The sequence below is a fragment of the Desulfocurvus sp. DL1XJH-121 genome, from assembly GCF_054819825.1.
In genome coordinates, this window is record NZ_JBTVWW010000026.1 from 1 (window position 1) to 47,754 (window position 47,754).

General features: G+C 67.1%; 43 protein-coding genes. 19 read left to right on the forward strand and 24 right to left on the reverse strand.

Annotated features, from left to right (window positions below; translation table 11 throughout):
• Positions 1 to 238: 238 nt before the first annotated feature.
• The 4 genes from ACYYG1_RS14960 to ACYYG1_RS14975 form a co-directional block, all read right to left on the reverse strand.
• The gene (locus ACYYG1_RS14960) at positions 239 to 1,954 is read right to left on the reverse strand and encodes a uracil-xanthine permease family protein (protein ID WP_461211137.1); all 1,716 of its coding nucleotides are present in this window, start codon (positions 1,952 to 1,954) and stop codon (positions 239 to 241) included.
• A 150-nt stretch (positions 1,955 to 2,104) separates the two neighbouring features.
• Positions 2,105 to 2,734, reverse strand: coding sequence for a dethiobiotin synthase (gene bioD, locus ACYYG1_RS14965; protein WP_461211138.1), 630 nt, complete (start codon positions 2,732 to 2,734; stop codon positions 2,105 to 2,107).
• Positions 2,731 to 4,041 (reverse strand): adenosylmethionine--8-amino-7-oxononanoate transaminase, encoded by a 1,311-nt coding sequence (gene bioA, locus ACYYG1_RS14970; RefSeq protein WP_461211139.1) that lies wholly within the window; start codon positions 4,039 to 4,041, stop codon positions 2,731 to 2,733. Before bioA ends, bioD begins: the two co-directional genes overlap by 4 nt.
• An 838-nt stretch (positions 4,042 to 4,879) precedes the next feature.
• Positions 4,880 to 8,086, reverse strand: coding sequence for a DEAD/DEAH box helicase (locus tag ACYYG1_RS14975; RefSeq protein ID WP_461211140.1), 3,207 nt, complete (start codon positions 8,084 to 8,086; stop codon positions 4,880 to 4,882).
• A 251-nt stretch (positions 8,087 to 8,337) separates the two neighbouring features.
• Between ACYYG1_RS14975 and ACYYG1_RS14980 the strand changes: the two genes are divergently transcribed.
• Together ACYYG1_RS14980 and ACYYG1_RS14985 are read left to right on the forward strand one after the other, a co-directional pair.
• Positions 8,338 to 9,996, forward strand: coding sequence for a peptide-binding protein (locus ACYYG1_RS14980; RefSeq protein ID WP_461211141.1), 1,659 nt, complete (start codon positions 8,338 to 8,340; stop codon positions 9,994 to 9,996).
• Positions 9,997 to 10,003: 7 nt separating this feature from the next.
• Complete coding sequence (locus ACYYG1_RS14985; protein ID WP_461211142.1) at positions 10,004 to 12,190, forward strand: RelA/SpoT family protein; 2,187 nt, start codon at positions 10,004 to 10,006, stop codon at positions 12,188 to 12,190.
• Between the two features lie 85 nt (positions 12,191 to 12,275).
• Here the strand turns inward: ACYYG1_RS14985 and proC are convergent, their stop codons facing one another.
• The 9 genes from proC to ACYYG1_RS15030 form a co-directional block, all read right to left on the reverse strand.
• Positions 12,276 to 13,073 carry a pyrroline-5-carboxylate reductase gene (gene proC, locus ACYYG1_RS14990; protein ID WP_461211179.1) on the reverse strand — a complete coding sequence of 266 codons (798 nt, stop codon included), beginning with the start codon at positions 13,071 to 13,073 and terminating at the stop codon, positions 12,276 to 12,278.
• Between the two features lie 78 nt (positions 13,074 to 13,151).
• Complete coding sequence (ndk, locus tag ACYYG1_RS14995; RefSeq protein ID WP_461211143.1) at positions 13,152 to 13,574, reverse strand: nucleoside-diphosphate kinase; 423 nt, start codon at positions 13,572 to 13,574, stop codon at positions 13,152 to 13,154.
• Between the two features lie 265 nt (positions 13,575 to 13,839).
• Positions 13,840 to 14,634: an ABC transporter ATP-binding protein gene (locus ACYYG1_RS15000; protein WP_461211144.1), complete on the reverse strand. Its 795-nt coding sequence runs from the start codon at positions 14,632 to 14,634 to the stop codon at positions 13,840 to 13,842.
• Positions 14,631 to 15,515 (reverse strand): ABC transporter permease, encoded by an 885-nt coding sequence (locus tag ACYYG1_RS15005; RefSeq protein ID WP_461211145.1) that lies wholly within the window; start codon positions 15,513 to 15,515, stop codon positions 14,631 to 14,633. Before ACYYG1_RS15005 ends, ACYYG1_RS15000 begins: the two co-directional genes overlap by 4 nt.
• Before the next feature lie 97 nt (positions 15,516 to 15,612).
• Positions 15,613 to 16,581 carry an ABC transporter substrate-binding protein gene (locus ACYYG1_RS15010; RefSeq protein WP_461211146.1) on the reverse strand — a complete coding sequence of 323 codons (969 nt, stop codon included), beginning with the start codon at positions 16,579 to 16,581 and terminating at the stop codon, positions 15,613 to 15,615.
• Between the two features lie 13 nt (positions 16,582 to 16,594).
• A complete protein-coding gene (locus ACYYG1_RS15015) occupies positions 16,595 to 17,875 on the reverse strand; it encodes a divergent polysaccharide deacetylase family protein (RefSeq protein WP_461211147.1) in 1,281 nt (426 codons plus the stop codon).
• Positions 17,876 to 17,888: 13 nt separating this feature from the next.
• Positions 17,889 to 19,178: a S41 family peptidase gene (locus ACYYG1_RS15020; RefSeq protein WP_461211148.1), complete on the reverse strand. Its 1,290-nt coding sequence runs from the start codon at positions 19,176 to 19,178 to the stop codon at positions 17,889 to 17,891.
• A gap of 238 nt (positions 19,179 to 19,416) precedes the next feature.
• Positions 19,417 to 20,532, reverse strand: coding sequence for a murein hydrolase activator EnvC family protein (locus ACYYG1_RS15025; RefSeq protein WP_461211149.1), 1,116 nt, complete (start codon positions 20,530 to 20,532; stop codon positions 19,417 to 19,419).
• The gene (locus ACYYG1_RS15030) at positions 20,529 to 21,182 is read right to left on the reverse strand and encodes an endonuclease III domain-containing protein (RefSeq protein ID WP_461211150.1); all 654 of its coding nucleotides are present in this window, start codon (positions 21,180 to 21,182) and stop codon (positions 20,529 to 20,531) included. The genes ACYYG1_RS15025 and ACYYG1_RS15030 overlap by 4 nt, the downstream gene beginning before the upstream one ends.
• A gap of 84 nt (positions 21,183 to 21,266) precedes the next feature.
• Between ACYYG1_RS15030 and ACYYG1_RS15035 the strand changes: the two genes are divergently transcribed.
• Entirely contained in the window at positions 21,267 to 23,465 is a 2,199-nt protein-coding gene (locus ACYYG1_RS15035) for an STT3 domain-containing protein (protein ID WP_461211151.1), read from the forward strand.
• Positions 23,466 to 23,662: 197 nt separating this feature from the next.
• Here ACYYG1_RS15035 and ACYYG1_RS15040 read toward each other — a convergent pair whose 3' ends face one another.
• Together ACYYG1_RS15040 and ACYYG1_RS15045 are read right to left on the reverse strand one after the other, a co-directional pair.
• Positions 23,663 to 24,175 (reverse strand): peptidylprolyl isomerase, encoded by a 513-nt coding sequence (locus ACYYG1_RS15040; protein WP_461211152.1) that lies wholly within the window; start codon positions 24,173 to 24,175, stop codon positions 23,663 to 23,665.
• Positions 24,176 to 24,378: 203 nt separating this feature from the next.
• The gene (locus tag ACYYG1_RS15045) at positions 24,379 to 25,365 is read right to left on the reverse strand and encodes a glycosyltransferase family protein (protein ID WP_461211153.1); all 987 of its coding nucleotides are present in this window, start codon (positions 25,363 to 25,365) and stop codon (positions 24,379 to 24,381) included.
• Positions 25,366 to 25,496: 131 nt separating this feature from the next.
• On the opposite strand from ACYYG1_RS15045, the gene ACYYG1_RS15050 reads away from it, so the two are divergent.
• The 8 genes from ACYYG1_RS15050 to ACYYG1_RS15085 all read left to right on the forward strand — a co-directional run bounded on the left by ACYYG1_RS15050 (position 25,497) and on the right by ACYYG1_RS15085 (position 31,067).
• Entirely contained in the window at positions 25,497 to 26,030 is a 534-nt protein-coding gene (locus ACYYG1_RS15050; protein ID WP_461211154.1) for a hypothetical protein, read from the forward strand.
• Positions 26,027 to 26,494, forward strand: coding sequence for a hypothetical protein (locus tag ACYYG1_RS15055; protein ID WP_461211155.1), 468 nt, complete (start codon positions 26,027 to 26,029; stop codon positions 26,492 to 26,494). The genes ACYYG1_RS15050 and ACYYG1_RS15055 overlap by 4 nt, the downstream gene beginning before the upstream one ends.
• 28 nt (positions 26,495 to 26,522) lie before the next feature.
• Entirely contained in the window at positions 26,523 to 27,293 is a 771-nt protein-coding gene (locus tag ACYYG1_RS15060; protein WP_461211156.1) for a glutaminyl-peptide cyclotransferase, read from the forward strand.
• Positions 27,294 to 27,439: 146 nt separating this feature from the next.
• On the forward strand, positions 27,440 to 27,865 hold the full coding sequence (locus tag ACYYG1_RS15065; RefSeq protein WP_461211157.1) for a hypothetical protein: 426 nt from the start codon (positions 27,440 to 27,442) through the stop codon (positions 27,863 to 27,865).
• Between the two features lie 233 nt (positions 27,866 to 28,098).
• The gene (locus ACYYG1_RS15070; protein ID WP_461211158.1) at positions 28,099 to 28,809 is read left to right on the forward strand and encodes a hypothetical protein; all 711 of its coding nucleotides are present in this window, start codon (positions 28,099 to 28,101) and stop codon (positions 28,807 to 28,809) included.
• 16 nt (positions 28,810 to 28,825) lie between these two features.
• Entirely contained in the window at positions 28,826 to 29,647 is an 822-nt protein-coding gene (locus ACYYG1_RS15075; protein ID WP_461211159.1) for a FlgO family outer membrane protein, read from the forward strand.
• Positions 29,648 to 29,821: 174 nt separating this feature from the next.
• Positions 29,822 to 30,799 (forward strand): signal peptide peptidase SppA, encoded by a 978-nt coding sequence (sppA, locus tag ACYYG1_RS15080; protein ID WP_461211160.1) that lies wholly within the window; start codon positions 29,822 to 29,824, stop codon positions 30,797 to 30,799.
• A gap of 58 nt (positions 30,800 to 30,857) precedes the next feature.
• Positions 30,858 to 31,067 carry a hypothetical protein gene (locus ACYYG1_RS15085; protein WP_461211161.1) on the forward strand — a complete coding sequence of 70 codons (210 nt, stop codon included), beginning with the start codon at positions 30,858 to 30,860 and terminating at the stop codon, positions 31,065 to 31,067.
• Between the two features lie 72 nt (positions 31,068 to 31,139).
• On the opposite strand, the gene ACYYG1_RS15090 is transcribed toward ACYYG1_RS15085, so the two are convergent.
• From ACYYG1_RS15090 to ACYYG1_RS15125, 8 genes are all read right to left on the reverse strand, one after another.
• Entirely contained in the window at positions 31,140 to 32,420 is a 1,281-nt protein-coding gene (locus tag ACYYG1_RS15090; protein WP_461211162.1) for an iron-sulfur cluster carrier protein MrpORP, read from the reverse strand.
• A 30-nt stretch (positions 32,421 to 32,450) separates the two neighbouring features.
• Entirely contained in the window at positions 32,451 to 33,323 is an 873-nt protein-coding gene (locus ACYYG1_RS15095) for an ATP-binding protein (protein WP_461211163.1), read from the reverse strand.
• Entirely contained in the window at positions 33,320 to 34,183 is an 864-nt protein-coding gene (locus tag ACYYG1_RS15100) for an ATP-binding protein (RefSeq protein WP_461211164.1), read from the reverse strand. The genes ACYYG1_RS15095 and ACYYG1_RS15100 overlap by 4 nt, the downstream gene beginning before the upstream one ends.
• 32 nt (positions 34,184 to 34,215) lie before the next feature.
• Positions 34,216 to 34,575, reverse strand: coding sequence for a NifB/NifX family molybdenum-iron cluster-binding protein (locus ACYYG1_RS15105; protein WP_461211165.1), 360 nt, complete (start codon positions 34,573 to 34,575; stop codon positions 34,216 to 34,218).
• Positions 34,572 to 35,021 (reverse strand): NifB/NifX family molybdenum-iron cluster-binding protein, encoded by a 450-nt coding sequence (locus tag ACYYG1_RS15110; RefSeq protein WP_461211166.1) that lies wholly within the window; start codon positions 35,019 to 35,021, stop codon positions 34,572 to 34,574. Before ACYYG1_RS15110 ends, ACYYG1_RS15105 begins: the two co-directional genes overlap by 4 nt.
• A 162-nt stretch (positions 35,022 to 35,183) precedes the next feature.
• Positions 35,184 to 36,527, reverse strand: coding sequence for a sigma-54 interaction domain-containing protein (locus ACYYG1_RS15115; RefSeq protein WP_461211167.1), 1,344 nt, complete (start codon positions 36,525 to 36,527; stop codon positions 35,184 to 35,186).
• Positions 36,528 to 36,686: 159 nt separating this feature from the next.
• Positions 36,687 to 37,346: a hydrogenase nickel incorporation protein HypB gene (hypB, locus tag ACYYG1_RS15120; RefSeq protein ID WP_461211168.1), complete on the reverse strand. Its 660-nt coding sequence runs from the start codon at positions 37,344 to 37,346 to the stop codon at positions 36,687 to 36,689.
• Positions 37,347 to 37,425: 79 nt separating this feature from the next.
• On the reverse strand, positions 37,426 to 37,776 hold the full coding sequence (locus tag ACYYG1_RS15125; RefSeq protein ID WP_461211169.1) for a hydrogenase maturation nickel metallochaperone HypA/HybF: 351 nt from the start codon (positions 37,774 to 37,776) through the stop codon (positions 37,426 to 37,428).
• Between the two features lie 388 nt (positions 37,777 to 38,164).
• On the opposite strand from ACYYG1_RS15125, the gene ACYYG1_RS15130 reads away from it, so the two are divergent.
• The 8 genes from ACYYG1_RS15130 to ACYYG1_RS15165 all read left to right on the forward strand — a co-directional run bounded on the left by ACYYG1_RS15130 (position 38,165) and on the right by ACYYG1_RS15165 (position 47,137).
• The gene (locus ACYYG1_RS15130) at positions 38,165 to 38,824 is read left to right on the forward strand and encodes a CBS domain-containing protein (protein WP_461211170.1); all 660 of its coding nucleotides are present in this window, start codon (positions 38,165 to 38,167) and stop codon (positions 38,822 to 38,824) included.
• A complete protein-coding gene (locus tag ACYYG1_RS15135) occupies positions 38,814 to 39,629 on the forward strand; it encodes an ABC transporter ATP-binding protein (protein ID WP_461211171.1) in 816 nt (271 codons plus the stop codon). The genes ACYYG1_RS15130 and ACYYG1_RS15135 overlap by 11 nt, the downstream gene beginning before the upstream one ends.
• Before the next feature lie 40 nt (positions 39,630 to 39,669).
• Positions 39,670 to 41,565 (forward strand): AMP-binding protein, encoded by a 1,896-nt coding sequence (locus ACYYG1_RS15140; RefSeq protein WP_461211172.1) that lies wholly within the window; start codon positions 39,670 to 39,672, stop codon positions 41,563 to 41,565.
• Between the two features lie 17 nt (positions 41,566 to 41,582).
• On the forward strand, positions 41,583 to 42,470 hold the full coding sequence (locus tag ACYYG1_RS15145) for a branched-chain amino acid ABC transporter permease (RefSeq protein WP_461211173.1): 888 nt from the start codon (positions 41,583 to 41,585) through the stop codon (positions 42,468 to 42,470).
• A gap of 3 nt (positions 42,471 to 42,473) precedes the next feature.
• On the forward strand, positions 42,474 to 43,523 hold the full coding sequence (locus ACYYG1_RS15150; protein ID WP_461211174.1) for a branched-chain amino acid ABC transporter permease: 1,050 nt from the start codon (positions 42,474 to 42,476) through the stop codon (positions 43,521 to 43,523).
• Positions 43,524 to 43,562: 39 nt separating this feature from the next.
• Positions 43,563 to 44,732: an ABC transporter substrate-binding protein gene (locus ACYYG1_RS15155; protein ID WP_461211175.1), complete on the forward strand. Its 1,170-nt coding sequence runs from the start codon at positions 43,563 to 43,565 to the stop codon at positions 44,730 to 44,732.
• A 69-nt stretch (positions 44,733 to 44,801) separates the two neighbouring features.
• A complete protein-coding gene (locus ACYYG1_RS15160) occupies positions 44,802 to 45,596 on the forward strand; it encodes an ABC transporter ATP-binding protein (RefSeq protein WP_461211176.1) in 795 nt (264 codons plus the stop codon).
• Between the two features lie 272 nt (positions 45,597 to 45,868).
• A complete protein-coding gene (locus tag ACYYG1_RS15165) occupies positions 45,869 to 47,137 on the forward strand; it encodes a phenylacetate--CoA ligase family protein (RefSeq protein WP_461211177.1) in 1,269 nt (422 codons plus the stop codon).
• Positions 47,138 to 47,529: 392 nt separating this feature from the next.
• Here ACYYG1_RS15165 and ACYYG1_RS15170 read toward each other — a convergent pair.
• Positions 47,530 to 47,754 (reverse strand): integrase core domain-containing protein (locus ACYYG1_RS15170; protein ID WP_461211178.1); only part of this gene is annotated, 225 nt, incomplete at its 5' end.

The window sequence follows — 47,754 nt, forward strand, 5'->3', positions numbered from 1 at the left end:
CTCCTTCCCCCCGGCCTCCTCTGCCATTTCACCGTTATCGTTTGGTCAGGGACAACATACAAGGGGCCTGGGGGGCTCGCCCCCCGGTCCCTTTGGCAGCTGGTTCAAAAGCACCAGCTTTGAACCAGCTGTTCCCACCAATCCACATCCTTTCCTCCATCACCCATCCCCATTCCAAAAGAAAGCGCCCCCGGCTGCGAGCCGGGGGCGCTTTCCTCAAATCATATTCTTCCCAACCCTACGAAGTATAAAACGAAATAAACGAATACCCCGAAATCTCGACGTGCTTCACATCGCGCGCGTACCCCGCGAACAGCACCATGCCCAGTTGCCGCAGATCCTCGGGCTTTGCGTTGAACAGGCCCTCGGGCAGGGCGAAGTTGTTGATGTCGTCCATCTGGTGGCCGCAGACCACCTCCGTGAAATAGCCGTCCTCGTCGCGCGAGGTGCGCAGGGTGAGAAAGCTGTCCTCCTTGCCTTCGTGCTCCTCGGCCATGTGGCAGAAAAGCTCCTCGCAGCACAGGGACAGGACGTTGAAGGACCGCTGGGACAGGCCGAGCCTGGTGCGCCCGGCCTCCAGCATCCGCTTCATCTCGGGCAGGGCCGCCAGGCGGGCCGGGAAGGTGCCGCCCACGGAACGCCTGGGCAGCAGCCAGGCCATGGCGCTCAGGCCGAAGGCCGTGAAGCCGCCCACGGCCACGCTGTTCCCCAAGAGCGGACTCAGGGCGTCCGGCACCAGGCCTGGGAAAGAGGTTCCGCTCTGGGCCACCAGCCCGGCGGCCATGGCCAGGCCGCAGATGATGCCGTGCTGGTTGCTCAGGCGGTTCATGGTCACCAGGCCGATGCCCGCGTGGAAGAGCAGCGCCACCATGACCACCAGGATTCCGCCCATGACCGGGCCGGGCATGTCCAGGATGAAGGCCCCGGCCTTGGGCACGAAGGCCAGGACCAGGAGCAGGGCCGCGCCCATGGCGCCTACCCGGCGCGAGGCCACGCCCGTCATCTCCACCAGGGGCAGGTTGTCGCAGTACACCGAGGGCACGCTGGTGCCCAGGAGCCCCGCCGCGACCTTGCTCAGCCCGTCGCAGTACAGCCCCCGCTGGATCACGTCGTAGGACACGCGCCGGAAATCGCGCTGGGAGATCCGCTGCACGAGCATCAGGTTGCCCGTGTTCTCGATGACGCTGATGATCATGGCGATGGCGAAGGCCATGAGCAGGGGCACGTGCATGCCGGACAGATGCACCTCCAGGCCGGGCCAGGACAGGGGCGGCAGGCCGAACCAGGGGGTCACGGCGCAATGCTCGAAGTGCAGCTGCCCCGCGGCGGCGGCCGTGACGTATCCGCAGGCCATGGCCAGGAGCGGCCCCCACATCTTGAGGAGCGAGTTGCCGAAGAGCATGCACAGGGTCATGGGCAGGGCCGTGGCCAGGCCGACGGCGAACAGTGTCCTGGCTTCCCCGGGGGTGCCGTTCCCGCCGCCGCTCCAGAGGTCCAGGGCGATGGGCACCATGGACACGGCGATGAGCAGGATCACCACTCCGCCCACGTCGGGGGTGATGATGTGCCGGAAGAAGCGGATGAAGTAGGTGTAGAGAAAGACCAGGGGCACGGTGAGCAGCGTCATGGCGGCCAGGGTGGCGAAGCCGCCCATGCGCACCGCGTCCAGGGAGCAGATCATGAACGCGCTGTAGGACCCGGTGAAGAGGATGAACCCCGCGCCGATGCCCCAGGCGCGCCTGCTTTGCAGATAGGTGAAGACCGCGGCCACCAGCACCATGCCGAAGCTTACGAATTGCATGGTGTCCGCGGGCACGTGCACGGTCTTGGCGATGACGTTGGGGATGAACAGGATGCCATCGAAAATGACCACCACGTGGATGAGGGCCAGGGCCGCGCACAATGCCGGGGACGGGTTTTCATCGACACTGTAGCGCAAGGAATCGCTTTTCATTCTGGCCTCATGGGTTGTCTCGCCGGGATGGGTGGTTCGGATGGCGCGGGCTGTTGTATCTTTGTCGAGGTCGATGGACAAGGGGCGGAAGGAGTCGCTGGATTGACGGCGCGGCGGCCAAGTCCGCCGCCGGTTCAAAGCGGAACGGTCCTATTCCCCGAACAATTTCCCATACGCCCGCCGCAGCGTCTCCGGCTCCAGATCCGGCAGTTCCCCCACCTCGGCCAGGACGCATACGCCCCCGTATTCCTCTATGGCGGCGCGGTTGCCCGGGTTGGCCGGGCCGTTCATGACCACCCCGGCCACGTCCAGGCCCGCGCCGCGCAGGGCCGCGAGGCTGAGCAGGGTGTGGTTGATGGTGCCCAGGTCGCTGCGCGCCACCAGGAGCACGGGCAGGCCCAGGGCGCGCATCAGGTCCAGCATGAATCGCCCACCGCCCAGGGGCACCATGATCCCGCCCGCGCCCTCCACCACCAGGGGAGCGCCCTGGGGCAGCTCGGGCACGCAGAGATGCGAGATGTCGATGCACACCCCATCCCTCTCGGCGGCCTCGTGGGGCGACAGGGGCTCGCGCAGGCTGTAGGCCTCGGGCAGACAGCGCTCCCCGGGCAGGCCGCTCATGCGGCACACGCCGCGCGTGTCCGTGCCCTCCCTGGTGCCGCTCTGGATGGGCTTCCAATAATAGCCGCCGCGCCCGGCCATGAGCAGGGCGCAGATCACGGTCTTGCCGATGTCGGTGTCCGTGCCCGTGACGAAGACGCGGGAAGGCAGCGCGCTCATGCGAAAAACTCCTCGCGGGCCACGGCCTCGGCCATGGCGCTGGTCAATAGCGAAAGATCCCGGGATTCCATGACGTAGGGCGGCATCACGTAGACCAGCCGCCCGAAGGGCCGCACCCACACGCCCCGCTGCACGAAAAAGGCCTGCATGGCGGCCATGTCCACGGGGCGCACCGTCTCGATGACGCCGATGGCCCCCAGGCAGCGCGCCTGGGCCACGGTGGGCAGGTCCGCGCAGGGCGCGAGCTCGCGCGTCATCTGCTCCTCGAGGGCGGCCACGCGCGCCCGCCAGGGCGAGGCCGTGAGCAGGTCCAGGCTGGCGCAGGCCACGGCGCAGGCCAGGGGATTGGCCATGAAGGTCGGCCCGTGCATGAGCACGCCCATGCTGCCGTCGGAAATCCCGTCGGACACGCGGCGGTTGGCCAGCACCGCCGAGAGGGTCATGGTCCCGCCGGTGAGCGCCTTGCCCACGCAGAGGATGTCCGGGGCGACGCCCGCCCACTCGCAGGCGAACATTTTGCCCGTGCGGCCGAAGCCCGTGGCGATCTCGTCGGCGATGAGCGGGATGCCGGTCTCGTCGCACAGCTCGCGCACCCGGTGCAGGAAATCCGGGGAATAGAAGCGCATGCCCCCGGCCCCCTGGACCACGGGCTCCAGGATCACGGCGGCGATCTCGTCCCGATGCTTCTGGATGAGGCTCTTGAATTCCTCGATACAGCCCTCGTCCCAGGGCTGGCCGAACTCCGGCCCGGGGCGCGGGGCGAAGAGATGCTCGGCCAGCACGCCCTTGAAGCGGCTGTGCATGCCGTTTTCCGGGTCGCAGACGCTCATGGCCATGAAGGTGTCGCCGTGGTAGCCGCCGCGCACGGTGAGCAGCCGGGTGCGGCCCGTCACGCCGCGTGACAGCCAGTACTGGCAGGCCATCTTCATGGCCACCTCCACGGCCACGGACCCGGAGTCCGCGAAGAACACCCGGTCCAGCCCCGGGGGGGCCAGGTCCACGAGGCGCTTGGCCAGGCCTACCGCCGGGGCGTGGGTCAGGCCGCCGAACATCACGTGGGCCATGGTCGCGGCTTGGTCCTGAAGCGCCGTCACCAGCGCGGGGTGGGAATAGCCGTGGATGGCGCACCACCAGGAGGCCATGCCGTCCACCAGTTCGCGGCCGTCGGCCAGAGTCAGGCGCACGCCGCGCGCCGAGACCACCTCGAAGGTGGGCAGGGGGTCGCGCATGGAGGTGTAGGGATGCCAGAGGTGCTCGCGGTCGAAGGCCGCGACGTCGGGTACTTGGGCGTGGGAATGGTCTGTCATGGGCACAGGGTGTGGAATGGGGGCGGGCTTGTCAACTGGCGGGGTGGTGATTGTGAGGGGGGAGGGGAGAGTCGTGGCGCAAAACCAAACGTGCCCACCCGCCCTCCCGCCGCGTTCCGCAACAGGTATGATGAGGTGGTTTGGGGGAGGGTTTGTAGCGCTGCGGGCGCGTGGCGCGTGAGAGGCGCGCTCCCTTCGAAGGATTCCCCCCGCCGCGCGGCTTCGCCGCAGGGGCGGGACAAATCCAGGCGGTCGCGCACCTCTCCCGCGCCACGCGCTAAGCATTGCTACAGAGCCTCCCCGATCCGAGAACGCGACAGGGGAAATGAAGAAGTATCCTACCTGACGATAGAGACGCGGGCTGAAATCATACCTGGCCCCATGGTGTGGTACTATTTACGATGCTGCCCCACCTGCTCTCCAAGCCCCGGCGCGCTGCCCGGCGCAGCGGCTGTGATGGAAATCAGCGAAGCGGAGCCGGGCTTGTGCGACGGGGCGGCACCACCCATGCTGCGACACGAGGGGCAGAACCAACGGCGGACCGCACCACTGCGACCTCCCAGCGCCCCATGCGGGTACGGGGGGCGCAGCGACCTGGGTGGAAACCCCCGAAGCGAAGCCCCCCGTACCCGCATGGGACGCGGCCGCGCCGCCTCCCCCCACATTCCCGACAAACCAACGCCCTACCCGCGAGGGAACGCGGAGGGAGGGGAGGGAGGGCACAATTGGTTCTGCTCCACGACTCTTCCCTCCCTCTCTCCCTCCCCTCGCCCACAAAAAAACCGCCCCCGGTCACACGACCAGGGGCGGTTTCATATCTTTGTTTTCTCATCAACACCTAGATATCAAACAACATCTCCAAATCATCCCGCGTCAGCGACTTCCACGTTTCCTTGCCGGGAATGATGGCCTCGGCCACGTCGCGCTTGGCGTCCTGGAGCTGGAGGATCTTCTCCTCCACGGTGTTCTGGCAGATCATCTTGTAGGCGAAGACCTGCCTGGTCTGGCCGATGCGGTGGGTGCGGTCCGTGGCCTGGCTTTCCACGGCCGGGTTCCACCACGGGTCGTAGTGGATCACGTAGTCCGCGCTGGTCAGGTTCAGGCCCGTGCCGCCCGCCTTGAGCGAGATCAGGAACACGGGGATGTCCGGGCTGTTGTTGAAGCGGTCCACCTGCTCGAAGCGGTCCTTGGACGCGCCGTCCAGATAGGCGAAGGGGATGTCGCTGATCTGCAGCCAGGAGCGGATGATGTGCAGCATCTGCACGAACTGCGAGAAGACCAGCACCTTGTGGCCTTCCTCGATGAGCTCCGTGACCATGTCCTTGAAGGCGTCGAACTTGCCCGAGGGCAGGTTGGTGGACACGCCCGGGATGTCCAGCTTGAGCAGCCGCGGGTGGCAGCAGATCTGGCGGAGCTTCAAGAGCGCGTCCAGGATGGACATCTGGCTCTTGGCCATGCCGTTCTTGTCCACGTCGGCCAGGACCTGCTCCTTGAGCTTCCTGGCCAGGGCCGAGTAGAGCTCCATCTGCTCGTCGGCCAGGGCGCAGTACTGCACGTTTTCGATCTTGGGCGGCAGGTCCTTGGCCACCTCGGACTTGGTGCGCCTGAGGATGAAGGGCCGCACCCGCGAGCGCAGGTACTCCAGGGTCTCCTCGTCGCCGTCCTTGATGGGCTTGATGATGCCGCGCTGGAAGGCGTGCTGGGACCCGAGGAACCCGGGCATCAGGAACTCGAACAGGCTCCAGAGCTCGAAAAGGTTGTTCTCGATGGGCGTGCCCGAGAGGCAGATGCGCAGCTTGGACCCCAGCTGGCGTACGCTGCGCGCCGTGATGGTGTTGGGGTTCTTGATGTTCTGGGCCTCGTCCAGGATGATGGAGTTGAACTCGAACTTCTGGAGCTCCTCCAGGTCGCGTCGCAGAAGCGCGTAGGTGGTCATGACCAGCTGCGAGTCCTCGACCTGCGAGAACAGGTTGTCGCGGCGCGAGCCGTAGATGGTCAGGCGCTTGAGGTCCGGGACGAATTTCTTGGCCTCGCGCTCCCAGTTGGGCAGCACCGAGGTGGGCACCACGATGAGGTTGGGTTCCTTGTGGCCCTTTTCCACCATGTGCTGGATGAAGGCCAGGGTCTGGATGGTCTTGCCCAGGCCCATCTCGTCGGCCAGGATGCCGCCGAATCCGTATTCGCGCAGGAAGGCCAGGAAGGACAGCCCCTGGGTCTGGTAGCCGCGCAGGCTCGCGTTCAGGCCCTTGGGCGGCTGCACGGGCTGGATCTCGCGGAAGTCGTGGATCTTGGAGCGCAGGTTCTCCCAGAAGGAGTCCACGCGGGCGCCGGGCAGGTCCTCCAGGAGCTTGTCCAGCACCGGGGCCTCGAACTGCTTGTATTCGCTCTTGGGCGGCTCGGCCGGGTCCAGGCCCATGGTCTTCAGCTTGTGGCCCAGCTTCTTGAGCCAGGATTCGGGCAGGCTGGTGTACGTGCCGTCTTTGAGCTGCACGTAGCGCTTGCCGCTGGTCCAGGCCTCCCAGATCTTGTCGATGGGCACCCGCTGGCCGTCGTAGTCCACGGCCAGGTCGAGGTTGAACCACTTCTCCTCTTCCTCGGTCTCCACCTCGGCCACGATGGTGGGCGAGGAAAGGCGCACCTTGTAGCGCGTGAGGTTCTTCTCGCCGTAGATGCGGTATTTCTCCACCAGGGCGGGGTAGTGATCCAACAGGAAGGTGATGGCTTCCTCGGGCTCCAGGAACCAGACCTCGTTGTTGCGGGGCTGGAAATTCATGTCCACCAGGGACTGGGTCAGTTCGGCCTCGGCCTCCTGGTCGCGGCGCACCAGATAGGAGGTGCCGCCGTACTGGTAGCTGCCAGTGAGCAGGTTCGGGTCCGGCCCGGGCAGCACGGCCTCGCCGTGCTCGGTCTCGTAGACGTTGGAGATGCTTAAGGTCAGCAGGCTGCCTTCCTCGTCCAGGTACAGCTTGGGCCTGTACTCGGCGGGCACGAAGATGTGCTTCATCTCCTCCAGGAACGCGCCCTCGTCGTGCAGGTCGCTGGCGGGCAGCTTGGTCCAGACCTTGTCCAGGAACTCGGATATCTCGTCCTGGGGCACCAGGGTGGGGTTGGCCACGGTCTCCTTGATCAGGCTCGGGGCCAGGCCCGTCTGCACCGGATAGAAGGACTGCTTCCAGCAGACCCACAGGGGAGTGCGGCCGTAGAAGAAGGCCTCGTCGCCCGAGATGGGGAAGGGCACCTTGCCCTCGTGGCCCAGGAGCACCTTGAAGGTCAGGCCGTCCTCCGTGAGCACGGGCGAGAGCTTCAGGCGCATGGTGGTGTCCTGGATGCGCACGGGCTGTTCCGTGTCCTGCCAGAACAGGTAGTATTCGTCGCGGATGGTGCGGAAGAACCAGGAATGCATGCCCGTGGGGATTTCCACCCTGTGGCCGGCGTAGTCCTGGTAGTGGCTGATCTGCTTGCCCACGGTGGGCAGCATGGGCGACATTTCGCACCAGTCGGGGTTGGTGATGATCTGTTCCAGGGTGACTTCGGTCTGCACCGTGGACAGGCCGGATTTGTTCTGGCGGGCGCGGGAGAAGGCCACCTGCAGCCTGCCGTGCTCCGGGTAGAAGCGGAAGATCAGATAATGCTTGCCCGACTCGGGCTCTGGCGGGGTGGAGAAATAGGAACGGAACGTCTGGCGCCAGTCGTGGCGGGTGACCGGGGCGGCGGCCTCGTCCTTGACCGAGAGGGTCTGATGCAGCTTCAGGGCCGTGGCCGCGACGTGGCGGCAGACCCCGGAAAAGGAGTCCTCGCAGTTGCAGTAGAAATTGATGGTTCCTTCGTTCAGGTTCAGGCCAAGCTCCGGGCTGTACGACTGGAAATCGTCGCCCTGGATCTGGCCCTCCACGTCCCAATAGCCCTCGCGCTTGTTCAACGAGAGCTTCTGGACCCCCCGCGCGGCGAGGATGTCCTTGGCGCCTTCCACGATGTATTCGGGAACCGTGAAGTTGATGAATTCCTGAAGAAGGCTTTCTACGACCTTCTCTTCGGCGCTGTCCATGAGCCTATGGCCTCGTTCCGTAGCAGTTAATGTTCACGCTCAGCACAGGATAGGCTGCGCGTGAGGCAGCCGTGTCAGCCGATATCAGATGATAGCAAAATCCGGAGTGTTGGCAAGAGCCTCTTGGCTTTTCCGGCTCTCTGGTCCATACTCGCAGGTCCCGGCTTTGTTTACCGGGCACGGTGCAGCCCAGTCTAGGCAGGGCGATGGGCTATAGCACGGGATCACATCAAACGCAAAATGGAATTTGTATGAGCCGCAAGGTTATTTTCCTTTTTCTGACGCTTTTGCTCGCACTTTTTTGCGGGGCCTGCGACGACGGCCCCGACGGCGGAAACCAGGCCCCGGGCAAGTCCGCGGACGCGCAAATCCCCGATCAGCCGGAATACGGGGGAACCTATGTTTCCGGCACCATCGGCGAGCCCTCGAACCTGATTCCCATGCTGGCCTCGGACTCCGCCTCGTCGGAGATCGCCGGGCTGCTTTTCGTGCCTCTGCTGCAGTATGACAAGGACCTCAAGCTCATCCCCTGGGGCGCGGAGAAGTTCGAGGTCCTGGACGGCGGCAGGCTGCTCAAGTTCGCCCTGCGCCCGGGCATCCGCTGGACCGACGGCGTGGAGATGACCGCCGAGGACGTGCGCTTCACCTACGAGATGATGGTGGATCCCAAGACGCCCACGGCCTATGCGGAGTCCTACAGGCTGGTCAAGGAATTCAAGGTCACGGGCAAGTACACCTTCGAGGTGGCCTACGACAAACCCTACGCCCGGGCCCTGTCCTCCTGGTCCCTGGCGCCGCTGCCCGCGCATCTGTTCAAGGGCGAGAACCTGCTGGACACCAAGTACAGCCGCCAGCCCGTGAGCAACGGGCCCTACATCCTCAAGGAATGGGACGCGGGCAGCCGCCTGGTGCTCAAGGCCAACCCGGACTATTTCCGGGGGCGGGTCCATTTCGACACCGTGGTCTACCGCGTCATCCCGGACATGGCCACCCAGTTCATGGAGCTCAAGGCCGGCAACCTGGACATCATGGGCGTGACCCCCCAGCAGTACCTGTTCCAGACCAAGGGCCCGGAATGGGACAAGAATTTCCGCAAGTACACCTATCAGGCCTTCGCCTACACCTACCTGGGCTACAATCTGACGAACCCGCTGTTCGAGGACCCGGCCGTGCGCCGGGCCCTGGCCCACGCCATCGACAAGCAGGCCATCATCAAGGGCGTGCTCCTGGGCCAGGGAACGCCCATCATCGGGCCCTACAAGCCCGGGACCTACTGGTGCGACGAGGACATCAAGCCTTACGGCTACGATCCCGCCAAGGCCGGCGAAATGCTGGCCCGGGCCGGGTGGAAGGACAGCGACGGCGACGGCGTGCTGGACAAGGACGGGCGGCCCTTCGCCTTCACCATCCTGACCAACCAGGGCAACGACCAGCGCATCAAGATCGCCACCATCATCCAGGACAACCTGAAGCGCGTGGGCATCGCCGTGAAGGTGCGCACCGTTGAGTGGGCCGCGTTCCTCAAGGAATTCATCGACACGGGCCGCTTCGAGGCCCTGGTCATGGGCTGGACCACCATCATCGACCCGGATCTCTACAACGTCTGGCACTCCTCCAAGGCCGTGCCCGGCGGGCTGAACTTCATCGGCTACAAGAACCCCGAGCTGGACGAGCTCCTGGACAAGGGGCGCCATCTGGTGGACCGCGCCGAGCGCAAGAAGGTCTACGACCGCGCCCAGGAGATCCTGCACCGCGACCAGCCCTATTGCTTCCTGTATTCGCCCATGGCCCTGAACGTGGTCTCCGCGCGCATCCAGGGCATCGAGCCCGCGCCCGCCGGCATCTCGTACAACTTCGAGGACTGGTGGATTCCCGCCGCCCTGCAGAAGAAACCGGCCATGACCAGGTAGGGCGCAGATGATCCGCATCCATGAAATCCTGGACAAGACGGAGTATCTCGCGCCCGAGGGCCGCGAGCTGATCCAGAAGGCCTACGTGTTCAGCGCGGCGGCCCACGCCGGGCAGGTGCGCTTGTCGGGCGAGCCCTATCTGTCCCATCCCCTGGAAGTGGCCAACAAGCTGGCCGAGATGCGCCTGGACGCGGCCACGGTGGCCGCCGGGCTCTTGCACGACACCGTGGAGGACACCAAGGCCGAGGTGGAGGAGATCGACGGCCAGTTCGGCGAGGACGTGGCCGACATCGTGGACGGCGTGACCAAGATCAGCAAGATGCAGGTCTCCTTCGATTCCCGGGAGGCGGCCCAAGCCGAGAACCTGCGCAAGATGATCATGGCCATGAGCGAGGACATCCGTGTCCTGTTGGTCAAGCTCTGCGACCGCCTGCACAACATGCGCACCCTGGACTATCAGAAGCCCCACAAGCGCAAGCTGGTGGCCCAGGAGACCATGGACATCTACGCGCCCCTGGCCAACCGCCTGGGCCTGCACCTGATCAAGATCGAGCTGGAAGACCTGTCGCTGAAGTACCTGAAGCCCGAGGTCTACGAGCAGATCGCCCACGGCCTGGAGCACTACGCCCAGCAGGGCAGGGACTACATCGACAAGGTCACGGTCCTGGTGCGCGAGAAGCTCGCGGACAACAAGATCAGGGGCCGCGTGTCCGGCCGCGTGAAGCACGTCTACAGCACCTGGCGCAAGATGGAGCAGCAGGGCCTGACCCTGGACCAGGTCCACGACCTCATCGCCTTCCGCATCGTGGTGCCGGGCATCAAGGACTGCTACGCGGTGCTCGGCCTGATGCACGCGGACTGGAAGCCCGTGCCCGGGCGGTTCAAGGACTACATCTCCATGCCCAAGGCCAACATGTACCAGTCCCTGCACACCACGGTGGTGGGGCCGGACGGCGAGCGCATCGAGATCCAGATCCGCACCGAGGAGATGCACAAGCTGGCCGAATACGGCGTGGCCGCGCACTGGAGCTACAAGGAGAAGGGCTCCAAGAGCGTGGCCCGGGACATGGAGCGCTTCTCGTGGCTTCGGGAGATGATGGACTGGCAGAAGGAGGAGTCCGACCCCCGCGAGTTCATGAAGTCCCTGCGCTTCGACCTGTTCAAGGACGAGGTCTACGTGTTCACGCCCAACGGCGACGTCAAGGAACTGCCCGACGGCGCCACGGCCGTGGACTTCGCCTATCTCATCCACTCCCAGGTGGGGGACCACTGCGCCGGGGCGCGCGTCAACGGCAAGCTGGTGCCCCTGTCGCGCAAGCTTCGAAACGGCGACATGGTGGAGATCATCACGGACCGGGGCCGCAACCCCAGCCGCGACTGGCTGAAATTCGTGAAGACCGCCAAGGCTAGAACCCGCATCAATCATTTCATTCGCACCGAGGAACGGGCCCGGGCCATCGCCCTGGGCCGGGAGATGCTGGAGAAGGAAGGCCGCCGCATGGGCGTCAACGTGGCCAAGGCCTTGAAATCGGGCCAGATGGAGCCCATTGCCCAGGACTTCTCCTTCAAGGGTTCCGACGAGCTGCTGGCCTCGGTGGGCTATTCGCGGCTCACCGCGCGCCAGGTCCTGAACCGTTTCCTGCCCAAGCCCGACGTCTCGGAGCTGCCGCCCCTGCCTCCGCCGCCCAAGGACCGGCCCAAGGCCCCGGCCTCGGAAAAGAGGCCTTCGGACCGGGTCAGCATCAAGGGCGTGGACGACGTGCTGGTGCATTTCGCCAAATGCTGCAACCCCGTGCCCGGCGACGCCATCATCGGCTATTCCAGCCGTGGCCGGGGCATGATCGTGCACACCACGGACTGCGTGAACGTGGCGCGCCTGGAGCCCGAGCGCCTGCTCAACGTGTCCTGGGCCGGCGAGGAAGAGCCGGACACCACCTTCCAGGCCAAGATCCGCATCGTGTGCAAGAACGTGCGCGGCATGCTGGCGCGCATCAGCGCGGCCCTGGACAAGGAGGACGTGAACATCGACTCCGGGTCCTTCGCCTCCAACGTGGCGGGCAACTCCGAGGTCCTGCTCACCGTGGAAGTGCGCGACACGGACCACCTGTACCACGCCCTGAAGATCCTTCAGGCCGTCGACAACGTCATCGAGGCCAAGCGCGCCTCGGCCCGGCACGAGGAGCACGAGGAGTAGGCCCGGCCGCTGCGGCCCCTATAGCAAAGAAAACGCCCCGGTCCGCTTTGCGGGCCGGGGCGTTGTTCGTCGTATGTCCGGGCTGCTAGCTGCCCAGTTCCTCGCTGCGCAGGGCGCAGCGGATCATGCCGTCCACGATGGCGCTGCGCACGCCGTGCTCGTCGAAGGCGTTGGTGGCTTCGATGGTGGTGCCCGCCGGGGAGCAGACCATCTCGCGCAACACGGAGATGTGCAGGTCGCTCTCGGCGGCCAGCTTGGACGAGCCCGTGAACAGGCCCTCGGTCATCTTGGTGGCCTGCTGGCGCGTGAGCCCCAGGGTCACGCCCGCCTCGATGACCGCCTCCATGAAGTAGAACACGTAGGCCGGGCCGGAACCGGCCAGGGCCGTGAAGGCGTCGAACTGGCGTTCGGGCAGCACGTGTACCTGGCCCAGGGCCTCGAACATCTCCCTGACCAGGGCGGCGCGCTCGGCGTCCAGGCGCGTGTCCTCCAGGCAGAGGGCGAAGACGCCCGCCCCGACCATGGCCGGGGTGTTGGGCATGATGCGCACGATGGCGCATTCCTCGCCCGCGGCCCTGCGCAGCACGTCGGTGCGCAGCCCGGCGGCGATGGACAGCAGGCACTTGTCCTTGCCCAGCTCGCCCCGGATCTCGTCCAGCACGGCCTCCACCTGGTGGGGCTTCACGGCCAGGAGCACGAAGTCGCTGCGCCGCGCCAGCTCCAGGGTTGTGGACACGGGCTCCAGCCCGAAGGAGGCCAGGGCCTCCAGGCTGGCCTTGTGCAGGTCGTAGCCCAGGATGCGCAGGTTTTCGCACGCGGACAATCCGCGCACGATGGCGCCGCCCATGTTGCCGGTGCCGATGAAGCCGATGGTGGTCATGATGCGAGTCTCCCGCTTGTGCCCGGGGCGTCCGGCTGGCTTGCGCCGAGGCGTCGGGCGGGTCTTTGCGCTATGGCGTGGTCAGCCCACGATCTCCAGCGCGTTGAAGAAATAGCTCATCTCGTAGGCCGCGGTCTCGGGCGCGTCGGACCCGTGCACCGCGTTGGCCTCGATGTTGTCGGCGTAGAGCTTGCGGATGGTGCCCTCGGCCGCGTCGGCCGGGTTGGTGGTGCCCATGAGCTCGCGGTAGCGCGCGATGGCGTTGTCGCCTTCCAGGATGCTCACCACGCAGGGGCCGGAGCACATGAAGTCCGTGAGGCTGCCGAAGAACGGGCGCTCGGCGTGCACCGCGTAGAAGCCCTCGGCCTGGGCCTTGGTCATGTGGATCTTCTTGGTGGCGACGATTCTCAGCCCGCTGTCCTCGATCATTGCGAGGATGGCGCCGATCTTGTTCTTTTTCACGGCGTTGGGCTTGACGATGGAAAAGGTGCGTTCAATGGCCATGGTTTCCTCCTTGTGCACGGGTACAGGGGGTGTTGTCCATACCAGGCCGCTGAAAAGCAGCGATCTGCTTCGTCGCTACGCCGCTTCGCGGCTTCGCTGCTGCGGGTAATGCAGATCCTCGTGTATGGGAATACACGTCGGCCCTGAATTACCCTTGCGCCTCGCATCTCACTATTTTTGAGCGGCCTGGCTCAAATTTTTCTTTGCGTCTCGTCTCTCGTTTTTTGTGGGGCAGTCTGCGAGAGATGATTATTTCAATGATCCTTTACGTCAGCAGCATCTTGTCCGAGCTGAATTCCTCGCCCTTGACCGCGTAGAACTGGGCCAGGAGGTCGTTGACGGACAGGGCGCGCTTGTCCTCCCCGGCGATGTCCATGATGATCTCGCCCTGGTGCAGCATGATCAGGCGGTTTCCGAGCTTGATGGCCTGGTTCATGTTGTGGGTCACCATGAGGGTGGTCAGGTTCTGCGTCTCCACTAGGTGCTCGGTGAGCACCAGGGTCTGGTTGGCGGTCTTGGGGTCCAGGGCGGCGGTGTGCTCGTCCAGGAGCAGGATGTCCGGCCTGACCAGGGTGGCCATGAGCAGGGTCAGGGCCTGGCGCTGGCCGCCCGAGAGCAGCCCCATGGAGTCGTCCAGGCGGTCCTCCAGGCCCAGGCCGATCTTCTTCACCTCCCTGGCGAAGAGCGCGCGGTCCTCGGCGGTCAGGCCCTGGCCGAGGCCCCTGGGCCTGCCGCGCCTGAGGGCCAGGGCCAGGTTCTGGCCGATGGACAGGCTGGCGCAGGTGCCTTTCAGCGGGTCCTGGAAAACGCGGCCCATGTGCCGGGCGCGGCGGTATTCGGGCCAGCGGGTGATGTCCTCGCCGCGCAGGGTGATGCGCCCCTCGTGGGGGGCGAAGGTCCCGGCCAGGGTGTTCAGGAGCGTGGACTTGCCCGCGCCGTTGGAGCCGATGACCGTGATGAAGTCGCCCTGGTTCACGGTCAGGGAGACGTCGTTCAGGGCGCGGACCTCGTTCACGCTGCCCTTGTGGAAATAGAGGGTGATGTCCTTGATCTCGATCATCGCTTGAGCCGCTCCTTGAGCTTAGGCGCCGTGAGGGCCGCCACCACGAGCAGGGCGGTGATCAGGTTCAGGTCGCTGGGCGTGAAGGAGAAGGAGCCGATCTTCAGCCCCAGGGCCAGGGCGATGGCCACCCGGTAGATGACGGAGCCCAGGATGGCCGCCACCACGGCGCGCGGCACCGAGGAGCAGCCGAACACGGTCTCGCCCACGATGACCGAGGCCAGCCCGGCCACGATGGTGCCCACGCCCATGTTCACGTCCGCCGCGCCCTGGTTCTGGGCGATGAGGGCCCCGGACAGGGCCACCAGGGCGTTGGACAGGCCCACGCCGAAGATGATGACCTTGTGCGTGTCCACGCCCTGGCTGGTGATCATCTGCACGTTGTCGCCCGTGGCCAGCATGGTCTGGCCCAGCTCCGTGTACAGGAACCAGACGAGCCCCGCCACCACCACGGCCACCACCAGGGCGAAGAGCGCGGGCGAGGCGTAGTAGCCCGCCAAGCCCGCGTTGATCAGCGGGTCGATGACCGTGTCCACGCCGAGCAGCGAGACGTTGGGCCCGCTCATGATGCGGATGTTCACGGAGTAGAGCGCCGTCATGGTCAGGATGGAGGCCAGAAGGTGCAGGATTTTCAGTTTGGTGTTCAGGATGCCCGTGACCGCCCCGGCCAGGAAGCCCGCGCCCATGGCCGCGAACAGGGACAGGAAGGGGTTCATGCCGTGGGTCACGCACACGGCGGACACGGCCGCGCCCAGGGGCAGGCTGCCGTCCACGGTGAGGTCCGGGAAATCCAGGATGCGGAAGGTCAGATAGACCCCCAGCACCATGATCCCGTAGACCAGCCCCTGTTCCAGGGCGCCGAGCAGTGCGAACAGGCTCATGCGGATGGGACTCGCTTGCTTGGAAAAATGTAAGGCCGCGGTGGAAGCGGCCTTACATGGTATTGTCGGCGATGGCAAGCCGGACGGGCCGTCCGGGCTATTCCACGATCTTCGCGGCCTTGGCCTTCAGGGACTCGGGAAAGGCCAGGCCCTGGGCCTTGGCGGCCCCCAGGTTCAGGTGCAGGTTCATGCCCTGCTGGAACTCCACCGGGGTCTCGGCCGGGGACGCGCCGCGCAGGATGCGCACGGCCATCTCGCCGGTCTGGCGGCCGTGCAGGTAATAGTCGAAGCCCAGGGCCGCCACCGCGCCCCGGGGCACGGAGTCCACGTCGGCGGCGAACAGGGGCATCTTGTTCTGTTCGCAGACCTTGACCATGGATTCCAGAGCCGCCACCACGGTGTTGTCCGTGGGCACGTACACGGCCTGGGCGCGCCCGGCCAGGCTCTTGGTGGCCTGGTAGACGTCGGCGGTCTTGGCGGCCGTGGCCTCCGTGAGCTCGACGCCCTTGGCCTCGCAGGCCGCGCGCAGCATGTTCACCAGGGTCTTGGAGTTGGCCTCGCCGGAGTTGTAGACCACGCCGAGCTTGGCCAGCCCGGGCACGGCCTCCATGATCATGGCCAGATGCTTGTCCACGGGGGTCATGTCCGAGACGCCGGTGATGTTGCCTCCGGGGCGGTCCAGGTCCTTGACCAGCCCGGCCCCCTTGGGGTCCGTGACCGCGGAGAAGAGCAGGGGTACCTTGGCCATGTGCGGGGCCTTCTTCACGATCTGGGCGCAGGCCTGGGCGCAGGGCGTGGCGATGGCCACCACCAAGTCGGGGTTCTCGCCGGCGATGGCCTGGGCGATCTGGTTGGCCGTGGCCATGTTGGCCTGGGCGTTGTGCACGTTGAAGGCCACAGTGAGGCCCGCGTCCTTCATGGCGTCCTGAACGCCCTTGAGCACGGCGTCCAGGGCCGGATGCTCCACGAACTGGTTCACGGACACGGTGTAGGACGCCGCCCGGGCCGTGTGGGCCGCGCAGCACACCAAGAGCGCCGCGATGAAAATGGTCGTCAGGCGTTTCATGGTCGGCTCCCCCTTACTTGGTTACGGGTTTCAGGGTCCCCACGGACACGATGCGCGCCGCCCGTTCCCTGTTCTCGCCCCAGGCCTTGAGCGCGGCCAGGGTCTCGGGGTACGGGTGGCCGATGGCCACGGCCTGGCCCGAGGCCGCCGCCTGGCGGTCGGCCTTCTCAAGCTGCCTGAGAATGGCCTTGGTGTCACGGATGTTGTCCAGGAACACGCTGCGCCGGTAGACCTTGATCCCGGCGGCGCGGGCCTCGCCGACCCCCTTGCTGTGCGGGGCGGTGAGGCTGTCCAGGAAGAACATCTTGCGCTTGCCCAGTTCGGCCATGACCACGGCCATGGCCGGGCCCGTCTGGGTGAAGCGGGAGCCCATGTGGTTGTTGGCCCCGTCGGCCCCGGGCACCTCGGCCAGGTCGGCGGCCAGGGCCCGGCGGATGTCGTCGGGGGACATGGTGGTGAACAGGGCGCCCTTGCCCGGGTTCACCTTGGGCCAGGCCTTGGGCTCCATGGGCAGGTGCAGGAGCACCTCGCGTCCGGCCTCGGCGGCTACCGAGGCCACCTCCCGGGAATGGGCCTGGTGGGGCAGCACGGAAAAGGTCACCGGATAGGGCAGGGCGGCCAGGTCGCGGGCGAAGGGCACGCTGCGCCCCAGGTCGTCGATGACCACGGCCAGAAGGCCCGCGGCCTGGGGCGGGGGCTCGGGGGCCGGGGTCAGGAAGCGCAGGGAGTGCGTGGGCGTTCCCGTGACGGAGATGGTGTAGTTCCCGCTCCCGTCCGGCGCGAGTTCCGCCTCGGGCGCCCATTTGCGCAGGGCGGTCTCCAGGGTTTCCAGGAAGCGCTGGCGCTTGCCGTCCAGGGAGATGTCCAGGGCCTGGAAATGGTATTCCTCGTCGTGGTAGCTGCGGACCTCCATGCGCGCGATGGCCAGGGCATGGGGGTCGTAGCCCGTGAGCAGCAGGGACTCCACCAGGGCGTAGTCCACTTGGCGCACCACGCGCTCCAGGGGCACGCCCAGGGTCTCCTCGAAGCCCTGGTAGCCGTCGGGGGCGGTCGCGTTGGCGGCGTCGGCCGCCGGGGGCTCGGCCTCGCCCGGCGCGGGCGCCTCGGTCGGGGCCGGGGGCTGCTGGGCCGCCATGCGCACCTCGGGCGCGCGCGACGCCGTGGGAGCCTCGGGGCTGCGCAGGAGCCTGCCCAGGAGCAGGACGCAGGCCACCAATCCCAGGGCGGCCAGAATCCAGATCAGGTTCCTGCGCCGGGCAGCGGTGGCGCCGCTGTTTCCTTCTTCCTCGTGCATGGGACCCGCCGGGCTATTGCACGCTCTTGATGCGGGTCAGGTCGGGCAGCTTCTTGACCAGCTGCAGGGCCATCCGGAGCTGGTTGTCCCGGGTCAGCATTTCCTTGGCCTTGTCCGAGAGCTTGAAGCCCGAGTCCTTCTTGGTCCCGTTGTCGACTTCGATGTGCCCCGAGAGATCGCGCTCGCGCATGATCCGGCCGGGGGCCCCGTCCTCCTCGCGCACGGGCTCGAAGGCGTAGGCCAGGTCCGGGCTGATGCCCTCGGCCTGGATGGAGCGGCCGCTGGGCGTGTAGTACAGGGCCGTGGTCATGCGGATGCCCGAGCCGTCGGACAGGGGGATCACGGTCTGCACCGTGGCCTTGCCGAAGGTCCGTTCGCCCACCAGCAGGGCGCGCTTGTGGTCCTGGAGCGCACCGGCCACGATCTCCGAGGCCGAGGCGCTGCCCGCGTTGATGAGCACCACCATGGGCACCTTCACGTCCCCGGCCGAGGCGCGGGCGTCGAAGTCCTTGCGCGAGGCCTTGTCGCGGCCCTGGATGTAGACGATGTTGCCTTCGGACAGGAAGGTGTCGGCCACGGAAACGGCCTGGTCCAGCAGCCCGCCGGGGTTGTTGCGCACGTCCAGGATCACGCCCTTGAGCTCGTGGGCCTTGACGTAGTCCTTGATGGCCGCGCGCATCTCGCGGGTGGTGTTCTCGTTGAAGCGGATCAGCCGGAGGTACAGGTAGCCGTCGCCCAGGACCTCGCTGCGCGCGCCCCGGATGGGGATGGTGGCGCGCTCGATGGCCACGGTCTCGGGCGTGGTGGAATCCTTGTGCAGGATGGTCAGGTCCACGGTGCTGCCCTTGGGCCCGCGAATGCGCTTCACGGCCTCCAGCAGGGTGATGTCCTGGGTGGACTCGCCGTCGATCTCCAGGATCAGGTCGCCGGCCTCGACGCCCGCGCCGTAGGCCGGGGTGTCCTCGATGGGCGCGATGACCGTGAGGCGGCCGTCCTTGATGGAAATTTCGATGCCCACGCCGCCGAACTCGCCGGAGGTGCTGATCTGCATCTCCTTGAATTCCTCGGGCGGCATGAACGAGGAGTGGGGGTCCAGATCGGTGAGCATGCCCTTGATGGCGCTGTTGATGAGGTCCTCACGCGGGACCTCGCGCACGTAGTTCTCCTCGATCAGGCCCAGGACCTGGCTGAGGCGCTTCAACGACGAATACGGATCCGCCTGGGGCTTGGCCTGTATGGGGCCGGTGCTCAGGGTTAGGACGGATATGATGAGAAGAGCGCCGATCCAGGTGGCGAGACGCATGCATGCCTCCGGTCAAGGTTGGGCTTGGCAGGCCGTCCCAAAGCAGCGATCTGCGGCGTTGCTGCGAAAAATTCAAACCCTCGCGTACGGGGAGTACGCGTCGGTCTTACATTTTCTTGCGCCTTGCATCTCACTACTTTTGAACGGCCTGCATGAAATGATTTGTTCAACAGCCTGCTAGTGGAGGGCCTGCCCGTGCGCGGGGGCGGTGTCCAGCACCAGGGCCGCGGGGATGGGCCTAGCCCCGGCCCGCGAGCCATTGTTGAGGGTTAATAGCTTTTTGCCCCAATCGCAACTCAAAATACACGCCGGAGCCCTTGGCGGGCGGGAAGTAACCGGCCGTTCCCAGGGGTTCGCCCTTTTCCACTTCCTGGCCCGCGTTGACGTTGGTGGAGCCCAGAAAGGCGTACAGGGTGTAGTAGTCGTCCCCGTGGTAGAGGATGACCACCTGACCGAAGCCGCGCAGCACGTCGTTGTAGACCACCTTGCCCCAGTGCACGGCCGTGACGCTGGCCCCGTCGGCCGTGGCGAAGCCCAGGCCCTTGCGCGTGTTGGCCCCGTTGGTGGCGGACTTGGGCAGGGCCTTGCCGCTCACGGGCGCGGGCAGGGAGCCCTTGACCGCCGAAAAGCGCCGCCCGGTGGAAGCCTTGATGCGGTAGTCCAGGTCCTTGATCACGGCCATGACCTGGGCCAGGGCCTGCTCCTCGTTGATGCGTTCGGCGCGCACCCGGCGGATGTCGCGCACGAACTCCAGGCGCTTGGCCAGGCTCTCGTCCTTTTTGGCGTCGACGGCGGCCAGTCGTTCGGCGGCCTGGCGGCTCAGGGCCTCGGCGCGCTCCACGGACTCGGCCAGCTTGCGGGACCGCGTGCGCACCTCCTCCATGGCCCGGCGGGCGTCGGCGTACAGGGCCGCGCCCCAGGAGAGGTTGCGGTCCGCCCGGTCCCAGCGGGCCGAGCCCGCCGTGCGGCCGCGCATGTCCGCCACGCGCAGGGGCCACAGGGCGCGCATCAGCCGGGCCAGTTCCGCGCGGGAATCCTCCAGATGCGCGGAGAGCCGGGCATGCTCTCTGCCGGCCGCGTCCCGCTCGGCCTGGAGGGCGGCCAGGGCGCGTTCCTGCTTGTGCAGGTCGGCCTTGAGCCTGTCCAGCTCGTCCTCGGCCCTGGCCAGGTCCCCGTGCAGCTCCCGCTCCTGTTCGGTGAGGCGGGTCAGGGCCTCGCGGCCCTGTTCGGCGCGCTGGCGCTGGGCTTCCAGGGATTCCCGCATGCTGGCGGGGTTCTGGCCCCGGGCGGCGGAGGCCGGGACCAGGGCGGCCAGGAGCAGCAGGACGGCGGTCAGGCGGCGGGCGGCGGTCATCTTTCCAGGAAGGGTTGCAGGGGGCAGGATTCGCAGCGCGGGGACCGGCTGGCGCAGAACTGCTTGCCCACGCGCACGATGAGGGCGTGGTATTCGTTGTACAGCTCCACCGAGTGCGGCAGCACGTCCATGAAGAACTCGCGCATCTCGTCGTACCCCGCGTCCTCGGGAATAAGGGCGTGACGGCTGAGGATGCGTTTGGTATACGCGTCCACTACAAAGGACGGCTTTTCCAGGGCATAGAGCAGGATGCTGTCGGCGGTCTCCGGGCCCACGCCCTTGACGCCGAGGACGGCGTTGCGCAGGTCGTCCGTGTCCCGCTCCGCCAGGGCGGCGAGGTCGTGGCCGCACTCCTCGCGCAGGAACGCCAGCAGCGCCTTGAGGCGCAAGGCCTTGACCCGGTAGTAGCCCGAGGGCCGGATCAGCCGGGCCAGGTCGTCCGCCGCCAGGGCCTCCATCTCCCGGGGGGAGAGGGCCCCGGCCGCGCGCAGGTTGCCCACGGCCTTTTCCACGTTGCTCCAGGCGGTGTTCTGGGTCAGCACCGCGCCCACGGCCACCTCGAAGGGCGTTTCCCCGGGCCACCAGCCGCTGGGGCCCAGGGTGTCGAGCATGGCGTTGTACATGGACAGGAGAAGATCTTCGCGGTTCATGGCGTCCGGGGGAGAGGGTGATTAGGTTGGCGCGAAGTGTAGAACGAGCCGCGGATTCTGGCAAGGGCGCGGCCTGAGGTGTGTATGAATCGCTTGGGAAGATTGGATTCTTTGCGGCCTCCGCAGGACGCGGAGGCGCTCCGTCCGGGGGAGCGCTGGTGGCGGGAGGCCCTGGCCTGGGGCGCGGCGGTGATGGTCCTCGGCTTCGCCCTGCGCTGCCCGGAGATGGGCCGGCTGTTCGATCCCGCGAACATGGTGGTGGGCGAACCCCTGCTGGCGACCCACGACGCCTACGCCTACCTGGCCGGAGCCAAGGGCGTGAGCCGCTACATCATGGACCCGCTGACGCGGCTGTTGGCCGCGGCCCACGCGGTGACGGGCATCGGCCTGTTGAGCCTGGGGTTCTGGCTGCCCCCGTTACTCTCGGGCTTGGCGGCGTTGCCCCTGTGCCTGCTCTGCGCGCGCCTGGGGCGCAACGAGGCCGGAGGCCTGGCCGGGCTGCTGGCCGTGGGCGCCTTCGGCTATCTCATCCGCACCCGCTTCGGATATTTCGACAACGATTTCCTGACCCTGTTCTTCGCCGTGGGCACTGTTTCGGCCCTTGTGCTGTGGCTTCTGCCCCAGTGCCGTTCCTGGTGGCTGCCCGGGGAAGAGGATGACGTGCAGGGCCCGGCGATGCACGTCCTCATGGGCTGGGCCTTCGGGGTCGGCCTGTTCCTGCATGCCTACGTCTGGGTCTATCCCTCGGGGCGGCCCGTCGCCTTCAGCGTGCTGGTCCTGGCCCTGGGACTGGGGCTCGCCCTGGCGCGCCCGGGCCGCAGGACGGGGATGCTGCTGGGGCTGTGCGTGATCCTCGCGGTCCTGCAGCTCGGCTGGCCCGGGCTGGCGGCCGGGGCGGCGCTGTACGCCGTCCTGCGCTGGCGGCCGGAGCTGGGGCGGGGCCGCGCGGCGACGCTGGCCGCCGTGGGGGGGCTGGCCGTGCTCGGCGCGCTGACCCTGGCCCCCCAGCTCAAGCAGGTGGCGTATTATCTGACCGTGTATTTCAACCCCACTGGCGCGGAGCAGGACCAGGGCGCGGGGGGCGGTTTGGGCCTGCCGTCGGTCATCAGCAGCGTGCGCGAGGCCGGGAAGCTGGGGACGGCCAAGCTGTTCGGCTACGTGGGCGGCCATCCGGCCCTGTTCGTGCTCGGCGCGGCGGCGTATCTTTGGGCCGTCGTGCGGCGGCCGTTGCTCGTCCTGTTCGCGCCCGTGCTGGGCCTGGGGCTGGCGGCCCCGTGGCTGGGCGTGCGCTTTTCCATGTACGGCGGCGCGGCCCTGGGCCTGGGGCTCGGCCTGGCCGCTGCGGACCTGGGCCGCGCCCGGCTGTCCGGCCGCAACGCCAGGCTTGGGCTGCAGGGGGCGCTCACGGCGGTCCTGTTCGGAATCCTGTTCCTGCCCGCCAGTCACCTGAGCGCCCGCCCGGCCGTGCCCAGGGCCCTGGCCGAAGCCTACATCGAACTGCGGGATCTGGCCGCGCCCGACGCCGTGCTCTGGCAATGGTGGGACTATTCCTACGGGGCCCAGTTCTTTGCGGAGCGCGACACCTTCGGCGACGGGGCCCGCCATTCCGGGGACTGGCTCTATCCCCTGGCCCTGGTGCATTCCTCGTCATCGCCCCTGCGCTCCGCCCGGGTCATGCAGGCCCTGGGCGCGTCCTGGCGCGAACAGGCCGAAAAATGGAAGGCCGAGAGCGCGGGATATCCCGGCGCCCGGCTGGAGATGCCGTCCGTCGACCCCCTGGGGCCGGTGCGCGCCATGGACGGGGACGAGGCCACGCGGTTTTTCAAGGACCTGGGCCAGATGGACGCGGAATCCTTCGGCCCCAGGCCGGAGCAGTATCTGGCTCTGAGCTGGGATTCCATGCACTTCCTGGGCTGGATCAACTACTACGGGTCCTGGGACCTGGCCACGGGCGACGGCGTGCGGTCCGCTTCGAGCCTGGTGCCGGGCGGGAGCATCGACTTCGTGCAGGGCAGGGCCCTGCGCCCGGACGGCAAATCCGTGGCCCTGGGCGGGCTCTACTACATCGACAAGCAGCTCCGCGTCCGCCACCGCTCCTGGATGCGCTTCGGCGTGCCGTACTGTGTGGCCAACGCGGCCCGGGGCGAGATGTACCTCATGGACGGGGACATCTACCGCTCCATGATGGTGTCCATGCTCCTGGGCTCGCCCAGCGCCTTCGAACCCTACTTCACCCTGGTGGTGGACAAGGGCCCCGAAGCCCGCATCTACCGCGTCAACTGACCCCCGCGCGCAAGCAAACAAAAACGCCGCCGTCCCCGAGGGAACGGCGGCGTTTGCTTTTTACGGTTGGCCGCAAACAGTCACAAAGCGTGCGAGTGCAAGGCGCAAGAAAAATTAAAGGCCGACGCGTATCTTGAATACGCGAGGGTTTTAATTTTTCGCAGCAACGCAGCAATCGTGCGGTTTGTGGCTGTTTGCTACCATTCGAAGCGGCGGATGCTGTTGATGTAGACGGGATCCACGGGCACGTCGTCGTGCATGCCGGCGCTCTTGGTGCGCACCTTGCGGATCTTGTCCACCACTTCCATGCCCTCGCTGACCTGGCCGAACACGCAGTAGCCCCAGCCTTCGTCCGTGGGCGAGGAGTGGTTCAGGAAGGCGTTGTCCTCCACGTTGATGAAGAACTGGGCCGTGGCCGAGTGCGGGTCCATGGTCCGGGCCATGGCCACGGTGCCGCGCAGGTTCTTCACGCCGTTGTCCGCCTCGTTCTTCACCGGGGCGTTCGTGTCCTTTTCCTTCATCATGCCGGTCATGCCGCCGCCCTGGACCATGAAGTTGGCGATGACGCGGTGGAAGATGGTGCCGTCGTAATGCTCGGCGTCCACGTAGGACAGGAAGTTCTTCACGGTATCCGGGGCCTTGTCCTCGAACAGTTCGATGACGACCTCGCCCATGGCGGTTTCCATGAGCACAAGGGGATTGTCAGCCATTATGTCGCTCCTTGGGGATCGGGTTCATGTAGCCCCAGCCAGATAGGCCAAAACGCCGCGCAAGTCACCCCCCGTCATCAGGCTGCTTTATGCAGGCCGTTCAAAAATGGTGAGATGCAAGGCGCAAGGAAAATCAAGACCGACGCGTACTCCCCGTACGCGAGGGTTTGATTTTCCGCAGCAACGAAGCAGATCGCCTTTTTTCAACGGCCTGCCGTGGCCAAATTCAGATAGGCGGCGCGCAGGGGGGCGTTGTTCAGGGCCTCGGCGAAATGCAGGTACAGGGGGCGCAGGATTTCGCGGCGCAGGGCCGGGGCCAGGGCGCGGCGCGCCTCGGGCCGGGACGCGGGCACGGCGCGCAGGCGTTCCGAAAGGGCTCGCGCCCGGTGCGAGGCGCGGTGCGCGGCGTCCACCGAGGCCAGGCCCGAGGCCCCGGCGCGCTCGCCGAGTTCGGGGTGCTCCAGCAGCCGCGTGAGCAGGGCCGCCAGGGCGTCCATGTCGTCCACGGGGTAGGTGAACAGGTCGCGGCCGTCGGGGAACAGCTCGTCCTGGCCGTGGCCCACCCGGGGCGTGGCCAGGCACGCGCCCGTGCCCAGGGCCTCGAAGACCCGGAAGTTGAGGTCCCCGGCCTCGCAATAGTTGAGCACCACCCGCGCCCTGGGGAACAGGTCGCCGAAGTCCCCGCGCGTGACGTGCAGCCCGGGCAGGCGCTGTTTCAGTTCGCCCAGAAAGGCGTGGCGGGCCGGGGTGGTGGCGGGGTCCACGGTGCCCGCGAAGAGCACGTCCCATTCCTTGTCCACGGCCCTGGGGCCCGTGTGGTCCGGGGCCCAGGGCGGCAGCCACCAGAGGCTGTCTTCGGGCATGCCCGCCTCGCGGAACCGGGGCAGGTGGTCCCTGAGGCTCACGGAGCAGAGGTCGAAGGCCCGGGCGTAGAGCGGGTGCCAGGAGTGGATGTGCGAGTCCACGCAGTGGAAGGCCGTGAGGCAGGGCCAGGACTCAACGCCGGCCAGGATGGGCGGCAGGCTGGCGTCGCCCAGGACCACGGCGCGCGGCGCGCCCCCGCAGGCCGCCACGACCTCGTCCCAGGCAACCATGCGCGCCTCGCGCCGCTCCAAAAGGGCCACGTCCCAGCCCTGGGCGCGCATCTTTTCGCAAAAATAGGGGTTTCCGATCCAGCACAGGCGATCCATGGGCGGCAGGGTAGCCTAAAACCCCGCGCCGGAAAAGAGCCGCCGTCCGGGTTGAGGCCAAGGCCAAAAGCGGCTATGCAACACCGTCACGAGGGCTGCACCGCCCCATCCCAAAATCAGAGGAGAGCCGCATGGGCGCATTGCAAGTCACTCCGGTCCATCCGGAGCCGGAATTCGATTTTATGTATTTCCTGGAGGTCTGCGGGGAGAGCCGTGTGGACCAGGACGTCCTGGAACGCCTGGGCGCGGCCTGGGACGACTGGAAGGACCGCATGCACGCCTTCAAGCTCACGCCGTCCTCGTCCACGAACGACGACGGCTTTCTGCTGGTCTACCTTTCCGAGGGCGTGGAGAACGCCGTGGAGGAGGCCTGGCAGCGTTCCCCGGAGGACGGCATGTTCTTCCACAACCTGGCCATCACCCTGGTCATGAGCGCGGCCCAGAGCCTGATCCCCGAGATGGAGGGGGCCTGCGCGCCCCTGCCGCGTCCCGGGGCCGAGGTCCAGGAGTTTTTGGCGGCCCGGGGCCTGGAGTGGAACCAGAACATCGGGGCCCTGAACCGCCAGTACGCCGTGTACACGCCCATGCCCTACCGGGGCGGCTGCGAGCTGTGCATGCAGTCGGACACCTGTCCCAACTCCACCCTGCGCGGGGCCGGGCAATGAGCCTCGCGCGTGAGGCCATGCGCGAGCACGTGCGCGGCGTGATCCTCGAACGCCTGGACCGGGAGGCCGGAAGGCGCGCCGAGGCCCTCACGGAGTTCTTCGCCGTGACCATGGCCGACGCCGATCCCCGGGCCGTGGACCGGCTGGCCGAGCTGGTGCCCCCGGTGCTGCCCGAGCTGTACGAGAAATGGGTGGCCATGTTCCTGGAGCGGTTTTTCGAGACCGTGCCCATGGACCAGCTGGAGCACCTCTGCGACGGGTCCGAGGGCAACAACGCCGCCCTGATCCTGGTCTACCTGATGTTCCTGGAGTCCGAGCGCATGGAGGCCCAGATCGACAAGGACCTGCGCGAGTACGGGCACAAGATGACCGGGGCCGACGACGCGGGCGACCTGGCCGCGGCCTACATCCGGGCCCGCATGGCCAAGCTGGGCAAGGATCTGAGGGGCTCCGGGGATAACTAGGCCGCGTCCGGCCCTCGGGGAGGGAGCCATGCAGCGCGTACCGGGCTTCGTTCTTTTCCTGCTCCTGGCCCTGGCGGTCGCCTGTCCCGCCCGCGCGGCCGCGCCGGTGCTGCCCGCGGCCGTGCTGGGCGGCATGCCCCACGACACCGAGGCCTTCACCCAGGGCCTGTTCTTCCACCAGGGCCGCCTCTATGAAACCACGGGCCGCCGGGGCCGCTCCCGCCTGGCGGAACTGGACCCGGCCACGGGCCGCGTGCTGCGCACTTTCCCCCTGGACAAGCGGCTCTTCGGCGAGGGCGCCGCGGCCGTGGACGGCGCGTGCTGGTGGCTGACCTGGACCGCCGGGCGGGCGTTCAGGATCGACCTTGCCACCTTTCGCATCCTGGACGAGCGCGCCTATGGGGGACAGGGCTGGGGCCTGGCCCACGACGGGGCGGGGCGCCTGTACATGAGCGACGGCAGCGACATCCTCACCGTGCGCGACTCCGGCGATTTCCGCGAACTCACGCGCCTGCCCGTGCGCGACGGGGGGCGGCCCGTGTCCCTCCTGAACGAGCTGGAATGGGTGGACGGGCTGCTCTACGCCAACGTCTGGGGTTCGCCCCGGGTGGCGGTCATCGACCCGGCCACGGGGCGGGTCCTGGCCTGGCTGGACCTCTCTTCGCTGGTCCCCGCGAATCTCCCCGATTCCCAAGCGGTGGCCAACGGGCTGGCCTGGGACCGGGAGGGCGGCTGCCTGCTGGTCACGGGCAAGCTCTGGCCCCAATTCTTCCGTTTGCGCCTGCCGGACATCCGCTGAAAGGGGGGCTTTTCCCGCGCCGGGCCTTGCGGCACGGGATTTCGGTCGTCTCTAGAAAAAGTCTTGATTACTTGTCACGATACCTGCTATGAAACTCTCAGGTTATTTGGGAAGAAAGGTTTCCTCTTGTACCACGGAGGGGTTGCATGCCACAGGTCGCAGCGCGCGTCACGAACGAGCACGAACAGTGGCTGAAGGAGTATTTCCGCACCAAGAGCGCCGGGGCCGAGTTCGTCGTGCCCTGGGCTGTGGATACTTTTTTCCGGTCCATCAACACGGTGCGGGGGCAGTTTTCAGCCGGCGAGCTGAAGACCATCCTCGAGGCCCACAAGGACGTGAAGCTCCTTCCGGACCAGTCCCGGCTGGCGTATCTGCAGCTGCGCGTGCAGGACGCCTGCGACCTGAACATGGCCCACGTCAAGTACGGGGCGGGCAAGGCCAACATCGAGGCCAAATTGAAGCGCCTCAACGACATCCAGGCCGCTGCCCTGATGATCTGGGCCACGGCCTTCTGGGTCAGCAAGGAGCAGAAGGAATCCGACATGGACGAATACGTCCGCCAGATCAGCTGACCCCCCCGGCGGGGATATCTAGGAATTCCAGGCCGTGCCGCAGGGCGCGGCTTTTTTTATGCCCTCTTTTCGGCGCTCCTGTTTCGCGTCCCCCGTCCCGATGGTAAAGAAATGTCATGCCCCGTCCGATAAACAGGGAGAGCGCATGCGGCGAGGGCGCATGGTCCGCGCGCACCGGCCCCCGCCGCCCCCATTTCCAGCCCGGATCAGGCCGGGTCAAGGAAGGACACGTCATGACGAAATGGTTCATAGCGATGGCTTTGCCCGTGTTGCTGTTGGGATGCCAGTCCCAGTTGCCCGTGGCCACGACCTACCCCATGACCGGCCAGCACAAGATGCAGGCCGCCGAGCACTGGAACATCCTGGCCGCCGACGTGGCCGGGCGTGTGGCCCGGGCCGTGCACGACAGGGTGGAGCTCAGGCTGCTGGCCATCGACGTGGACACGGACCAGGTCGACGGCCCGTTTCACCAGGTGTTCAAGGAGCTGCTGCGCTCCCAGCTCGTGTTCCAGGGCCTGCAGGTCTCGGACAAGGAGGAGAACCAGCTGGAGCTGCGCTACAAGGTGCAGATGGTGCGCCACGGCATGCGCTTCCAGCGTCCGCCCCCGGGCCTGCTCACGGCCATCGGCGCGGGCATCGCCGTGGCCCGCGACCACCTGACCGTGAAGAGCATCTACGCGGCCGCGCCCCTGGGCGCGCTGGTGGACGTGACCATCGGGTCCCTGAGCATGCATTCCAACAACGAGATCGTGATCACCACGGAACTGGTCTGGCGCAACCGCTTCGTGATGCACGCCTCGGACATCTATTACATCAACGACCCGGACTACCGGCAGTACGGGCTGCCCATCCCCGAGGTGGCCCTGCAGGAGCCCGGGGTGGCCGACGCGCCCGAGCCCCTGGCCGAGCCCGCCAGGGTGAGCGTGGGAGTCGTCAATGAGTAGCCAAGGGAGGCCCTCCATGTTCGTCAGATTTCTCGCCGCCTGCGTGCTGGCGGCGTCCTGCGCGGGGTTGGCGGGATGCGGCGCGTTGCAGCGCCTGGCCGAGGCCCCGGCCCCGGCCGCCAAGGCCGGGCCCGCGGCGCCCGCGGACTACGTGCAGCCCGTGACCACGGCCTGGGAGGGTGACTCCCTCATCGCCCAGAGCCATGTGGCCGCCGACGGGCTGGTTGCCAACCTCGCCAACCGTCTGCCCCAGGGCGCGGGCATACTGGCCGCAACCTTCGTGGACCGCGACAATTTCGACCAGTCCTCGTCCCTGGGCCGCCTGGTGTCCTCCCTGTTCGTGAACCGTCTGGCCCAGGCCGGATACGGGGTCACGGAATTCCGCCTGCGCGGGAACATGGGCATCCGCGTGCGCGAGGGCGAGTTCGCGCTGTCGCGCAAGACCGCCCAGTACATGAAGATGACCTTCGACGCCTCGGCCATGCTCGTGGGCACCTACACCCTGGACCAGGAGGCCGTGTTCGTGTCCGCCGACGTGGTGCGCCTGGAGGACGGGCGCATCCTGGCGGCCTACGACTTCGCCGTGCCCCGCGATGGGGTGGTGCGGCGGCTGTTGGACGACGGCAAAAAGGACGTGGTCTTCGCCAGCTACCTGCGCAACCGCGCGGGCGGCCCGGCGCTGGGGATGGCCGGCGACGCCTTCGCGCCCCTGGACCTGCGGGAGCTCCCCCTGGAGGCTCCGGCCACCGGCGCTCCGGCCCAGGTCCCCGGCCCGGCGGAGGTGCCCGGGCCCTTCAGGCTCTTCCCGCCCACCGGCCAGGGCGGGGCCTTGCGCTGACCCCCGCGCAGCGAGCCTTCGCAAACATGCTTTGGGGGGCGGCGGCCGGTCATCGGGACCTTCGGAGAAAGGAACCCGGGACACGGCCGCCGACCATTTTCAGGCTTTCGCGGCCCCCGCGCCCTTCACCGTGCGGGGGCCGTGGTGTATAGAAAGGGGCCACGGAGGACGACCATGCCCAAGCCATTGCTGACGGCCCTGTGCGCGGCCCTGGTTCTGCTGACCGGCTGCTCCATCAACATCCAGGCCTTCCGCGACTACGACCAGCCCTATGCAGAGGCCGTGCTCTCGGGCTCGGCCCGGGGCAAGGTGCTGCTGCTGCCCCTGCGCGGGTTCCTGTCCACGGCCCCGCGCGAGGGGCTGGTGTCGCGCGCGCCCGGCGCGGTTGAGGAGGCGGCCGCGCAACTGGCCCGCGCGGAAAAGGACCCGGACGTGCGCGCCGTGGTGCTCATGGTGGACAGCCCGGGCGGCTCGGTCACGGCCAGCGAGATCCTGTACCACGAGATCATGGCCTTTCGCGCGCGCACCCAGGTCCCGGTGGTCACTTTGCAGATGGGCCTGGCCGCCAGCGGCGGGTACATGGCCTCCCTGGCCGGGGACGTCATCGTGGCGCACCCCTCCACCATCACCGGGTCCATCGGCACCATCTTCATTTCGCCCAACATTTCGGGACTCATGGACAAGATCGGGGTCAGCGCCGAGGTGGCCAAGTCCGGCGCGCGCAAGGACATGGGCTCGCCCTTCAAGGCCCCGGACCAGGGCGACCAGGCCCTTCTCCAGGCCATGATCGACGACCTGAACTCCCGTTTCCTGGCCCTGGTGGGCGAGCGCAGAAAGCTTGACCCCAAGGCGCTGGACGATGTAGCCGATGCGCGGGTGCTCACGGCTTCCCAGGCCCTGCGCCTGGGCCTGGTGGACAAGGTGGGCTTCGCCGAGGACGCCCTGGCCGAGGCCCGGGCCCTGGCCGGGCTGCCCGAGGACGCGCGCGTGGTGGCCTACCGCCGCGCGAGCGTGGCCGAGGACACCCTGTACAACACGGCCGCGAGCGCCTGGGACGGCCGTTCCCCGGCCCTGGTGGACCTGGGGCCGGCGCGGCTGCCTGAGGCTCATGCCGGATTCCACCATTTGTGGGCCCCGGGGTTTTCCAACTGAGGACGTCGAGAAATTCAGCACGCACAGGCCCCCGCGCGAGGGGCGAAGGAGAGGGCGGATGAGCGACGAATGGATTCTGGTGGGGACCTTCCCCGATTACAACGACGAGGCCTGGGCCGAGCAGAAGCGCTGGAGCGACGTGGCCGAGGACGTGGCCCTGTATCCGGACATGAACGTGCGCGTGGTCAAGCTCAAGGACGGGGGCGTGCGCGTGGAGGTCTCCCAGGACCTGTACAGCTTTTTCCAGGGCCAGCCCGGCTCGTTCTAGGCCGCGGCCCCTTTGCGAAAACAAAGGCCGGGCCCCTCGCGGGGTCCGGCCTTTGTCGTTTACGGCATCCGGCTAGTGGTCGCAGATGTTCTGGCCGAGCATCAGGTCGCCGTCCAGGTAGGCCTTGACCACTTCCTCGGGCGTGCCCGGCTGGGCGCCCACCAGGACCTTCAGGCCCCGCTCGGTGAACAGGCTCTGGGCGCGCGCGCCCATGCCCCCGGCGATGACCAGGTGCGCGCCCTGGTCCGCCAGCCAGTTGGGCAGCACGCCGGGCTCGTGGGGCGGGGGCGTGCGGTCGTCGCGGGATTTGATCTCCTTGGTCTTGGGATCGACCGTGAGCAGGGAGAAGACCTCGCAGTGCCCGAAGTGCAGGCAGAGCTGGCCCTGGGCCACGGGCATGGCGATGACCAGGTCGCCGTTGTCCGTGGCGATGGGCGCGGCCTCCGGGGCCGGGGCCTTGGCGGCCAGCCCGGCGGGCATGGCGGTCTCCTGCAGGCGTCCGGCCATCTGGATGATGGGCTTGACGATGTGGTTCAGGGCCTCGCCCGTGGGGGTGTGGTCCCCGCCGGTCTTGAGGATGGAATAGCCCTCGTCGCCCGAGCGCCTGAGCTCGGGGTCCAGGGGGATGCGGCCCAGGAATTTCACGTTCAGCTCCTTGGCCAGCTCCTCGCCGCCGCCGGAACCGAAGATGTCCTCCACGTGCCCGCAATTGGAGCACACGTAGCCGCTCATGTTCTCGATGATGCCCAGCACCGGGTTGCCCACTTCGCCGCAGAAGGTCACGGAGCGGCGCACGTCGTCGATGGCCACGCCCTGGGGCGTGGTCACGATCACGGCCTGGGCTTCCTTGCCGATCTCCTGCAAGGCGGACAGGGGCTCGTCACCCGTTCCCGGAGGGCAGTCCACGATGAGGAAATCCAGGTCGCCCCAGGCCACGTCGGAGATGAACTGGCGGATCAGGCCGATCTTCACCGGGCCGCGCCAGATCACCGCGTCCATCTTGCTGGGCAGGAGGAAGCCCAGGGACATCACGGAAAGATGCGAGGAGTAGGGCACCGGCTCGATGGTGTCCTGCCCGATGTTAGGCTTGACCTCTTCCAGGGACAACAGGCGCGGCACGCTGGGGCCGTGCACGTCCACGTCCAACAGGCCCACCTTGAGCCCGGCCATGGACAGGGCCACGGCCAGGTTGGTGGCCACGGTGGACTTGCCCACCCCGCCCTTGCCGGACATCACCACCAGCTTGTGCTTGATGCGCGACAGGGCTTTCTTGATTTTCTGGTCCTGGGGGTTCTCCTGGCAGCCGGAGCACCCGCTGCCCTGGCTGGAGCAGCTTCCACACGAATCGCTCATATCCTTCCCTCCTAGAGAGTTTTCGCCGTATCAGCCCAGTTGGCAGCCAAGCAGGCGTTCTATGCGTTCCCGGATGCGGCGCATGTCCTCGCCGCGGCCCCGGGGATCGTATTCCACTACGGATTGGGCCCTGATCTGCGCCTGGGTGAAGGCCGGATCGTAGGGCAGCTCCCCGGCCACCTCGACGCCCTCGGCCGCGCAGAATTCGCGGATGTCGCGGGTGATCTGGGCGTTGATGCCGGACTTGTTGATAACCACCATCATGGGAATGTCAAAGTGTTTGGCCAAACCGCGCACGCGTTTCAGGTCGTGCAGGGCGCTCGCCGTGGGCTCGGCCACCACCAGGGCCAGGTTGGCCCCGCCCAGGGAGGCGATGACCGGGCAGCCGATGCCCGGAGGGCCGTCCGTGAGGATCAGGTCCGCGCCCCTGGCCTCGGCGATGGCCCGGGCCTGTTTGCGCACCGTGGTCACGAGCTTGCCCGAGTTCTCCTCGGCGATGCCGAGGCGCGCGTGGACCATGGGCCCGAACCGCGTGGCGGACACGTACCACTGGCCGCAGACGCGCGGGTGCATGGCCGCCGCTCCGCTGGGGCAGACGAAGGCGCAGACCCCGCAGCCCTCGCAGTTCTCGCCGATGACCCGGAAGTCTTCGGAGATGGCCCCGTAGCGGCAGTGCTCCGCGCACAGGCCGCAGGAGGTGCAGGCCCCGGGGTCGATGGCCGCGCGTTCCCCGGCCGTGAATTCTTCGCTCTTCTCCACCATGGGCGACAGGATCAGGTGCAGGTCCGCGGCGTCCACGTCGCAGTCCGCCAGGACCTGGTTTTTGCCCAGGGCCGCCAGGGCGGCGGTGACCGAGGTCTTGCCCGTGCCGCCCTTGCCGCTGATGACGACTATTTCCTTCATTTCGCCGCCTCCCGCGCCAGGGTCCGCACCGCGTCCCAGATCCGGGCGTAGTGTTCGCCGAATCCGGGCAGGGCCTCGATGTGCAATTCGCCCCGGGAGTAGGCCTGGGCCGCCTCAAGGCTGTGGGGGATGGTCCCCAGGAGCGGGATGCCCTCGCGCTCCAGGTATTCGGCCACGCGCCCGTCGCCCATGCCGTCGCGGTTGATGACCACGCCGAATGGGATGGCGAGCTGGCGCAGGGTCTGCACGGCCAGGTCCAGGTCGTGCAGGCCGAAGGGCGTGGGCTCCGTGACCAGGATGGCGAGATCCGCTCCGTCCAGGGCCTTGATCACCGGGCAGGACGTGCCCGGCGGGCAGTCGATGAGCTCCACAGCGGCCCCGGGCAGGCGCTTCTTGACCTCCTCGATGAGGGGCGGGGCCATGGCCTCGCCGATGCGCAGCAGGCCGTCGGCGAAGGACATGCCCCGGGCCGTCCCGGTGCGCACCTCGCCGATGTCGCGTCGGCCCTCGCTGATGGCGTCCTCGGGGCAGGCCAGGGAGCACAGGCCGCAGCCGTGGCACAGCTCCGGAAAGACCATGACCTCCCCGGCCATGAGGATCAGGGCCTTGAAGCGGCATTCGCGCACGCACACGCCGCAGGCGTCGCCCGTGCAGGCCGCCTCGTCCACAATGGGCACGGGCACGCCCGCGCTCTCGGTCGCGGCGATGTCGGGCGGCAGGAACAGGTGCAGGTTGGGCTCCTCCACGTCGCAGTCCGCGACGGCGACGCTCTGGCCCAGGCCCGCGATATGAGCGGCAAGGTTCGCGGCCACGGTGGTCTTGCCCGTGCCGCCCTTGCCGCTGGCAATGGCGATTCTCATGTCGATCCCTTGTTTGGGTGTTCGCGCTCGGCTTACCAGTGGCCGTCCTTGTCCGGCCCCTGGGCCTGGGAAAGGGTCCCGGCCTTGTAGGCCGCCAGGGCCTCGGCCACGGTGCCCGAGTCGCAGAAGTAGATGGCGATGCCGCCCTTGTTCAGGGCCAGGTAGGCCTTGGGGCCCACGTGGCCGGTGACCACGGCCTTGGCGCCCGTGGCGGCCACGTTCTGGGCGGCCTGGATGCCCGCGCCCTGGGCCAGCTGCATGTTCTGGTCGTTGTCCGCATAGCCGGTCTCCCCGGTCTCGGTGTCCACCAGGACGAAGCCGGCGGCCCTGCCGAACCGGGAATCCAGGGCGCTGTCGAGGCCCTGGCCCTGGCTGGTGATGGCGATTTTCATGACTTGGTCTCCCATTTTCGGCCCCCGGGGCGCTGTCCGGCCCCTCGGGCGCATGATTGGTTGCGGTTGCGCATGCCGCCGCAGCCCCGGCCCAGGCCGGGCTGGTCGCAGCGCGGGCCGCCGCATCCGGGCATGGACAGGGCCTCCAGGCCGCCCGCGTTCCAGGCGGCCAGGACCTCGTCCACGTCGCCGCTGACCCAGGGCCGGACGCGCACGCCCGTGATCTCCAGGTGGCGGCGGCAGCAGCCGGTGATGCCGCCGCACACGAACTCCCGCACCCCGCAGGCGGCCATGGCCCGGGCCAAAGAGGCCGGGTCGCGGTCCGGGGGCGCGATGCCGCCCTCGGGCTCGGCGTGGCCGTCCTGTACGCGGTACAGGCGGTACTGGTCGGCGTTCTCGGCCAGGGATGCCAGGCGGTCGCCATAGCAGGCCAGGCACAGCAGCATGCGTCAGTCTCCTTGTTCTTGGCCCGGGGCAGGGGTGCGCCCGGGCAGGGAGAGGCTAAGCATAAGCGGTGCCAGAAAAGAAACCGTTTTATTGCAGCAAGATAGAATATGAGGGTTGAACTAGGTGGACGCGAAACGCGCCCATTCAAAGAGGCGGCAGGCTTATTTCAGGCCCAACTTTTCACAGCGCGCCAGGGTCCGGCGCAGGGTGTCCTTGGAGATTTCCAGCTCGCGGCAGGCGGCCATGCGGCGGCCGCCGTTGCGCTGGATGGCCGCCAGCACCGCGCGGCACTTGGCCTCCTCCAGGGTCATGGGCTCGGAGCAGGGCCTGTCCAGGTCCATGGAGCGCCCGGCGGGCTGCATCTGCTCGGGCAGGTGCTCCACCTGGATGAACCCCGAGGGGCAGAGGATGGCCGCGAACTCCAGGATGTTCTCCAGTTCGCGCACGTTGCCCGGGAAGGAATGGCGCATGAACAGGGCCATGACGTCCTCGGACACGCCCTCGATGTCCTTGCCCTGCACCGCGTTCAGGCGGCGGATCACGTGGTTCACCAACAGCGGGACGTCCTCGCGGCGTTCGGCCAGGGACGGCAGGCGCAGCTGCACCACGTTCAGGCGGTAGTAGAGGTCCTGGCGGAAGCGGCCTTCGGCCACCAGGGCCTGGAGGTCGTGGTTGGTGGCCGCTACCACGCGCGCGTCCGTGGTTTCGCTGCGCACCGCGCCCAGGGGCTCGTAGCTCTTGTCCTGCAGCACTCTGAGCAGCTTGACCTGCAGGGGCATGGGCATGTCCCCGATCTCGTCCAAGAAGATGGTCCCGCCCTTGGCCTGCTGGAAGCGGCCGGGCTTGTCGCGCTTGGCGTCGGTGAAGGCCCCGGCCTTGTAGCCGAAGAGCTCGCTCTCCAGCAGCGTTTCGGGCAGGGCCCCGCAGTTCACGGCCACGAAGGGGGCCGAGGCGCGGTCCGAAAGGTTGTGCAGGGCCCGGGCGAAGAGTTCCTTGCCCGTGCCCGAGTCGCCCAGGATCAGGGCCGTGGCGTCGGAGCGCGCCACCTGGGGCAGGATGGCGAAGATTTTCTCCAGGGCCGGGCTCTTGCCCACGATGTCCTCGAAGGTGTGGGAGCGCTCCACCTCGCGGCGCAGGCGGTGGATATCCGAGAGGTCGCGGAAGGACTCCACCCCGCCGATGAGCTTGCCCGCCTCGTCGTGCAGGGGCGCGGCCGAGATGGACACGGGCACCTTCTCCCCGTCGGTGCGCACGATGAAGATGGACTTGCCGCTCACGGCCGGGGCCCCGCCCACGCAGGCCTTCAGCGCGCACTGGCCGTCGCAGAGGCTGGAGTGGAACACGTCCCAGCACTTGCTGCCCAGGGCCTCGGACGCGGGCACGCCCGTGATGTGGCTGGCCGCCTCGTTGAAGGAGGTGATGTTCCAGTCCAGGTCCACCGTGAACACGCCGTCCGCGATGCCGGCCAGGATGGTCTCACAGGGGAGTTGCTTGGGAATCGCCATATCGCGCCCTCAGGCTGCCCATAAACGCACGATTGCTGCGTTGCTGCGGAAAATCCAAACCCTCGCGTATGTTGAATACGCGTCGGTCTTGGATTTCCCTTGCGCCTTGCACTCGTACATTTCTGAACAGCCTGAACTAAGGAATTTTATTGATTAGTCCTACAGGCCCTTCTTCTCCTTCACCTCGGTCCGCAGCCAGTCGTACCAGCCGTCCAGGCCTTCGCCCGTGCGGCAGGAGATGGGGAAGATGGCGATGCCCTTGTTCAGGGCCGTGGCGAAGCGCTTGGCGCGCTCCATGTCGAAGTCCACGTAGGGCAGAAGGTCCACCTTGTTCAGCAGCATCACCGCGGACTCGGAGAACAGCAGGGGGTATTTCTCGGGCTTGTCGTCGCCCTCGGGCACGGACAAGAGGGAGATCTTGTGGTCCTCGCCGACCTCGAATTCTGCCGGGCAGACCAGGTTGCCCACGTTCTCCACGAACAGGATGTCCAGGCCCTTCATGTCGATGGAGCCCAGGGCCTCCAGGACCATGGAGCTGTCCAGGTGGCAGGCGCCGTCGGTGTTGATCTGCACGGCCTGGGCCCCGGTGGCGGCCACGCGGCGGGCGTCGTTGTCCGTCAAGATGTCGCCTTCGATGACGGCCATCTTGAATTCGCCGGAGAGGTCCGTGAGGGTCCGCTCCAGGGTGGAGGTCTTGCCCGAGCCGGGCGAGCTGATGAGGTTCAGCACCAGCACCTTGTTGATGCGGAACATCTTCTTGAGTTCGTCGGAGATGCGGTCGTTGGCCTCGAGAATATTGCGGATCACGGGAACTTCCATATCGGCTCCTTTGGCGCTCGGGTTCGGGGATAGTAGTAACCACGCGGGCGGCGTATGGCAACGGGCTATTCGCCCTGGGCTATTCGCCCTCCATGTTGTCCAGGTACAGCTCCTTGCCCTTGAGGACCGCGTGGCCCAGGCCCTCGCCGCACTCGGGGCAGGGCATGAACAGGTCCGAGGCCTCGGGGCTGAATTCGATGCCGCAGCCCGAGCACTTGAGCACCACGGGCAGCTCGACCATCTCCAGCTCGGCCCCTTCCAGGGACGTGCCCAGGGTGCAGGCCTCGAAGGCGAAGGACAGGGCCTCGGGCACCAGGGCCGCGAGCTTGCCGTGGCACACGCGCACGCGGCTGAGCTTGGTCAAGCCGTGCTTCTCCATCTCCTCATTGATGATGGCGACGAGGCTTTGGGCGATGGCCATTTCATGCATGGGGAGGCGATCCTCGGATATGGTTTTGGGGATGGCGGCTGAGGCCGCCGCAGGCCGTTGTATACTCCCGCCGCCGGAAAGGGAAGGCCCAAATCCACGCATCCGGGAAAACACGAAGTTTCTGATATGTTAATGAAAGCCCTTGACGGCGGAAGGGCTTTCTGGTTTTACAATTGATCTGAAAACCTCAATCAAGCTTATATGATCATGATCGCCGCACTGATACTACTCTAGTTTTCCTCGAACGAGGACGGACCAGCCCCACAGGGGGCGGTTTCGACCGTTCGCGGAAAACGTGCGGCAGATGCCTCGTACCTCGCGTACACCTCCCATACAATCATACGGTTTCACGAAGCGCCGGGCTTTCGTCCGGACAAGGAGACGCATCATGTACGTCGGACTGAAGATGCTGACTGATTTCGTGACCATTACCCCGCAGACCAAAGTCCTGGACGCGGACCGGATCATGGAGCGCGAGCGCCTCTGGATGCTGCTGGTCCAGGACGGGGACAAGCTCGCGGGCTACGTGCGCAAGGAGGACGTGCGCAAGGCCCTGCCGTCCGACGCCACCATGCTGGAGCGCCACGAGCTGAACTACCTGCTCACGCGCCTCACCGTGGACCGCATCATGCGCACGGACATCACCTCCGTGCCCCCGGAGACGGAGATCGAGGAGGCCGCGGAGATCATGTACCAGAAGAATCTCGCGGGCCTGGCCGTGACCGACGTGCGCAACAACCTCATGGGGTTCATCAACCGCAGCGTGATGCTCGACGTGCTGGTGGAGGAGATGGGCCTCCGCCAAGGCGGCTCGCGCATTGTCTTCGAGGTGGAGGACCGCACGGGCGTGATCCACGAGGTCTCGGGCATCATCATGGAGATGGGCGTGTCCATCATCTCCACGGGCACCTTCTTCCACAACGGCACGCGCATCGTGGTCTTCCGCGTGCAGGCCGACGACCCCACCCCCATCGCCAAGAAGATCCACGAGCGGGGCTACAAGCTGGTGGGCCCCGAAACCTTCCAGGAGCAGTGGCGTGAGCGATAGCCTCCCCAGCGGCAAACTCCCGGGCGACACCCTCCTGAGCATTCGGGGCCTGACCCTGACCTTCAAGGGCATCGCCGCGCTCCTGGACGTGGGTTTCGACATCCAGGAGGGCAGGATAGCCTCCCTCATCGGGCCCAACGGCGCGGGCAAGACCAGCATGCTCAACTGCATCAGCGGCCGCTACACGCCCGACGAGGGCGAGATCACCCTGTCCGGGGAATCGCTGCTGGCCCTCAAGGCCCACCAGCGCACCCACCGGGGCCTGTCGCGCACCTTCCAGAACATCGCCCTGTTCCGGGGGCTGTCCGTGCTGGACAACCTCATGGTGGGCCGCCACGCGCGTATCGGCTACGGCCTGCTGTCGGCCCTGGCCTACGCGGGCCCGGCGCGCCGCGCCGAGGACAGCCACCGCCGCAGGGTGGAGGACGTCATCGATTTCCTGGGCCTGTCCCCGTACCGCCACCAGCCCGCCGGGCGGCTGCCCTACGGCGTGCAGAAGCGGGTGGAACTGGGCCGGGCCCTGGCCGCGGAGCCGCGCCTGATCCTCCTGGACGAGCCCATGGCGGGCATGAACCTGGAGGAGACCGAGGACATGGCCCGCTACATCCTGGACATCAACGAGGAGTGGGGGGCCACGGTGCTGCTGGTGGAGCACGACATGGGCGTGGTCATGGACATTTCCGACCATGTGGTGGTCCTGGATTTCGGCCAGGTGCTGGCCTCCGGGACCCCGGACCAGGTCAAGAACGATCCGGCCGTGGTGGCCGCCTATCTGGGCGGCGACGCGGCCTACGCGGGAAGGTAGGCATGCGCTGCACACGCACGACAGGACCGGAGGCGGCGTCATGAGCGCCAGACCCTACGACACGACCCTGCCCGGGCTGCTGCTGAAGCAGGCCGCGTCCCAGGGCGGGCGCACGGCCCTGCGCGAGAAGGAGTGGGGCGTGTGGCAGGCCTATTCCTGGGACGACTACCTCGTCGCCGTGTCCGAGTTCGCCGGGGGGCTCAAGGCCCTGGGCTTCGGCAAGGGCGACATCGTGGTGCTCATCGGCGACAACCGGCCGGAATGGCTCTGGGCCGAACTGGCCGTGCAGTCCCTGGGCGGCATGGCGCTGGGGCTGTACCAGGACGCCGTGGCCGACGAGGTGGGCTACGTGTTCGAGCTGTCCCACGCGCGCATGGTGGTGGCCGAGGACCAGGAGCAGGTGGACAAGATCCTCTCCCTGCGCCCGGGCCTGCCGGACCTGGAATACATCGTCTTCCACGACTCCAAGGGCCTGCTCTTCTGCCGCGAACCGGGGCTGATGTCCTTCGACGCGGTGCGCGACAAGGGCCGGGACCTGGCCCCGGACTTCGAGGACTGGGTGGCGGAGCTTTCGCCGGGCGACCCCTGCCTGGTGGCCACCACCTCGGGCACCACGGGCCGCCCCAAGCTGGCCGTGATGAGCCACCGCAACATGCTGGCCATGGCCCACAACCTGGGGCTGGCCGACCCCAAGACCGCGCGCGACGAGTTCGTGAGCTTCCTGCCCCTGGCCTGGATGGGCGAGCAGATGATGGCCGTGGCCTCAGCTCTGCTCTTCGGCTTCACCGTGAACTTCCCGGAGGAGCCGGACACCGTGCAGGAGAACATCCGCGAGATCGGGCCGCACCTGATCTTCTCCCCGCCCCGGGTCTGGGAGAACCTGGCCGCGCGCGTGCAGGTGCGCATCATGGAGACCTCGCCGCTGAAGCGCCTGCTCTACAACATTCTGGCCCCCTGGGGCATGGCCTGGGCCGGGGCCAAGCTGGCCGGGAAAAGGCCCGGGTTCTTCATGCGCCTCAAGCACCGCGTGGCCGACGCGCTGCTGTTCCGCGCCCTGCGCGACCGCCTGGGCTTCTCGCGCCTGCGCAGCGCCTCCACGGGCGGCGCGGCGCTGGGGCCGGACACCTTCAAGTTCTTCCACGCCCTGGGCGTGAACCTGAAGCAGATATACGGGCAGACCGAGATCGCGGGCATCTCCTGCATCCACCGCGACGGGGCCATCGACGTGGACAGCGTGGGCCAGCCCATCCCGGAGACGGAAATCCGCATCGCCGGGGACGGGGAGATCCTCTCGCGCAGCCCGGCCGTGTTCCTGGGCTACTACGCCAACGACGAGGCCACGGCCGAGACCCTCACCGACGGCTGGCTGCGCTCGGGCGACGCGGGGTATTTCAAGGACAACGGCCAGCTGGTGGTCATCGACCGCGTCAAGGACGTCATGCAGCTGGCCGACGGCACGCGCTTCTCCCCGCAGTTCATGGAGAACAAATTGAAGTTCTCGCCCTACGTGCGCGAGGCCGTGGTCCTGGGGCGGGACCGGGAGTTCATCGCGGCCATCGTCTGCATCGACGCGGAGATCGTGGGCCGCTGGGCCGAGGCCCGGCAGATCACCTACACCACTTATCAGGACCTGGCCGCCAAGGAGGCCGTGCGCGACCTGGTGGCCGCCGAGGTGGCGGGCATCAACGCGGGCCTGCCCCAGGAGACGCGCATCCGCCGCCTGGTCCTGCTGTTCAAGGAGCTGGACGCCGACGACGGCGAGCTGACCCGCACGCGCAAGGTGCGCCGCGCCGTGGTCTCGGAGCGTTACGCGGGGCTCGTCGAGGCCCTGTACGACGGCTCGGGCCGCGCGTCCGTGGGGGTCTGCATCCAGTATCAGGACGGGCGCAGCCGCGAGCTGTGCGGGGAAATGGACATCCAGGACGTGGACGCCTGAAGCGACGGGAGAACGACATGCACTACTATCTGCAACTGATCATCAACGGCCTGGTGGTGGGCAGCATCTACAGCCTGGTGGCCCTGGGCTTCGTGATCATCTACAAGGCCACCAAGGTGGTGAACTTCGCCCAGGGCGAGCTGGTCATGGTCGGGGCCTACATCTGTTTTTCCCTCACCGTGCAGTTCCATGTGCCCTTCATTTGGGCCTTTCTGCTGACCCTGGGCTTTTCCGTGCTCCTGGGGCTGGCCGTGGAGCGCCTGGTCTTGAGGCCGCTCATCGGCGAGCCCGTGATCAGCGTGATCATGGTCACCGTGGGCCTGTCCAGCGTCTTGAAGGCCCTGGTGCAGAGCTTCTGGGGTACGCAGCTGCGCGCCTATCCCCAGGTCCTGCCCCAGGACCCGGTGTTCATCGCCGGGCTGCCCGTGTCGCCGGTGTACATCGCGGCCTTCTGTTTGTCCGTGGTGCTGTTCCTGATCTTCTCGGCCTTCTTCAAGTATTCGTCGGTGGGCGTGGCCATGCGCGCCACGGCCTTCGACCAGCAGGCCGCCCAGAGCATGGGCATCGGCATCAAGAACATCTTCGCCCTGTCCTGGTGCATCGCCGCCGTGGTCTCGTCCATCGGCGGGGTGATCCTCGGCAACATCAACGGCATCAACTCCCAGCTCGGCCACCTGGGCCTGAAGGTCTTCCCGGCCGTGATCCTGGGCGGGCTGGACAGCCTCCTGGGCGCTGCCCTGGGGGGGCTGGCCATCGGCGTCCTGGAGAACATGGGCGACGGCCTGGCCAAGGACCTCCTGGGGCTGGGCGGGTTCCGCGAGGTGGCGGCCTTCGTGGTCCTGGTGCTGATCCTGATGGTCAAGCCCTACGGCCTGTTCGGAACCCACGAGATCGAGAGGGTCTAGACCATGAGCCAAGGCAAATGCGGACTGTTCCACGAGACCTACGCGGCCGAGGCCGGGCTCATGCCCAGCGCCTTCCAGAAGGGCTCTCTCGCGCTGTTCCTGGTCGTCCTCGCGGCCTCGCCCCTGGTGCTGGACTCCTATCTGGTCAGCGTGCTGACACTGATCAACATCTCGGTCATCGGCGCGGTGTCCCTGAACCTGCTCACGGGGTTCTGCGGCCAGATATCCCTGGGCCACGGCGCGTTCCTGGGCGTGGGGGCCTACGCCTCGGCCCAGTTCGCGGCCTTGGGCTGGCCGTTCTTCGCGGCCCTGGCCATGGGCGGGGCCGTGGCCGCCGTGGTGGGCATGGTCTTCGGCGTGCCGTCCCTGCGCCTCAAGGGCATCTACCTGGCCATCGCCACCCTGGCCGCGCAGCTGATCCTGGAATACGTGTTTTTGCACGCCGAAGGCGTCACCGGCGGCTCCTCGGGCCTGCCCGTGGACTCGCCACAGATCCTGGGCCTGGTCTTCGACACCGACGCCAGGATGTTCCTCTTGACCCTCTGCGTGGCCATCGTCTGCGTGCTGGGGGTCTCCAATCTCGCGCGCACCAAGCCCGGCCGCGCCTTCGTGGCCATCCGCGACTATCATCTCTCCGCCGAGATCGTGGGCGTGAACCTCTTCGGCTACAAGCTCATGGCCTTCGGGGTCAGCTCGTTCCTGGCGGGCGTGGCCGGGGGGCTCTGGGCCCATTACACCATGTACATCACCCCGGAACAATTCAACATCGGCCTGTCCATCAGCTATCTGGCCATGATCATCATCGGCGGCCTGGGCAGCGTGCAGGGGGCCGTGTTCGGCGCGGTGTTCATCACGCTGTTGCCCGAGGTCCTGAGCGTGGGGGCCGGGGCCCTGGGCGACGTGTTCCCGGACGTGAGCACCTATCTGCTGGCCATGAAGCAGGGCATCTTCGGCCTGGTGCTGGTGCTGTTCCTGATATTCGAACCCGAGGGCCTGGCCCACCGCTGGCGCCTGGTGAAGGCCTATTGGAAGCTGTATCCCTTCGCCCACTAGCGGGGCTGGGGTGGAACCTTTGCATCGCAGGAGGACAACATGAAACGTTTATGCACCCTGATGGCCGTCGTGGCCGCGCTTGCCGTCCTGGCCCTGGCCCCGGCCCGCGCCGGGGAGATCAAGGTCGGCGTGCTCTCCGACCTGTCCGGGCCCACGTCCGCCGTGGGCCAGCCTTACGCCGACGGCATCAAAGGGGCCGCCGCCTGGATCAACCAAAGCGGCGGCATCAACGGCAAGCCCCTGAAGCTCATGCAGGTGGACTACGCCTACAACGTGCAGCAGGCCCTGGCCGGATACAAGCGCTTCAAGAGCCAGGGCATGGTGGCCCTGCAGGGCTGGGGCACGGCGGACACCGAGGCCCTGACCAAGTTCGTGGCCAAGGACCGCATGCCCACCTGGTCCGCGTCCTATTCCGCGCACCTCACGGACCCGGCCAAGGCCCCGTACAACTTCTTCGTGTCCGCGGACTATTCCACCATGATCCGCGCGGGGCTCAAGTTCCTCAAGGACAACTGGAAGGAGCCGCGCGCCCCGCGCGTGGCCTTCGTCTACCCGGACCACCCCTACGGCATCTCGCCAATCCAGGCGGGCAAGGACTACGCCGCCGAGCTGGGCTTCGAGTACGTGGGCGAGGAGCACGTCAGCCTCAAGGCCATGGACGCCACCACCCAGCTCCTGTCCCTGCAGAAGAAGGCCCCGGACTTCTGCTGGATCGGCGGCACCACGCCCTCGGCCTCGGTGATCCTCAAGGACGCGGCCAAGCTGAACATGAAGACCACGTTCCTCATCAACATCTGGGGCAATGACGAGAGTCTCATCGACCTGGCCGGCCCGGCCGCCGAGGGCCACTACGGGCTCCAGGCCGCGGCCGCCTACTACGACGACACGCCGGGCTCGGCGCTCATCCGCGAGCTGACCAAGGGCGAACTGGTCATGACCCACTACCTGCGCGGGTTCGCGTCCGTGCTGGTCATGGCCGAGGCCATGCGCATCGCCGACGAGAGAGGGCAGCTCGATGGCCCGGGCATCAAGGCCGCCGCCGAAACCCTGCGGGACTACGACCCCATGGGTCTGACACCGCCCGTGAGCTACTTCCCGGACGACCATCGCCCCAACATGAGCGCCAACATCTACCAGGTGCGGGACGGCAAGCTGGTCAAGGCCGCGTCGCCCGTGCTCGAACGCAAGGCCGCGTGGCTGGGCAAATAGCGTGAACCGACCCCCGGGGCCGCGCGCGATCGGCGCGGCCCCGGGCCCATCGCAGACACAGGAGATCGCGTGGCGCTGCTCAAAGTGGAAAACGTGGAGGTCGTCTACAACGACGTGGTCCTGGTGCTCAAGGGCCTGTCGCTGAGCGTGGAGCGGGGCGGCATCACCGCGCTCCTCGGAGCCAACGGCGCGGGCAAGTCCACGACCTTGAAGGCCGTGTCCGGGCTCCTCTCCAGCGAGGACGGCGAGGTCACGGACGGGGCCGTGATCTTCGACGGCACGCCCATCCACGCCTGGCGGCCCGAGCGCGTGGTGCGCGCGGGCATCTTCCAGGTCATGGAGGGCCGCCGCATCTTCGAGGACCTCACCGTGGAGGAGAACCTGCGCTGCGGCGCCTACACCCGCCCGGCGCGCGAGCGCGCCCGGGGCATGGGCCTGGTCTACGACTACTTCCCGCGCCTGGCCGAGCGCCGCACCCAGGTGGCGGGCTACATGTCCGGCGGCGAGCAGCAGATGCTGGCCATCGGCCGCGCCCTCATGGCCCGGCCGCGTCTCTTGCTCCTGGACGAGCCCTCCCTGGGCCTGGCCCCGCTCCTGGTGGAGGAGATTTTCGGCATCGTGCGCCGCATCAACCGCGACGAGGGCGTCACGGTGCTCCTGGTGGAGCAGAACGCCCGCGCCGCCCTGGGCATCGCGGACAGGGCCTACATCATGGAGAACGGCCGCATCGTCATGGACGGCGCGGCCAAGGAACTCCTCGGCAACCCGGACGTGCAGGAGTTCTACCTGGGCATGGGGCACGGGGGCGAAAAGCGCAGCTACCGCGATGTAAAGCACTATCGCCGCCGCAAACGCTGGCTTTAGCAATTTGTCCCGGCATTCACGATGGCGGCGTTGCTGCGCGCAATGCAGACCCTCGCGTACAGGGAGTACGCGTCGGTCCTGCATTCCGCTTGCGCCTTGCCCTCGCGGCGCCGGAACGCCGCGCTACGCGCGTTGGCCGGAGTGGGGGAGCGGGAAGAAAGGCGGGGAAGAGGGCGAGTTGCCGGGGGGCGTGTGATTCGTTTTGAATGTTCGGGCCTGGTTCTGGTATACTGGCCGCAAATTCCCCAATCTTTGCCCATGAGGAGGGCGTTATGACCTTGGCGGAACGCATGAGCGGGATGCACAGCGACCTGGAGACAGCCTCGCCCGAGGAGCGGAAGGAGCGGGCCTGGCGCAAGCTGGAGCGGGTGCTGGAGAACGCCTGGGACAACGGGGGGGAGTTCCGGGGGCGCATGAACGCGGCCGGGCTGACCCTTTCGGACATCGGCTCGCTTGAGGATTTGCCGCGCATCCCCGTGCTGCGCAAGAAGGACCTCATGGCCGTGCAGGGGCTGGGGCCGCGCCTGGGCGGGCTCTTGACCTGTGAGGTTGGGGACCTGGGGCGCATCTACCAGTCCCCCGGGCCCATCTTCGATCCCGAGGGCAAGGGGCCGGACTATTGGGGCTGGGCCGAGGCCTTCTACGCCGCCGGGTTCCGCAAGCGCGACGTGGTGCAGATGACCTTCTCCTACCACCTGACCCCGGCGGGGCTGATGCTGGAGGAGCCGCTCCGGGTGCTCGGCTGCGCCGTGATTCCGGCCGGGCCGGGCAACACGGACAAGCAGATCGAGCTGCTCACGGAGCTGCCCGTCACCGGGTTCGTGGGCATGGCCAGCTACCTGCGCGTCATCGCGGACAAGGCGCTTTCGCGGGGGCTGGACCTGAAGAAGGATTTCGGCCTGGAAGTGGCCTTTGTGGCGGCCGAGCGCCTGCCGGAAAGCCTGCGCGCCGGGCTGGAGAAGGATTTCGGCATGCTCGTGCGCCAGGGCTACGGCACGGCGGACCTGGGCTGCATCGCCTACGAATGCCCGGTGGCCTCGGGCATGCATCTCTCCAACCGCTGCCACGTGGAGATCTGCGACCCGGCCACGGGCCGGCCCGTGGCTCCGGGCGAATCCGGCGAGGTGGTGGTCACGCCCTTTGTGGACGAGTATCCCCTGGTGCGCCTGGCCACGGGCGACCTCTCGCGCCTGGTGCCCGAGCCCTGCGAATGCGGCCGCACCAGCCCGCGTCTGGCGGGCATCCTGGGGCGCGTGGACGACACGGCCAAGGTCAAGGGCCAGTTCGTGTATCCCGCGCAGGTTGCCGAGGTCATGGCCCTGTTCCCGCAGATCCAGGAATGGCGGCTGGTGGTGGACAACCCCAGGGGACGCGACGTTTTGGAGCTGCGCTTGTCCTTGTCCGGCCCCCTGGACCAGCCCGCCCTGGTCACCGCCTTTCAGGAGCGCATCAAGCTGCGGCCCGGCCTCACGATCCTGGGCCCCAACGAGACCCTCGACCCCGGGGCCCCGCGCCTGGAGGACCGGCGCGTGTTCGAGTGAACATAACGTCGTTAGAGAGAGCTTTGTCACACTTTTATCAGTTAAGTTTGCGTGATGAATAGGTAGTTGAAAAAAAATTTGCCTTGTTTATTAAATGTTAATTATTGTCGTTACGATTAAATAGAGGAAGGCTATAAGTTGTCATTGTTGTGATAGGGAACAAAGGAGCACTCATCATGGTTAATGGCTCGTATGAGGAACCCGCTGTTTTCGAAAATGAAGTGCGCCGGATTGCGAGGGCGATATGGCCTTCCGCCCAATATTCTGGGGCAGCAATAGCTGAGTCGCGTGAGCGTGATGGGATATTTGAGACGGAAGAATTGTACAGAGATAGTATTCACCTGACACTGCCGCCCCTGGCGGGGTGATTTCTAGGCGGCCGCCTCGGCCGCCTATTTCTTGGTCTTCTCCGGCTTGGGCAGGCCGTCCAGGAAGGCCTGATTCGGCGTCCTGCCGTTCATGTTCCGGCCTTGGTGTGTGCGCTCATGGTTGTAGTGGCGCAGGTATTCGTCCAGGTCGGCCTGCATCTCCTCCAGGGATTCGTACCACTTCTGGCGGCCCTTGATGCGGAAATGCTCGTCCAGGAGCGTCCTGTGCAGGCGTTCCACAAAGCCGTT

Bases quoted from the DNA above. Each gene is read 5' to 3' on its own strand.
- ACYYG1_RS14960 (WP_461211137.1), bottom strand. From the start codon at position 1,954: ATGAAAAGCGATTCCTTGCGCTACAGTGTCGATGAAAACCCGTCCCCG.
- bioD (WP_461211138.1), bottom strand. From the start codon at position 2,734: ATGAGCGCGCTGCCTTCCCGCGTCTTCGTCACGGGCACGGACACCGAC.
- bioA (WP_461211139.1), bottom strand. From the start codon at position 4,041: ATGACAGACCATTCCCACGCCCAAGTACCCGACGTCGCGGCCTTCGAC.
- ACYYG1_RS14975 (WP_461211140.1), bottom strand. From the start codon at position 8,086: ATGGACAGCGCCGAAGAGAAGGTCGTAGAAAGCCTTCTTCAGGAATTC.
- ACYYG1_RS14980 (WP_461211141.1), top strand. From the start codon at position 8,338: ATGAGCCGCAAGGTTATTTTCCTTTTTCTGACGCTTTTGCTCGCACTT.
- ACYYG1_RS14985 (WP_461211142.1), top strand. From the start codon at position 10,004: ATGATCCGCATCCATGAAATCCTGGACAAGACGGAGTATCTCGCGCCC.
- ndk (WP_461211143.1), bottom strand. From the start codon at position 13,574: ATGGCCATTGAACGCACCTTTTCCATCGTCAAGCCCAACGCCGTGAAA.
- ACYYG1_RS15000 (WP_461211144.1), bottom strand. From the start codon at position 14,634: ATGATCGAGATCAAGGACATCACCCTCTATTTCCACAAGGGCAGCGTG.
- ACYYG1_RS15005 (WP_461211145.1), bottom strand. From the start codon at position 15,515: ATGAGCCTGTTCGCACTGCTCGGCGCCCTGGAACAGGGGCTGGTCTAC.
- ACYYG1_RS15010 (WP_461211146.1), bottom strand. From the start codon at position 16,581: ATGAAACGCCTGACGACCATTTTCATCGCGGCGCTCTTGGTGTGCTGC.
- ACYYG1_RS15015 (WP_461211147.1), bottom strand. From the start codon at position 17,875: ATGCACGAGGAAGAAGGAAACAGCGGCGCCACCGCTGCCCGGCGCAGG.
- ACYYG1_RS15020 (WP_461211148.1), bottom strand. From the start codon at position 19,178: ATGCGTCTCGCCACCTGGATCGGCGCTCTTCTCATCATATCCGTCCTA.
- ACYYG1_RS15025 (WP_461211149.1), bottom strand. From the start codon at position 20,532: ATGACCGCCGCCCGCCGCCTGACCGCCGTCCTGCTGCTCCTGGCCGCC.
- ACYYG1_RS15030 (WP_461211150.1), bottom strand. From the start codon at position 21,182: ATGAACCGCGAAGATCTTCTCCTGTCCATGTACAACGCCATGCTCGAC.
- ACYYG1_RS15035 (WP_461211151.1), top strand. From the start codon at position 21,267: ATGAATCGCTTGGGAAGATTGGATTCTTTGCGGCCTCCGCAGGACGCG.
- ACYYG1_RS15040 (WP_461211152.1), bottom strand. From the start codon at position 24,175: ATGGCTGACAATCCCCTTGTGCTCATGGAAACCGCCATGGGCGAGGTC.
- ACYYG1_RS15045 (WP_461211153.1), bottom strand. From the start codon at position 25,365: ATGGATCGCCTGTGCTGGATCGGAAACCCCTATTTTTGCGAAAAGATG.
- ACYYG1_RS15050 (WP_461211154.1), top strand. From the start codon at position 25,497: ATGGGCGCATTGCAAGTCACTCCGGTCCATCCGGAGCCGGAATTCGAT.
- ACYYG1_RS15055 (WP_461211155.1), top strand. From the start codon at position 26,027: ATGAGCCTCGCGCGTGAGGCCATGCGCGAGCACGTGCGCGGCGTGATC.
- ACYYG1_RS15060 (WP_461211156.1), top strand. From the start codon at position 26,523: ATGCAGCGCGTACCGGGCTTCGTTCTTTTCCTGCTCCTGGCCCTGGCG.
- ACYYG1_RS15065 (WP_461211157.1), top strand. From the start codon at position 27,440: ATGCCACAGGTCGCAGCGCGCGTCACGAACGAGCACGAACAGTGGCTG.
- ACYYG1_RS15070 (WP_461211158.1), top strand. From the start codon at position 28,099: ATGACGAAATGGTTCATAGCGATGGCTTTGCCCGTGTTGCTGTTGGGA.
- ACYYG1_RS15075 (WP_461211159.1), top strand. From the start codon at position 28,826: ATGTTCGTCAGATTTCTCGCCGCCTGCGTGCTGGCGGCGTCCTGCGCG.
- sppA (WP_461211160.1), top strand. From the start codon at position 29,822: ATGCCCAAGCCATTGCTGACGGCCCTGTGCGCGGCCCTGGTTCTGCTG.
- ACYYG1_RS15085 (WP_461211161.1), top strand. From the start codon at position 30,858: ATGAGCGACGAATGGATTCTGGTGGGGACCTTCCCCGATTACAACGAC.
- ACYYG1_RS15090 (WP_461211162.1), bottom strand. From the start codon at position 32,420: ATGAGCGATTCGTGTGGAAGCTGCTCCAGCCAGGGCAGCGGGTGCTCC.
- ACYYG1_RS15095 (WP_461211163.1), bottom strand. From the start codon at position 33,323: ATGAAGGAAATAGTCGTCATCAGCGGCAAGGGCGGCACGGGCAAGACC.
- ACYYG1_RS15100 (WP_461211164.1), bottom strand. From the start codon at position 34,183: ATGAGAATCGCCATTGCCAGCGGCAAGGGCGGCACGGGCAAGACCACC.
- ACYYG1_RS15105 (WP_461211165.1), bottom strand. From the start codon at position 34,575: ATGAAAATCGCCATCACCAGCCAGGGCCAGGGCCTCGACAGCGCCCTG.
- ACYYG1_RS15110 (WP_461211166.1), bottom strand. From the start codon at position 35,021: ATGCTGCTGTGCCTGGCCTGCTATGGCGACCGCCTGGCATCCCTGGCC.
- ACYYG1_RS15115 (WP_461211167.1), bottom strand. From the start codon at position 36,527: ATGGCGATTCCCAAGCAACTCCCCTGTGAGACCATCCTGGCCGGCATC.
- hypB (WP_461211168.1), bottom strand. From the start codon at position 37,346: ATGGAAGTTCCCGTGATCCGCAATATTCTCGAGGCCAACGACCGCATC.
- ACYYG1_RS15125 (WP_461211169.1), bottom strand. From the start codon at position 37,776: ATGCATGAAATGGCCATCGCCCAAAGCCTCGTCGCCATCATCAATGAG.
- ACYYG1_RS15130 (WP_461211170.1), top strand. From the start codon at position 38,165: ATGTACGTCGGACTGAAGATGCTGACTGATTTCGTGACCATTACCCCG.
- ACYYG1_RS15140 (WP_461211172.1), top strand. From the start codon at position 39,670: ATGAGCGCCAGACCCTACGACACGACCCTGCCCGGGCTGCTGCTGAAG.
- ACYYG1_RS15145 (WP_461211173.1), top strand. From the start codon at position 41,583: ATGCACTACTATCTGCAACTGATCATCAACGGCCTGGTGGTGGGCAGC.
- ACYYG1_RS15150 (WP_461211174.1), top strand. From the start codon at position 42,474: ATGAGCCAAGGCAAATGCGGACTGTTCCACGAGACCTACGCGGCCGAG.
- ACYYG1_RS15155 (WP_461211175.1), top strand. From the start codon at position 43,563: ATGAAACGTTTATGCACCCTGATGGCCGTCGTGGCCGCGCTTGCCGTC.
- ACYYG1_RS15165 (WP_461211177.1), top strand. From the start codon at position 45,869: ATGACCTTGGCGGAACGCATGAGCGGGATGCACAGCGACCTGGAGACA.